The organism is Pseudomonas sp. LTJR-52, from assembly GCF_003691465.1.
Taxonomy (GTDB): Bacteria; Pseudomonadota; Gammaproteobacteria; order Pseudomonadales; family Pseudomonadaceae; genus Chryseomonas; species Chryseomonas luteola.
The window spans coordinates 1,145,815-1,203,485 of record NZ_CP033105.1 but is presented as its reverse complement, the minus strand read 5'-3'; the positions used below and the strand labels follow the sequence as shown (position 1 = coordinate 1,203,485).

The 57,671-nt window shown below is 53.8% G+C and carries 53 protein-coding genes, 1 tRNA gene and 1 pseudogene (2 of these 55 only partly in view); 36 read left to right on the top strand and 19 right to left on the bottom strand.

Features of this window, described 5'->3' with window-relative positions; all coding sequences use genetic code 11:
• The 5 genes from EAW52_RS05460 to desA all read right to left on the bottom strand — a co-directional run.
• A protein-coding gene (locus EAW52_RS05460; RefSeq protein ID WP_208825586.1) for an OprD family porin crosses the window boundary here: on the bottom strand, positions 1-147 show its beginning. The gene continues 1,164 nt to the left of window position 1, outside the view; only the first 147 of its 1,311 coding nucleotides appear in the window; its start codon is at positions 145-147; the stop codon falls past the left edge of the window.
• Between the two features lie 326 nt (positions 148-473).
• Complete coding sequence (locus EAW52_RS05455; RefSeq protein WP_256680740.1) at positions 474-1,787, bottom strand: OprD family porin; 1,314 nt, start codon at positions 1,785-1,787, stop codon at positions 474-476.
• 275 nt (positions 1,788-2,062) lie between these two features.
• The gene (locus tag EAW52_RS05450; RefSeq protein ID WP_122041709.1) at positions 2,063-3,406 is read right to left on the bottom strand and encodes an OprD family porin; all 1,344 of its coding nucleotides are present in this window, start codon (positions 3,404-3,406) and stop codon (positions 2,063-2,065) included.
• Positions 3,407-3,611: 205 nt separating this feature from the next.
• The gene (locus EAW52_RS05445) at positions 3,612-4,583 is read right to left on the bottom strand and encodes a sensor domain-containing diguanylate cyclase (RefSeq protein ID WP_122041708.1); all 972 of its coding nucleotides are present in this window, start codon (positions 4,581-4,583) and stop codon (positions 3,612-3,614) included.
• A gap of 109 nt (positions 4,584-4,692) precedes the next feature.
• On the bottom strand, positions 4,693-5,889 hold the full coding sequence (gene desA / locus EAW52_RS05440) for a delta-9 fatty acid desaturase DesA (protein ID WP_074822220.1): 1,197 nt from the start codon (positions 5,887-5,889) through the stop codon (positions 4,693-4,695).
• Positions 5,890-6,126: 237 nt separating this feature from the next.
• Here desA and oscA point away from each other — a divergent pair, with 237 nt between their 5' ends.
• The 5 genes from oscA to EAW52_RS05415 all read left to right on the top strand — a co-directional run bounded on the left by oscA (position 6,127) and on the right by EAW52_RS05415 (position 10,126).
• On the top strand, positions 6,127-6,309 hold the full coding sequence (oscA, locus tag EAW52_RS05435; protein ID WP_122041707.1) for a sulfur starvation response protein OscA: 183 nt from the start codon (positions 6,127-6,129) through the stop codon (positions 6,307-6,309).
• 79 nt (positions 6,310-6,388) lie between these two features.
• Positions 6,389-7,387 carry a sulfate ABC transporter substrate-binding protein gene (locus tag EAW52_RS05430; RefSeq protein WP_122041706.1) on the top strand — a complete coding sequence of 333 codons (999 nt, stop codon included), beginning with the start codon at positions 6,389-6,391 and terminating at the stop codon, positions 7,385-7,387.
• A gap of 79 nt (positions 7,388-7,466) precedes the next feature.
• The gene (gene cysT, locus EAW52_RS05425) at positions 7,467-8,285 is read left to right on the top strand and encodes a sulfate ABC transporter permease subunit CysT (RefSeq protein ID WP_010795678.1); all 819 of its coding nucleotides are present in this window, start codon (positions 7,467-7,469) and stop codon (positions 8,283-8,285) included.
• A gap of 9 nt (positions 8,286-8,294) precedes the next feature.
• Positions 8,295-9,158 (top strand): sulfate ABC transporter permease subunit CysW, encoded by an 864-nt coding sequence (gene cysW / locus EAW52_RS05420; RefSeq protein ID WP_122041705.1) that lies wholly within the window; start codon positions 8,295-8,297, stop codon positions 9,156-9,158.
• On the top strand, positions 9,158-10,126 hold the full coding sequence (locus EAW52_RS05415; protein WP_122041704.1) for a sulfate/molybdate ABC transporter ATP-binding protein: 969 nt from the start codon (positions 9,158-9,160) through the stop codon (positions 10,124-10,126). The genes cysW and EAW52_RS05415 overlap by 1 nt, the downstream gene beginning before the upstream one ends.
• A 55-nt stretch (positions 10,127-10,181) precedes the next feature.
• Here the strand turns inward: EAW52_RS05415 and EAW52_RS05410 are convergent, their stop codons facing one another.
• From EAW52_RS05410 to gabD, 3 genes are all read right to left on the bottom strand, one after another.
• Positions 10,182-11,282, bottom strand: a complete 1,101-nt coding sequence (locus EAW52_RS05410; protein WP_122041703.1) for an SMP-30/gluconolactonase/LRE family protein — start codon at positions 11,280-11,282, stop codon at positions 10,182-10,184.
• A gap of 293 nt (positions 11,283-11,575) precedes the next feature.
• Positions 11,576-12,856, bottom strand: coding sequence for a 4-aminobutyrate--2-oxoglutarate transaminase (gene gabT, locus EAW52_RS05405; protein ID WP_122041702.1), 1,281 nt, complete (start codon positions 12,854-12,856; stop codon positions 11,576-11,578).
• 252 nt (positions 12,857-13,108) lie between these two features.
• Positions 13,109-14,557 (bottom strand): NADP-dependent succinate-semialdehyde dehydrogenase, encoded by a 1,449-nt coding sequence (gene gabD / locus EAW52_RS05400; protein ID WP_010795683.1) that lies wholly within the window; start codon positions 14,555-14,557, stop codon positions 13,109-13,111.
• Between the two features lie 450 nt (positions 14,558-15,007).
• Between gabD and EAW52_RS05395 the strand changes: the two genes are divergently transcribed.
• From EAW52_RS05395 to EAW52_RS05315, 16 genes are all read left to right on the top strand, one after another.
• A tRNA-Arg gene (locus EAW52_RS05395) sits at positions 15,008-15,084 on the top strand.
• A 169-nt stretch (positions 15,085-15,253) separates the two neighbouring features.
• Entirely contained in the window at positions 15,254-16,489 is a 1,236-nt protein-coding gene (locus EAW52_RS05390) for a tyrosine-type recombinase/integrase (protein ID WP_162997594.1), read from the top strand.
• A 4-nt stretch (positions 16,490-16,493) separates the two neighbouring features.
• The gene (locus EAW52_RS05385) at positions 16,494-17,405 is read left to right on the top strand and encodes a hypothetical protein (RefSeq protein ID WP_122041700.1); all 912 of its coding nucleotides are present in this window, start codon (positions 16,494-16,496) and stop codon (positions 17,403-17,405) included.
• 96 nt (positions 17,406-17,501) lie between these two features.
• Entirely contained in the window at positions 17,502-17,732 is a 231-nt protein-coding gene (locus EAW52_RS05380) for a helix-turn-helix domain-containing protein (RefSeq protein WP_122041699.1), read from the top strand.
• A complete protein-coding gene (locus EAW52_RS05375) occupies positions 17,732-18,214 on the top strand; it encodes an ogr/Delta-like zinc finger family protein (RefSeq protein ID WP_305955126.1) in 483 nt (160 codons plus the stop codon). Before EAW52_RS05380 ends, EAW52_RS05375 begins: the two co-directional genes overlap by 1 nt.
• The gene (locus EAW52_RS05370; RefSeq protein ID WP_122041698.1) at positions 18,211-18,462 is read left to right on the top strand and encodes an AlpA family transcriptional regulator; all 252 of its coding nucleotides are present in this window, start codon (positions 18,211-18,213) and stop codon (positions 18,460-18,462) included. Before EAW52_RS05375 ends, EAW52_RS05370 begins: the two co-directional genes overlap by 4 nt.
• Complete coding sequence (locus EAW52_RS05365) at positions 18,459-18,704, top strand: AlpA family transcriptional regulator (protein ID WP_122041697.1); 246 nt, start codon at positions 18,459-18,461, stop codon at positions 18,702-18,704. The genes EAW52_RS05370 and EAW52_RS05365 overlap by 4 nt, the downstream gene beginning before the upstream one ends.
• Positions 18,705-18,724: 20 nt before the next feature.
• Positions 18,725-18,976: a hypothetical protein gene (locus EAW52_RS05360; protein ID WP_122041696.1), complete on the top strand. Its 252-nt coding sequence runs from the start codon at positions 18,725-18,727 to the stop codon at positions 18,974-18,976.
• Positions 18,977-19,452: 476 nt separating this feature from the next.
• The gene (locus EAW52_RS26350; protein WP_122044727.1) at positions 19,453-19,635 is read left to right on the top strand and encodes a hypothetical protein; all 183 of its coding nucleotides are present in this window, start codon (positions 19,453-19,455) and stop codon (positions 19,633-19,635) included.
• Positions 19,628-19,906: a hypothetical protein gene (locus EAW52_RS05345; RefSeq protein ID WP_122041695.1), complete on the top strand. Its 279-nt coding sequence runs from the start codon at positions 19,628-19,630 to the stop codon at positions 19,904-19,906. The genes EAW52_RS26350 and EAW52_RS05345 overlap by 8 nt, the downstream gene beginning before the upstream one ends.
• On the top strand, positions 19,899-20,915 hold the full coding sequence (locus EAW52_RS05340) for a toprim domain-containing protein (protein ID WP_122041694.1): 1,017 nt from the start codon (positions 19,899-19,901) through the stop codon (positions 20,913-20,915). Before EAW52_RS05345 ends, EAW52_RS05340 begins: the two co-directional genes overlap by 8 nt.
• Positions 20,912-22,708 (top strand): DUF927 domain-containing protein, encoded by a 1,797-nt coding sequence (locus EAW52_RS05335; RefSeq protein ID WP_122041693.1) that lies wholly within the window; start codon positions 20,912-20,914, stop codon positions 22,706-22,708. Before EAW52_RS05340 ends, EAW52_RS05335 begins: the two co-directional genes overlap by 4 nt.
• A gap of 428 nt (positions 22,709-23,136) precedes the next feature.
• Positions 23,137-23,841, top strand: coding sequence for a hypothetical protein (locus EAW52_RS05330; RefSeq protein WP_122041692.1), 705 nt, complete (start codon positions 23,137-23,139; stop codon positions 23,839-23,841).
• A gap of 361 nt (positions 23,842-24,202) precedes the next feature.
• A complete protein-coding gene (locus tag EAW52_RS05325; RefSeq protein WP_122041691.1) occupies positions 24,203-25,921 on the top strand; it encodes an ATP-dependent endonuclease in 1,719 nt (572 codons plus the stop codon).
• Positions 25,914-27,533, top strand: a complete 1,620-nt coding sequence (locus tag EAW52_RS05320) for a UvrD-helicase domain-containing protein (RefSeq protein ID WP_122041690.1) — start codon at positions 25,914-25,916, stop codon at positions 27,531-27,533. Before EAW52_RS05325 ends, EAW52_RS05320 begins: the two co-directional genes overlap by 8 nt.
• A gap of 967 nt (positions 27,534-28,500) precedes the next feature.
• Positions 28,501-28,704, top strand: a complete 204-nt coding sequence (locus tag EAW52_RS05315; RefSeq protein ID WP_122041689.1) for a hypothetical protein — start codon at positions 28,501-28,503, stop codon at positions 28,702-28,704.
• A gap of 107 nt (positions 28,705-28,811) precedes the next feature.
• Here the strand turns inward: EAW52_RS05315 and EAW52_RS05310 are convergent, their stop codons facing one another.
• Entirely contained in the window at positions 28,812-30,020 is a 1,209-nt protein-coding gene (locus tag EAW52_RS05310; protein ID WP_162997593.1) for an ROK family transcriptional regulator, read from the bottom strand.
• A gap of 212 nt (positions 30,021-30,232) precedes the next feature.
• Between EAW52_RS05310 and EAW52_RS05305 the strand changes: the two genes are divergently transcribed.
• The 4 genes from EAW52_RS05305 (at position 30,233) to EAW52_RS05290 (ending at position 34,302) form a co-directional block, all read left to right on the top strand.
• Complete coding sequence (locus EAW52_RS05305) at positions 30,233-31,624, top strand: APC family permease (protein ID WP_122041687.1); 1,392 nt, start codon at positions 30,233-30,235, stop codon at positions 31,622-31,624.
• Between the two features lie 43 nt (positions 31,625-31,667).
• The gene (locus EAW52_RS05300) at positions 31,668-32,660 is read left to right on the top strand and encodes an ROK family protein (protein ID WP_122041686.1); all 993 of its coding nucleotides are present in this window, start codon (positions 31,668-31,670) and stop codon (positions 32,658-32,660) included.
• A gap of 19 nt (positions 32,661-32,679) precedes the next feature.
• Positions 32,680-33,708 carry an SIS domain-containing protein gene (locus EAW52_RS05295; protein WP_177411894.1) on the top strand — a complete coding sequence of 343 codons (1,029 nt, stop codon included), beginning with the start codon at positions 32,680-32,682 and terminating at the stop codon, positions 33,706-33,708.
• A gap of 180 nt (positions 33,709-33,888) precedes the next feature.
• Positions 33,889-34,302, top strand: coding sequence for a topoisomerase DNA-binding C4 zinc finger domain-containing protein (locus EAW52_RS05290; protein WP_218567921.1), 414 nt, complete (start codon positions 33,889-33,891; stop codon positions 34,300-34,302).
• Here EAW52_RS05290 and EAW52_RS05285 read toward each other — a convergent pair.
• Positions 34,299-35,465 carry an MFS transporter gene (locus EAW52_RS05285; RefSeq protein ID WP_122041684.1) on the bottom strand — a complete coding sequence of 389 codons (1,167 nt, stop codon included), beginning with the start codon at positions 35,463-35,465 and terminating at the stop codon, positions 34,299-34,301. The two genes, EAW52_RS05290 and EAW52_RS05285, sit on opposite strands and share 4 nt — an antisense overlap.
• Before the next feature lie 317 nt (positions 35,466-35,782).
• Here EAW52_RS05285 and EAW52_RS05280 point away from each other — a divergent pair, with 317 nt between their 5' ends.
• Positions 35,783-36,865: a diguanylate cyclase gene (locus tag EAW52_RS05280; RefSeq protein WP_122041683.1), complete on the top strand. Its 1,083-nt coding sequence runs from the start codon at positions 35,783-35,785 to the stop codon at positions 36,863-36,865.
• Positions 36,866-36,891: 26 nt separating this feature from the next.
• Here the strand turns inward: EAW52_RS05280 and EAW52_RS05275 are convergent, their stop codons facing one another.
• Positions 36,892-37,917 carry an alpha/beta fold hydrolase gene (locus EAW52_RS05275; protein WP_122041682.1) on the bottom strand — a complete coding sequence of 342 codons (1,026 nt, stop codon included), beginning with the start codon at positions 37,915-37,917 and terminating at the stop codon, positions 36,892-36,894.
• 295 nt (positions 37,918-38,212) lie between these two features.
• Here EAW52_RS05275 and EAW52_RS05270 point away from each other — a divergent pair, with 295 nt between their 5' ends.
• On the top strand, positions 38,213-38,719 hold the full coding sequence (locus EAW52_RS05270; RefSeq protein WP_177411893.1) for a hypothetical protein: 507 nt from the start codon (positions 38,213-38,215) through the stop codon (positions 38,717-38,719).
• A gap of 19 nt (positions 38,720-38,738) precedes the next feature.
• On the opposite strand, the gene rbsD is transcribed toward EAW52_RS05270, so the two are convergent.
• The 7 genes from rbsD to EAW52_RS05235 all read right to left on the bottom strand — a co-directional run bounded on the left by rbsD (position 38,739) and on the right by EAW52_RS05235 (position 46,434).
• Positions 38,739-39,143 carry a D-ribose pyranase gene (rbsD, locus tag EAW52_RS05265; protein ID WP_122041681.1) on the bottom strand — a complete coding sequence of 135 codons (405 nt, stop codon included), beginning with the start codon at positions 39,141-39,143 and terminating at the stop codon, positions 38,739-38,741.
• 8 nt (positions 39,144-39,151) lie between these two features.
• Positions 39,152-40,060 (bottom strand): ribokinase, encoded by a 909-nt coding sequence (gene rbsK, locus EAW52_RS05260; protein ID WP_122041680.1) that lies wholly within the window; start codon positions 40,058-40,060, stop codon positions 39,152-39,154.
• A 1-nt stretch (position 40,061) separates the two neighbouring features.
• The gene (locus EAW52_RS05255; RefSeq protein WP_122041679.1) at positions 40,062-41,078 is read right to left on the bottom strand and encodes a LacI family DNA-binding transcriptional regulator; all 1,017 of its coding nucleotides are present in this window, start codon (positions 41,076-41,078) and stop codon (positions 40,062-40,064) included.
• Positions 41,079-41,080: 2 nt separating this feature from the next.
• Positions 41,081-42,064, bottom strand: a complete 984-nt coding sequence (locus EAW52_RS05250; protein WP_122041678.1) for an ABC transporter permease — start codon at positions 42,062-42,064, stop codon at positions 41,081-41,083.
• Positions 42,061-43,614: a sugar ABC transporter ATP-binding protein gene (locus EAW52_RS05245; RefSeq protein ID WP_122041677.1), complete on the bottom strand. Its 1,554-nt coding sequence runs from the start codon at positions 43,612-43,614 to the stop codon at positions 42,061-42,063. The genes EAW52_RS05250 and EAW52_RS05245 overlap by 4 nt, the downstream gene beginning before the upstream one ends.
• A 94-nt stretch (positions 43,615-43,708) precedes the next feature.
• Positions 43,709-44,668 (bottom strand): sugar ABC transporter substrate-binding protein, encoded by a 960-nt coding sequence (locus tag EAW52_RS05240; RefSeq protein WP_019365991.1) that lies wholly within the window; start codon positions 44,666-44,668, stop codon positions 43,709-43,711.
• Between the two features lie 170 nt (positions 44,669-44,838).
• Entirely contained in the window at positions 44,839-46,434 is a 1,596-nt protein-coding gene (locus EAW52_RS05235) for a carboxylesterase/lipase family protein (RefSeq protein ID WP_162997591.1), read from the bottom strand.
• Positions 46,435-46,839: 405 nt separating this feature from the next.
• Here EAW52_RS05235 and EAW52_RS05230 point away from each other — a divergent pair, with 405 nt between their 5' ends.
• The 9 genes and pseudogenes from EAW52_RS05230 (at position 46,840) to EAW52_RS05195 (ending at position 57,223) form a co-directional block, all read left to right on the top strand.
• Positions 46,840-47,082: a hypothetical protein gene (locus EAW52_RS05230; RefSeq protein ID WP_122041675.1), complete on the top strand. Its 243-nt coding sequence runs from the start codon at positions 46,840-46,842 to the stop codon at positions 47,080-47,082.
• A 94-nt stretch (positions 47,083-47,176) separates the two neighbouring features.
• Positions 47,177-48,175, top strand: coding sequence for an aldo/keto reductase (locus tag EAW52_RS05225; protein ID WP_122041674.1), 999 nt, complete (start codon positions 47,177-47,179; stop codon positions 48,173-48,175).
• 122 nt (positions 48,176-48,297) lie between these two features.
• Entirely contained in the window at positions 48,298-49,683 is a 1,386-nt protein-coding gene (locus EAW52_RS05220; RefSeq protein ID WP_122041673.1) for a VOC family protein, read from the top strand.
• Between the two features lie 175 nt (positions 49,684-49,858).
• Positions 49,859-50,635 (top strand): annotated as a pseudogene (locus EAW52_RS26760) (CHASE3 domain-containing protein); the annotation flags it as partial.
• Positions 50,627-51,490 (top strand): methyl-accepting chemotaxis protein, encoded by an 864-nt coding sequence (locus tag EAW52_RS26755; RefSeq protein WP_372238904.1) that lies wholly within the window; start codon positions 50,627-50,629, stop codon positions 51,488-51,490. The pseudogene EAW52_RS26760 and the gene EAW52_RS26755, both read left to right, overlap by 9 nt.
• A gap of 174 nt (positions 51,491-51,664) precedes the next feature.
• Entirely contained in the window at positions 51,665-52,303 is a 639-nt protein-coding gene (locus EAW52_RS05210; RefSeq protein ID WP_122041671.1) for a 7-cyano-7-deazaguanine/7-aminomethyl-7-deazaguanine transporter, read from the top strand.
• Positions 52,304-52,573: 270 nt separating this feature from the next.
• Positions 52,574-54,193, top strand: coding sequence for a glucan biosynthesis protein D (locus tag EAW52_RS05205; RefSeq protein WP_122041670.1), 1,620 nt, complete (start codon positions 52,574-52,576; stop codon positions 54,191-54,193).
• A gap of 853 nt (positions 54,194-55,046) precedes the next feature.
• Entirely contained in the window at positions 55,047-56,606 is a 1,560-nt protein-coding gene (locus tag EAW52_RS05200) for a GGDEF domain-containing protein (protein WP_122041669.1), read from the top strand.
• 113 nt (positions 56,607-56,719) lie between these two features.
• Entirely contained in the window at positions 56,720-57,223 is a 504-nt protein-coding gene (locus EAW52_RS05195; RefSeq protein WP_122041668.1) for a GNAT family N-acetyltransferase, read from the top strand.
• 141 nt (positions 57,224-57,364) lie between these two features.
• Here EAW52_RS05195 and EAW52_RS05190 read toward each other — a convergent pair whose 3' ends face one another.
• Positions 57,365-57,671, bottom strand: partial view of a LysR family transcriptional regulator gene (locus EAW52_RS05190; protein WP_122041667.1) — the final stretch only. Its footprint extends 602 nt past the window's final position; 307 of the gene's 909 nt are visible here — the last part of the coding sequence; its start codon lies beyond the right edge, outside the window — the gene reads right to left on this strand; the stop codon is at positions 57,365-57,367.

Sequence of the window (57,671 nt, the reverse complement as noted above, 5' to 3'; positions counted from 1 at the left end):
GTCACGGTTATCCTGATTGAAATAGAAGTTACGTAACGTAAGGGTAGCCTTGCTGTCCTCTAGGAAGCCCGCGGCATGGGCAGCGCTGTTCAGGGTCAGGCCAAGGCAGCCGGCAGCAATGGCTGCGGCGAGAGGTTTTACGTTCAAAAGATGCTCCACAACTAACAACAACAAGAGCGGCTGTTAAGGCACACGTACGGCCGCACGGCTAAGCCGGCAAGAGAGCGGGTAGATCGAGGTTGGCTTTATAACGCCTTGTGTCTCCAATCCCTGGAAGATAAGGCCGTTCACTGACGCGTCCCTTGTCGGCGGCGCAAAACTAAATGTAAAAAAGTGTTTCGTCCATAACAAAGTGCCATCATTTCAGGCAAAACACTTTTTCACCGGAAGGCTTGAATATTCAGAGAAATTCTTTTCTACCAAGTCCAAGCTTGATAAGGCTTGCCGTGTAGCGACAAGCCCCTCCAACCTCATCAGAGCAGTGGAATGGAGTAGTTGATAATGACGCGTGTTTCATCCTGATCACGCTGCCCGGGAAAACCCGGCCGGTACATGGCATTTCTCACCGTAAAACCCACACCCTTCAAGACTCCTCTGGGCACCGTATACGACACGGTAAGATCACGTTCCCATTCGCTTCTGTCACCTGTTTGGTAACGGGCATTATCACCATGCCAGTAGGCAACACCGGCATTGAGCCCTTGTACACCTACGTTTCCAAAGTCGTACGCGTAACGGACATGCCAAGTATCTTCACCCGCATGGATAAACTTGCCAATCTGGGCATTGGTGATGGTGTATAGGGTTTTGCCATTACCTTGCTCAAGGTAGGGGAAGTCACTGTTACCTTCCGAGCCCTGATACCCCGCACCCAGCGTATGCCCCGCTACGCTATAGCTGAACATGGCACTGTACAGGCGGTTGTCGACCTTGCCTTTCACCGCACTCCCGCCATCGTAATACCCGTTGGCGTAGTACGCAGGCTCATGCCCATTGGCGCCGTCGCTACGGCTGTCGAAATACCGTAGATCCGTTTTGAGCACACCAGAGCCTAGCGGCTGGCTATGTAGCGCGCCCAGGAAGTGCTGTTTGTAGAAGTCATCCAGGCTGCCATAGTAATACTGAAGCGTCAGGTTTCTGGTGAGCTGGTAATCAGCCCCTGCATAGCGGAACTGGTTGCTGTCCGCTTTGGATCCAGCAATGGAAACCGACTCATAATTGCTGGAGTTGCGGTCTTTAACGTGCTCGATCTGGCCTGCAATCAGCGTGAGGTTATCAAACTCTTTCGAGGTGATCTGCCCGCCCTCGTAGGTTTGTGGCACCAGGCGCCCATCGTTGTAGTTGACCACAGGGAGCTTGGGCATCAGCGTGCCATAGCGCAGCTCAGTCCTGGAAACACGAACCTTGGCGGTCAATCCCAGGCTACTGAAATCATCCGTGGAAGCGCCATCGCTTTCGCGGGGAAACATGGTTCCTGGCTGGCGGCTGCCTTTGCCGATATGACTGCCAGAGTCCAGTTTCAGACCCAACATACCTATCGCGTCTACTCCAAAACCTACCGGCCCCGGTGTGAACCCGGACTGATAGTTGAGTATGAACGCCTGTCCCCACTCCTCGACCTTGGAAGGGTCCGTTGCCTTGCCGCCGCTTCGGTAGTCGGAGTTGATGTAGAAGTTACGCATGGACAGCGTAGCCTTGCTGTCTTCGATAAAGCCGCCTGCTTGTGCGGCCGTATGCAAGGAAAGCAGCCCGATGGCAGTCACCAGGGCAAAAGGGGAGGTATTCAAGGTGTGCTCCAACGCAATAACGACTTCTTGCAGCGCCGGAGCGCTACAACGCTTAGAGCAAGAGGTTGGTATTGGATGGGCTGTCTTACCTCCTGCAAGAGGCGGCAAAACTAAAGTCAAACGTTTAAAGCGTCCACCCTTCAATGCACTCTTTTGGGTCAAAACACTTTTAGCTAGGTAGCGCTTTTTATGCCGCTCACCTGTCGATACAGTACCCGCCGTGAGCACGCAAAAAAAACCCGCCATAAAGGCGGGCTTTTTTCCGAACCGCTCTATTAGAGCAGCGGCAACGAGTAGCTGACGATCAGACGGTTTTCGTCTTGGTCGCGCTGGGTAGGCACTCCAGACTGATTAGCTGCTGGTAGGCCGCTACGCAGAGAAGCGTTCTTCCAGGAAACGCCCAGGCCTTTGAAGGTGCCCTGAGGAATAACGTAAGTAACGGTAAAGTCACGTTCCCACTCGCTCTTGTTACCATCACGAGTGTCGATGTCGTCACCTTTCAGATAGACGACACCAGCTGTCAGGCCAGGCACACCTACCGCAGCAAAGTCGTAGGAGTAACGAACCTGCCAAGTGTTTTCACCGGCATGAGCGAACTTGGCGATCTGTGCATCGGTGTTGATGTATGCAGTCGCGCCGCCACCAGTACTGATATAGGGAAAGTCACTGTTACCGTTGGTTACTTGGTAACCTGCTGCAACGGTGTGGCCTTGAATGGTATACGCAAACAGGGCGCTGTAGAGACGATTGTCAACTTTACCCTTCAGACTAGTACCGCCATAATAACCATTAGTGTAATACGCCGTAGTATTGGCGTTTGCACCATCATCTTTACTATTGAAGTAGCGTAGGTCGGTCTTGAAGGTACCTTCGCCCAGCTTGACACTGTGACCCAGACCTAGGAAGTGCTGCTTGTAGAAGTCTTCCAGGTTGCCGTAGTAGTACTGAAGGGTCAGGTCTTTGGTCAGCTGATAGTCGGCACCGGCGTACCAGAACTTGTTTGTGTCTACGCCAGTAGCACCAGCAATCAACAGATTATCGCTGCTACTGGAGCCACGAGTCTTGGTCTTGGAAAGCTGACCAGCGGTAAACGTCAGGTCCTTGATCTCTTTGGATTGAATCTGACCGCCCTGGAAAGTCTGCGGCAAGAGACGGCCGTCGTTAATGGTCACGACCGGTAGCTTGGGAGACAGAGTACCATAACGCAGTTCAGTCTGGGATACTTTAGCCTTTGCAGTCAGGCCCAGGCTGCTGAACTCGTCAACGTAGCTGCCATCGCTTTCAAGCGGGAAACTACCACTTGCGCTAGGGCGACGATCACCTTTACCCGTGCGACCACCGCCATCAAGACGCACCCCAAGCATACCTACAGCATCAACACCCACACCTACAGTACCCTGCGTATAGCCGGACTGGTAGTTGAGCATGAAACCCTGCCCCCACTCCTCGATTTTTGAGGGCTTAGCAGTGCCATTGCGGTTATCTGTGTTGATGTAGAAGTTCCGCATCGAAAGCGTTGCCTTGCTGTCTTCTACGAACCCAGCAGCTTGAGCGGAGGAAAAGGCATACAGAGACAAGCAAGCGCTGGCGACAGCCAGAGCCAAAGGCTTCTTACCCATGAAAATAGATGCTCCAAACTATTTTTGTGTTGCTACTGAACTTATCGGTCGATAAGTTCAGAACTTAAGCGTAGACCACTAGCAACACCGTTTTAACGCTATTTGAAATAAGGTTTCCCCGTCTTATTTCATGTAGCTATTAAAACCGTTATTAGTGACCGGTTCCCTTGCAGGGGAGCAAACTAAATGTAAAAAGGGTTTTCGTCTAGCCCTGGACGATTTGATCTTTACCCTGCCGCTTGGCCTTGTACATAGCCTCGTCAGCACGAGCATAGAGGGCATCGAGCCCTTTGTCGTCTTCCTTGAGAACGGCCAATCCCTGACTGATCGTGACCCGCAAGGGGCCCTGGGGAGTAGGCACCATCAATTGGCGTACCGCTCGTTGCAAGCGTACCCCGATTTGCTCCGCCAGCTCTCGATCACAGCCCGGTAGCAACAGCGCAAACTCTTCTCCACCGATGCGGCCAAACAGGTCGCCCCGGCGGATCATTTGGGCTCCACATTCAGCCACACGCTGAAGCACCAGATCGCCCATCTGGTGACCGAAGCGGTCGTTGATTTTCTTGAAGTCGTCGATATCGAAAAGCAGAAAAGCCAGCGGCTCAGCGGTCGTTTTAGCCAACTCAAAGGCACGCTGTGCGCTTTCGAAGAAGTGACGTCGGTTACTGCTGCGCGTAAGCACGTCAGTTGTCGCCAGGCGCTGGAGTTCTTCCTCCATGCGCTTTTTCTCGGTGATGTCTTCGGCGATACCGACGACCAGCAGCGGCATACCGGCTTCGCTGCGCTGGCTGACGAAGCACTTGTCGCTTAGCCAGCGAATTTCTCCGTCCCCTCGAATAATGCGGTATTCACGGGATTCCATGGCGCCCTGCTGAAGCACCTGGTTAAGCGTTTCCTGAACATATTCGACGTCATCGGGGTAGACGTTATTTATCCAGACGTCGTAGCTGGTCATGGCCAGGGCGATCGGCCGACCAAATACCTGCTCATAGGCAGGGCTTACATAGATGACTTCACCAGTCTGCCAGTTGAGTGCCCACAGAACGGAATTAACGCTTTCCAGCAGAGCGCTAAAGAGTCTTTCACGTTCCCGCAGACGCTCAGCCTCAGCACGCGAATGCAGTAACGCGAGCATTGTTTCATCCGCAGAAAGCGGACCTAGCAGCTGTTCGTCCATAATGTCGCCGTTATATCAATCCAGCAGCATAAGAACATCATTCGGGTTTCCAGTTCCGCTGCCGAAAAGACAAAAGCCCGCCATTTGGCGGGCTTTTGTTCAAGTTTATTTAAGAAAGCGCTGAAGCCGTTGCTGGTCGCAGTGAGTACGTCTTCAAATGCTCTGCAAATTCCTTCAAGGATTGGATGCCACTTGTCTCCGCCTCGACAATCCACTCCTTCATGGCCGCTAGCATGTCATGTCCGTTGGCACTGGTCTTGACCCAGATATGCTGTAATGCCAAACGTTTCTCATAGATCAGTTTGAGCGACTGACTTTGCTCGAGCAGTGATTGAATTGTAGCGTGTTGGCGCTCTTTAAGCAGACTGGTTTCACGAGACAGCAACCGCTTTGCGCTGCGGATCAGCGGCCGCTTGGCTGGATCGGCCGTGCGCCACTCCTGCTTGACCAGGGGAGCGATGACTTGCTTTCGGTACTGCGCCATGATCTGGAAGCGATTGTTGAGAATCGCCATGGCCGTATCCATATCGAGCAGCCCTTTCCCCTCCACGCGATGCGCGATGGGTGCCACGCGATTGACCTTTGCCAGCTTGAGCCAGGAAAAGAGCTTGATCCAGGCCCAGCCCATGTCGAACTCCCACTTCTTGACTGACAGCTTGGCCGAGTTCGGATAGGTATGATGGTTGTTGTGCAGCTCTTCGCCACCAATGATGATGCCCCACGGGATCAGGTTGGTAGCCGCGTCGCGGCACTCGAAATTGCGATAGCCCACCGCATGCCCCAGGCCATTGACCACACCGGCTGCCCAGAAAGGAATCCAGGCCATCTGGATAGCCCAGACGCTTAGTCCGAGCGTACCAAACAGGGCGATGTCGATAAGGAACATGAGCAGAATGCCGCCGTTGGGATAACGGCTGTATACGTTACGCTCGAGCCAGTCGTCCGGGCAGTTCTTGCCGTAGATGCGCAAGGTTTCTTCGTTCTTGGCTTCCTCTTTATAGAGTTCGGCGCCTTTACGAACGACTGTACTGAGTCCTTTGAAAACCGGGCTGTGAGGATCGTCTTCGGTTTCGCATTTAGCGTGGTGCTTACGATGAATGGCTGTCCATTCACGGGTGTTCATGGCCGTGGTCAACCACAGCCAGAAACGGAAAAAGTGCTTGAGCGCGGGATGGAGATCCAGCGAGCGGTGAGCGGAATAACGGTGCAGGTACACCGTGACGCTTACGATGGTGATGTGCGTGAGCACCAGCGTAACCGCGATCAGTTGCCACACTGAAAGATCGAGCAAGCCGTTGTACCACATAGTGCTGCCATTACCTCGGAGGGGGTAAGAATGAATACGCTCAGTGAACAGGCGTTCTCCCATTATTACTAAGTATTTACAGATGTCCACTCATGCTTTTGCTACGAATAATGTCACCGCTCGGCTTTTTAAAACCTTAAAGCATAAGAAAATCACTAAACAGTATTTTAAGAAATAAGCCATTTCCATCACTATGCGCCCACGCCGTTAACACGACATGACGATCAGGAAGACTCCATGAGCGCAACGCCCTTTCGTAGTCTGGATAACCACAACGACACCATTCTTCGCGATATTCAGAACGCCTTGCAGGGCCTGCGCTTCGGCTCGGTCGAGATCACCGTGCATAACGGGCAGGTCGTGCAGATTGAACGCAAGGAAAAGTTTCGCCCACAGCTACCTTCCAATAATAAGGCTTGAACGTCTATGCGACGTTCGTGCCATGCCACCGTCTATCCTAGTAGCCAACTCTAAATAAAAAGTCACAAGGAGCCGTTTCATGTCCATACGCCGTTTCGCTTTGGCCGCGCTGGCCAGCGTATTGATTGCAGGGCCGGCCGCAGCCGCAACGGAACTGTTGAATGTGTCTTACGATCCGACACGTGAGCTGTACCAGGAGTACAACGCGGCGTTCGCCAAGCACTGGAAAAGCGAAACGGGTGAAGCCGTTACCGTCAAAAATTCGCATGGCGGTTCAGGCAAACAGGGGCGCTCGGTGATCGATGGGCTACGGGCGGATGTAGTCACGCTGGCCCTTGCAGGCGATATTGACCAGATCAGCAGCATCGGCAAGCTGTTGCCAGATAATTGGCAGACTCGTCTTCCCGATAACAGCACGCCCTATACTTCGACCATTGTTTTCTTGGTGCGCAAGGGTAACCCGAAAGGTATTCATGACTGGGCCGACCTGACCAAAGAAGGTGTAGAAGTCATTACACCCAATCCGAAAACGTCTGGCGGGGCTCGGTGGAATTTTTTGGCAGCCTGGGCCTGGGCCAAGAAACAGTACGGCACTGACGAGAAGGCACAGGCTTATGTGCAAGACCTCTATAAGCATGTCCCTGTACTGGATACCGGGGCGCGCGGCTCGACCATCACATTCGTGAACAACCAGTTGGGCGACGTGCTCATTGCCTGGGAGAACGAGGCCTTTCTGGCCAAGAAGGAACAAGGCGGCGATCAGTTCGAGATCATCGTGCCGTCGCTGTCCATTCTGGCTGAGCCGCCGGTAGCGGTGGTGGACAAGGTGGTCGATCGCAAGGGGACACGTAAGGTTGCCGAGGCTTACCTGCAGTATCTGTATAGCGAAGAAGGCCAGCGCATTGCCGCGAAGAACTTTTACCGTCCGCGTAACGAGAAGGTGGCTGCCGAGTTTGCCCAGCAGTTTCCGAAGCTTGAACTGGTAACCATCGATGACGCCTTTGGCGGCTGGAAATCGGCGCAGCCCAAATTCTTTAACGATGGCGGGATTTTTGACCAGATCTACCAGGGCCACTGATGCCCGGATGAGCTCCACAGAATGGTCCCGGCTAACCGGGGCCTTTTGCCAGGTCTGCGGGCCTGACTAAGGACACACTATGTCGCGTCGTACTTCCCCGGTCATACCCGGCTTCGGATTGACCCTGGGCTACACCATTGTCTACCTCAGCCTGCTTGTGCTGATTCCGCTCGGGGCCATGTTTGTCCATGCCGCCCAGCTTACGTGGGACCAGTTCTGGGCCATTATTACCGCACCGCGCGTCCTGGCCGCCTTACGCCTGAGCTTTGGCACTGCGTTTGCGTCAGCTGTTATCAACAGTGTTATCGGGATACTGCTGGCCTGGGTACTGGTCCGCTACACCTTTCCCGGACGCAAGATCATCGATGCCATGATCGACCTGCCCTTTGCGTTGCCAACGGCCGTTGCCGGCATTGCCTTAACGGCGCTGTATGCTCCGGCCGGACTTATTGGCAGCCTGCTCCAACCGCTGGGCATCAAGATTGCGTTCACCCCGCTGGGTATCACCCTGGCGCTGGTGTTCGTCACGCTGCCGTTCGTAGTCCGTACCGTGCAGCCTGTGCTGGCGGACATTCCCAAGGAAATTGAAGAAGCGGCAGCCTGCCTCGGCGCCAAGCCGTTGCAGGTGTTTCGTCATGTTCTGTTACCGGCGATTCTTCCAGCGTGGCTGACCGGCTTCGCCCTGGCCTTCGCCCGCGGGGTGGGTGAGTACGGCTCGGTTATCTTCATTGCCGGCAATATGCCGATGAAGACTGAAATCCTGCCCCTGCTGATCATGGTCAAGCTCGATCAATACGACTATACCGGCGCCACGGCCATTGGCGTGATGATGCTGGTGGTGTCGTTCATCCTGCTGCTGGGCATCAACCTGCTGCAGCGCCGCATCGAGCATCCTTGAGGGAACACCATGAATACATCGAATCCATCCTCCCTCAGTGCCACTCGGCGTGGCAGCCCCTGGGGGCGTCGTATCCTGATCACAGCTACCTGGATCGTATTTACACTGTTTCTGTTGCTGCCCTTGTATATCGTCCTGTCGGAAGCTCTGAAAGAGGGGTTCGGCACGTTCTTTAGTGCCATCATCGAGCCAGATGCCTTGTCGGCTCTGAAACTGACGCTCATTGCAACTGGTATATCGCTACCACTGAACGTGGTGTTTGGCGTGGCGGCGGCCTGGTGCGTGAGCAAGTACGAGTTTCGTGGCAAGAGCATCCTGGTCACGTTGATCGATCTGCCCTTCTCCGTTTCGCCGGTCATTGCTGGCCTGGTGTATGTACTGCTCTTCGGGGCGCAGGGACTGCTGGGCCCATGGCTGCAGGATCACGATATTCAGATCATCTTTGCCGTACCTGGAATCGTGCTGGCGACCCTGTTCGTGACCTTTCCTTTCGTTGCCCGCGAACTGATCCCGTTGATGCAGGAGCAAGGCACGCAGGAAGAGGAAGCCGCGCGGCTGCTGGGCGCCAACGGCTGGCAGATGTTCTGGCATGTCACCCTGCCCAACATCAAATGGGGCCTGATCTATGGCGTGGTGCTGTGTAACGCACGTGCCATGGGTGAGTTTGGTGCGGTATCGGTCGTATCCGGCCATATCCGTGGCGTAACCAACACCCTGCCGTTGCATGTCGAGATCCTTTATAACGAATATAACCATGTGGCCGCGTTCAGCGTGGCCTCGCTGCTGCTGGCCCTGGCCCTGCTGACCCTGCTGCTCAAGCAATGGAGCGAAAGCCGCCTCGCCAACCAGAACAGCACTCAGGAGACGCATTGATGAGCATCGAAATCCGTAACGTCAGCAAGCGCTTCGGTGCTTTCCAGGCCTTGAATGACATCAACCTTGATATCCAGAGCGGTGAACTGGTCGCCCTGCTAGGCCCTTCCGGTTGCGGCAAGACTACCCTGCTCCGGATCATCGCCGGCCTGGAAACACCGGACAACGGTAACATTGTCTTTCATGGCGAAGATGTCTCCGACCGTGACGTGCGGGATCGGAACGTAGGCTTTGTCTTCCAGCATTACGCCCTGTTCCGCCACATGACCGTGTTCAACAACGTGGCGTTTGGCCTGCGCATGAAGCCCAAGCGCGAACGGCCCAGCGAGAAAGTGATCGCCGAAAAGGTCCATGAACTCCTGAACATGGTTCAGTTGGACTGGCTGGCCGACCGCTACCCTGAGCAGCTGTCCGGCGGCCAACGTCAGCGGATCGCCCTGGCGCGTGCGCTGGCGGTAGAGCCGAAGATTCTGTTGCTCGACGAACCCTTCGGCGCACTGGATGCCAAGGTTCGGAAGGAACTGCGCCGCTGGCTGGCCCGTCTGCATGAAGAAATCAACCTGACATCCGTTTTCGTCACCCATGACCAGGAAGAAGCCATGGAAGTGGCGGATCGTATCGTGGTCATGAACAAGGGCGTGATTCAGCAGATTGGCTCGCCGGGCGAGGTCTATGAGCAGCCCGCCAGTGACTTTGTCTACCATTTCCTGGGCGACTCGAACCGCTTGCAGGTTAATGGCTCGGAGATCATGTTCCGCCCCCACGAAGTCTCCATCAGCCGGGAGGCACTCACAGGGCATCAGCCTGCCGAAGTCCGTGATGTTCGCCCGCTGGGTGCGACCACACGGGTGACGCTACGCGTGAATGGTCAGGATGAGCTGATCGAGGCGGAGGTCATCAAGGATCACGATAGCCTCATTGGCTTGCATAAAGGCGATGCCTTGTATTTCCGCCCCACCGTCAGCTGATCCTTACTATGAAAGCAGTCAACCGTTGCCCGGCTGGCTGCTTTTTTATCGCCTGCTATAAATAGATCGCACCGCGCGTATTCACATACAGCGAATAAAGCGAGTGGCTGCTCGCCATGAAGAGGCGGTTACCGTTCAAGCCACCGAAGCATAGATTCGGGCAGCGCTCCGGCAAACGGATATGACCGATCGCCTTGCCGGCCGGGTTGAAGACCATCACGCCGTCCAGCTCCTCCGGCTTGGCCTCCGGGACACCTGGACTTCCCCAGCCACACCAGAGGTTGCCGTCTTCGTCGCACTTGATACCGTCCAGTGCCCCGTAATTTACACCTTCGATATGCTTGCGCCGCTCACCTAACGTACCGTCATCGTTGACCACATACGCCCAGACCAGACGGTTCGGCTTGGCACGCCCCTCGACCACATACAGGGCCTTTTCATCTGGCGAGAAGCACAGGCCATTAGGCCCTGCCAGATTATCGATCACCCGCGTGACCGCTCCCGTCTTGCCATCGATGCGGTAAACCCCATGAGGCAGCTCGGTCTGGACCTTATGCCCTTCATAGTTACTGTCGGCCTGGAACGGTGGATCGGTAAACCAGATGGAGTCGTCACGCTTCACAGCAATATCGTTCGGCGAGTTGAAGCGCTTGCCTTCGAACTGATCCGCCAGAACAGTGATGCGACCGTCGTATTCCATCCGCGTGATGCGGCGGCCTTCGTGGGTAGTGGTTGACCCTTCGCAGATCAACAGGCGGCCCTGACGATCCCGACACAAACCGTTGGAGTAATTAGAAGAATCACGGAAAACACTCAGGCCACCGGTGATCTCGTCCCACCGCATGATGCGGTTATTGGGAATATCACTAACCAGCAGATACCGGCCATCACCAAACCAGACCGGCCCTTCGAGCCAGCGCATGCCGGTGCCGAGCCTTTCAATGCTGGCGTTGAAAATACGGTATTTGAGAAAGCTCTCATCCAGTACCTGGACCAGCGGATCCGGGTAACGCTCACTGAGCGGTTCGGGGCTTGCGGCTTCTGCAAGACCGAAGCGCCCCAGGGTTACAGAGGCGGCCGAAAGGACGAGCGATGTTTTGAGAAAGCGCCTACGGGTATCGTCAGCCGTAGCGCCATGCTGCTGTTGATCAGCCATGGGGGCATTACTCCTTGTTCTTATTATGGATAGCCTGCCGAAACGTGGCGACGGGCATGTCATCCTCCCGACAGCAACGCCCACATTGGCCGCTCGTGCTGCATACAGCACAGGAGCATTCGAAGAGGAAAGACAGACTCTAGACAAGTCATCGTATGACCTGCAAGGAAAAGGCTGCAGAACGCCTCACAAAGCGGCCTAAAGGCTCTAAATCAGTGCCTCAAATCATCAGACAACTTCTTTCCAGACAATAAAAACCGCCGCGAAAGCGGCGGTTCTTGTCATGCTGCAGATCAGGCCAGTTCGTCGAAGCACTCGCCGATAATGCTAATACCACGCTGCAGGTCTTCATCGCTGACGGTCAGCGGAACCAGGATGCGCAGTACGTTCCCGTAGGTGCCGCAGCTGAGCATGATCAGGTTCTTTTCACGGGCACGAACCACTATCTGGCTGGCCAGTGCACCGTTGGGCTTGTGGACGTCACCGTCCTCACCCAGCTCGACCGCAATCATGGCACCCAGGCCACGCACATCGACAATCGCCTTGTGCTTGGCAGCAATGGCCTTGAGGCCTGCCGTCAGCTGCTCGCCCACAGCCTTGGAGCGGTCCAGCAGCTTCTCTTCCTCAAACGCATCGATGACAGCCAATGCCGCCGCACACGCCAGCGGGTTACCGGCATAAGTACCGCCCAGGCCGCCAGCGCCCACGGAATCCATCACAGTCGCGCGGCCCGTAACGCCCGATAGCGGGAAGCCACCCGCGATAGACTTGGCAAAGGTGACCAGATCAGCATCAACGCCCATCTGCTCCATCGCGAAGAAAGTACCGGTACGGCCCGCACCCGATTGAACCTCATCGGCAATCAGCAGGATGCCATGGTCGTCGCACAGCTTGCGCAGGCAAACCATAAATTCTTTCGGCGCCGCATAGAAACCGCCTTCGCCCTGTACCGGCTCAAGAATGATCGCTGCGATATCACCCGGCTGTGCGTCGTTCTTGAACACACGCTCTACGCTCGCAATGGCATCGTCCACGGTGATGCCATGCAGCTCACAAGGGTATAGGGCACGGAATACACCGCCCGGCATCAGCCCCATGCCAGCCGAGTAAGGAGCGACCTTGCCGGTAAGCGACAGAGTCATCATGGTACGGCCGTGGTAGGCGCTGGTAAACGCGATGACACCGGCGCGTTGAGTGGCTGCACGGGCGATCTTTACCGCATTTTCAACGGCTTCAGAGCCTGAGTTGAACAGTGCAGTCTTTTTGGGGAAGTTGCCTGGCACCAGCTGGTTGAGCTTTTCGCAAAGGGCGACATAGGGCTCATACGCCAGCACCTGGAAACAGGTATGGGACACCTTTTTCAGCTGCTCCTGTACGGCCGCCACAACCTTGGGATGCAGATGGCCGGTATTCAGCACAGCGATACCGCCAGCAAAATCCAGGTATTCGTTGCCTTCGACGTCCCATACCTTGGCATTCTCGGCGCGGTCGACAAAGATCGGGTGAGTCTGTCCAACGCCACGGGGTACAGCGGCGTTACGGCGATGCATCAGGGAAGCGTTTGTATCAGTCATGGTGTCCTCTTGAGCTGCTCATCGTCAGCCAGATAGGGAGTAAAAGCGAGCACCGGTCGCAGGGCAGCATACGATGATCGACTGCCAACAACGCCAGCCACTCGCCGGAGGTAGCGCGTTATCACACTGCTCGCCCAAGGCGATGACACCCTGAGCGAGGGAACCACAAGACGACTACCGGAAAACTGGTTTGGCCTTGGGCCAACCGGGGTCAGACAGCCATCAACGTCTGTTAACCAGACGCCGTGGCGATCAAACACCCAGGCAGAGGTATTTGATTTCCAGATAGTCTTCCATACCGTACTTGGAGCCTTCACGGCCCAGGCCGGACGACTTCACGCCACCGAACGGTGCCACTTCGGTAGAGATCAGGCCGGTGTTGATACCTACCATGCCAGACTCCAGCGCCTCAGCCACACGGAAGACGCGGGACAGGTCGCGGGCATAGAAGTACGCGGCCAGACCGAACTCGGTATCGTTCGCACGGGCGATGGCTTCTTCTTCCGTCTTGAAGCGGAACAGCGGCGCCAGCGGTCCGAAGGTTTCTTCCTTCGAGACCTTGGCGTCTGCCGGTACGTTGATCATGATGGTCGGCTCAAAGTAGCTGCCGCCCAGCTGGTGAGCCTTGCCGCCTGTGATCACTTGAGCACCGTGGGACACGGCGTCCTCGATGTGCTCCTTGACCTTGGCAGCCGCCTTGTCGTCGATGAGCGGGCCAATGGCTACGCCCTCTTCCAGGCCGTTACCCACTTTGAGCTTCTCGACCGCTGCCTTGAATTTCTCGGCAAACGCGTCGTACACGCCATCCTGTACATAAATACGGTTGACGCAGACACAAGTCTGGCCCGCATTGCGATACTTGGAGATGAGCGCGCCCTGAACGGCGGCATCCAAATCGGCATCGTCAAATACAATGAACGGTGCGTTGCCACCCAGCTCCAGAGACACCTTCTTAATGCCTGGGGAGCACTGCTCCATCAGCTTGGCTCCAATCTCGGTAGAGCCAGTGAAGGACAGCTTACGAACGGTCGGGTTGCTGGTCAGCTCGGCGCCGATTTCGGACGCGCTGCCTGTAACCACGCTCAGTACCCCTTTTGGAATACCGGCACGCTCGGCCAGCTCGGCCATGGCCAGTGCGGTGAATGGCGTCTGGCTGGCAGGTTTGATGACCATGGTGCAACCGGCTGCCAGGGCAGGACCGGCTTTACGGGTGATCATGGCGGCCGGGAAGTTCCAGGGCGTAATCGCCGCAGTCACGCCAATCGGCTGCTTGATAACGATAATGCGCTTGTCCGCCTGATGGCCGGGGATGGTATCGCCATAAACACGCTTGGCTTCTTCAGCAAACCACTCAATAAAGGATGCGGCATAAGTGATCTCGCCCTTGGCTTCAGCCAGTGGCTTGCCCTGCTCCAGCGTCATCAGGCGACCCAGGTCGTCCTGGTTCTCGATCATCAGCTCAAACCAGCGACGCAGCTTCTGCGAACGCTCCTTGGCCGTCAGATCACGCCAGGCCGGCAGGGCGCGCTCGGCTGCCTCGATGGCGCGCTTGGTTTCCGCGCGGCCCATCTTCGGTACTGTTCCCAGGGTTTCGCCCGTGGCCGGGTTGCCTACGTTGATCGTCTGGCCGCCGTCGGCATCCATCCAGGCTCCATCAATGTAAGCCTGCTGTCGGAACAGTGAAGCATCTTTCAATTGCATGAAGGTCTCCTCGAAGAGATTTCAGGTCGACGGGGCCACTTTATTAAGCCCCGCTGACAATATTCTGAATGGGAAAGGCAACAGCGCTTTCCGTTCAACTCTTTTATCGCGAATCGATAACCATCCCTCACCCTGAATTGAAAGGGTTATGAAGAGGCAATGATTGGCGGTACACAGCGGAACACGGCCCATCGCCGGACGGGCCGATGGATGACACAGCGAACGTCTGCCAAAGCGAAGCGGCAAGCGTTCAAAATCTCAAACGCATGCTAGGCTTCCGCTAACATAAGCGCAATATGTGTTCGATAAAAACAACGAACGCTGCTTTATAGAAGAAATAAACCGTCAGAGAAGCTACGAAGCCAACCCGCTGATTTTGCTTGGAAACACGAACGCGCAACAGGGCATGGACGTTCCGCCTCGAGATGCGTATCATGTCGCCCTCGTAACGCATCCGTAGCTCAGCTGGATAGAGTACTGCCCTCCGAAGGCAGGGGTCGTGGGTTCGAATCCCGCCGGATGCGCCAGATGATAGTTTCTAGTTGTCTCCTGATGACTACGAAACACCGCAAGAAGCCCGCCCCGTGCGGGCTTTCTTGTTTCTGGCTGTCTCACGTTGTATCCCCTTATACTGACCCTTCGTGTATCCCGTGGTGTATCCCCGGGAAAAATTCGAACTCAAGGGATACAAGGAAAGTGAAAAGGACTGAAATCAAGCGCCGCCCGCTCAGCGATACAACCATCGCTGGCCTTGAGCCTGAAACCAAGGAGTATCGGGAGTTAGACGGTAGCGGCCTTTACTTACGTGTCAAACCAGACGGTCAGAAATCTTGGCAGCTCCGCTATAAAAACCAGCAAGGAAAATGGAGTTGGCTAGGCCTCGGAGGCTATCCGCAGGTCAGTGGCGTGTTGGCTAGAAAAAAAGCCGCCGAGCTGCGTAAAGAAATATCTCAAGGCGAAGATCCGCAGATCACAAAAAAAGCGCGACAGGCAGCAGAGTTAGCAGCTGCTACGAACACTTTCGAGACTCTTGCGCGTGAATGGATAGACGTGCGGCGTCCGGGCTGGGAGCCAAGCACAGCCAAACGTACGATAGGCGCGCTAGAACTGCATGTGTTTCCTGTTATGGGTAAGCGAATCTATACGGAAATTCATCCGATGGAGTGGATGGAATTTCTACGTACTTTGGAAAAAAAAGGCATTATCGAGCAGATGAAGCGCGTCAGACGCTCCTGCAAAGAGATATACGATCTAGCCAGGGTTACCGGACGAGCTATCCATAATCCTCTAGAAGGCCTCAATCGCTTTCTACAGACGCGAACGGCTGAGAGCTACGCACATGTATCCCCTAAAGAGCTACCGGGCCTTCTGCGGGCTATAAGCGCCTATCCGCATGCCATAGATATACGGTTAGGCCTACGCCTTTTGATGTTAACCGGCGTACGCCCAAGCGAGCTACGCGAAGCGCCTTGGGCAGAATTCGACCTTAAAAAAGCTCTATGGAGCATTCCGGCAGCCCGAATGAAAAAGCGCCGAGATCATTTGGTCCCGCTTTCACGGCAAGCAATCGAAGCATTAAGCGAGTTACAAAAGCTTAGTGGGCATTACGCCCTGCTCTTTCCAGGCAGGAACGACCGGAAAAAACCTCGGAGTAATATGGCCTTCAACATGGCTCTTCGACGAATGGGTTATGAGGGTAGGCAAACTGGTCACGGATTCAGGCACATCGCCTCAACAACACTTCGTGAGCATGGTTTTCCTAAAGAGTATGTTGAGGCCCAGCTTGCTCACACTGAGGAAGGCGTAGCTGGTGTTTACAACAAGGCGATTTACCTTGAGCAACGTCGACAGATGATGCAGTGGTACGCCGATCATTTAGATGCCCTTGAAAAAGGCAACGTCGTTCAAGTCGACCTCAATCGCATGGCTTAACCGTATGAGTAATTACGCATTTAGAGACTGGCTGACAATCAGCCAAGCAGCTGAGTGGCTTTCAGATATGTCTGGTAGACCCTTTAGCCAAGAGGACATCTGGAGAGGTATTCGTAAAGATTACCTACAGGCTTACTACTATCCACAGGGATCAGAGCAACTTGGACTCTATACCGATATACAGTCCCCTCTGAACGAGTATTACAACCCTAACCTTCGTAATCCTGTAACGAGTGCGGAACTGTTCTGCATGTTCGTTGGCCCCGTTCCTTTTTACTCTTATGAAGAGTTTCGGATGGGGCTGAAATCAAAACTCCCTCATCCGTTAGGCATTAAAGTTATAGATGAAGATAACTGCATCTATGCTTGCTTTCGCGTCGGCGACGATGACCAGCCGTTGTCCTTAGACGCTGTGGACTACCATATCCTGATAAACATGGAAGACCTTGAAGCATGCTTAGCTACACTGCCTAAACATGTAAAAAGCCCAAGAAAACATGTGCACATTTCAGCATCACACACAAATGCATCTCAGGAAAAGCCATCTGCTGATGATCCTTATGCCTTCCTAAGCGAACTTCCTACACTCGCGTTGAGCACAGCCCCTCGCGCCGGAATGTTTGATCCTGATATAGACATTGAAGAGCCTGAGAATGAGGCATCGACTAAAGAAGTTCCTGCTCTTAAGGCATTGGGCATTCTGGCTCACTTGGTCGCCGATCTATCCGAAAAGCTAGACCAACATGAACAAGTACCAAGTAAGCAATTAGGACTAAAAAAGGCTGGAAGGCCGATAGTAAGAAGTATTGCAGAACAAATGTCGGCTACAGCAAAGCAGCTCAACTTTGAAGGTCATGGCTCAGGTGCAAGTGGCTTTGCAGGTAACCTTGGCAAGGCACTAAAGCAGCTTCAATAATTCGATTTAGAAATTTCTAAATTCTAAATTTCTGATTTTTATCTTCTCTAAAGGCATCTTGTCTCCGTGGATTTATGACGTACCACGGAGACAAAAATGCACCTCAATCTATCTTCATCGAATACCAGCTTGTGGACACCAAAACAGGCAGCCTCCGAACTTGGCGTGTCTGTTCGCACACTAGCAACTTGGCGTAGTACAGGCCGCCATACCCTTCCGTATGCAAAGGTAGGCCGCCTTGTCCGCTATCGCGAGCAAGACGTGCGCGCATGGCTATTTAGCCGCCTGCATAACGGCACCGTCCCTGTGGAAGGAGCGGTCAACTAATGCAGCGACCAGCGACTAAGCCTAAAGCTAATCATCATCAAATGGACACTTGTAAAACTGAGTCTTACAACCTCCGTTCGTTTTGTTCTTCTACGAGCCAGGGGATGCTTGAGCAGTCTTTTAAAGGAGTTTATTCACCGATGACTATCAGCTCAGGCCCAACACAGAAAAATAGCTCAAAGCGTCGTTGTCCGGACTGTGGCGCCTCGCTAATTAAGCGCAGTTCTTCAAGCCAACACCTGTTGATGTCATCAACGTTTCTGGTTTGCAAAAATGTTGTGTGTGGAGCTACGTTTGCTGGAGTGGACGAAATTACTCATCGCCTTAGCCCGCCTAGCCGCCCAAATCCTGATGTAGAGCTTCCTTATGCACCAAGCGCTATACGTCGTGGAGTACTTAGTGTGCTTGGTATTACTACCGAGACCGAGCAGTACTCAACGTCATTGGCTCCGATAGCGAGTTTGCACAGGGTACAGCAATGAACACTCAAGCAATTTCAGTCCGTATTGCCTGTGACCCTGCCGTAACCCTCATACGCATGCCTGAAGTTTTATCCCTGACAGGTTTAGCTAGGCCTACGGTTTACAAGCTCATTCAACGCGACCCGAGCTTTCCAAGGCCTGTGAAACTCAGCGACAGCACCGCAAGAAATGCACCTGTAGCGTTCGTTTTGGGAGAAGTGCATGCATGGATTCAAGGCCGAATCGCAGCGAGAGCTAGGCCAGTATGAAGAGCATCAAGGCGTTTAAGCCCATTGGGCAGTTAACCCTGGGAAATCGATTGCTGCGGCGTCGTGAAGTTGAACAAAAGACAGGCAAAAGCCGAGCAGCTATTTATGAGGCGATTCGCCTAGGAACATTTCCCGAGCCTGTAGCTATTGGAACAAATAGCGTGGCATGGCTAGAGGCTGAAATAGATCAGTGGATTGCCGACCGGCTAGCTGAACGTAACCGGGCACGCGCAAAAAACTAGTCCATATGTAGGAAACATAGATGAGCAACTTAACACTTACCATTGGTAACCAGTCGATCACCTTCTCTCAAGAAGACATGCCAGCTATCGAAGCAGTTTTGCTTAATGCCGGGCGAAAGCCAGGTCAAGAAATAGTGCGTATGTCGAGTTCAGGGCGCATTGCAGCGACATACAAGATTGCACCATTTCAGAACAACGAGCATGCCAGCCGCGCGGGTACGCAGCACTTCAATAAGTCTGAAGCTCCGCGCTACATCCTTACTGACTTCTAACTAGTACCCGTTTTTAAACGCCTTTGAAGTCTGCCCAGCCTCGCGCTGGGTGGAGAGGAGTTTTGCATGCCTAAGAAAAGACAAAACCCCGGAAAACGCGCCAACGTTACCGGGGTTCGCTACCACAAAAAACTCAGCATGAAGCTTAGCATGTGGGTTGCAGGCTTGAGCCTTTCGGACAAATACATTGTTGAAATAGCCTTGTCAGGCTTGCCCAAGAACATCTATAGTTCTTGCGTCGCGGCAAATTCCGTGACCGGGTTTGGCGACCCGAGTAAATCAAGGCGCAACAGCGCCCTATACCCCATTGCAGGCGCTTTTTTTGTGCCCGCAATGCTGTGTTATGGCGGCTGTGCGTGGGAGACATTCGTGTCTGCCGGGTTCCTTGATTCCCGGTTCGCCAACCTGCGCACAGCTGCCACCCTAAATCGTTTGGCGACGGTTCGTGGCAGCTCCTCAAATCAAGGAGTTCCACTATGCTTAAGCACGCCCAAAATCTGCCTGCTAATTCCTCTCGCGCCTCAGCATATAAAGCTATGGCTTTGGCTGCCCTCCGCGCAAATTCCAGTCTATCTACTCGTCTCGCTCGTTATAACCATCACATGCAACGCGCTCGCCTTGCTATGGAAGGCTCGCTACAGGAGGCAGCCCATGACTAAGCTCATGCCTCTCACAGCCAACACCTCCTCTACTCCAGTCCTACTAATAGACATGAGTAGCTCTTATAGCGATTTGGTAGAAGGCGCTGAGTATCGTTTGGATGTTGCTAAAGAGCTTATGCATAGCGTGGCATCCTTAAATCCAAGACAAGGAAGCGCTCAAGACCTTAGCAGCGTAGCTAACGCCGCGTATCTGTTGCTTGAAGATGCATCTGATCTCTTTAAGGCAGCCAGAAAAGTGGCTCTATTCCAGGAGAGCCGCCATGCATGAGCCTTCTGTTGTAGATCTTATTCGCCAAACTGCCTTACATGCGCTCAATGCAGCAGAGCTGCTTGTACCTGAATGGCTGCCCGACGGTTCTAGAAATGGTCGTGAATGGATTGCCTGCAATGTGGCTCGTGGTGATCGCCGCCCGGGCTCATTTGGCGTGTCTTTAGACAGTGGGCGTTGGAACGATTTTGCAGACGATAGCGCCCATGGAGGCGATTTAGTTTCGCTCTTGGCCTATCTCCGTAGTTGCCGCCAAGTAGAGGCAGCACGGGAAATCGATGCGCGCTTATCACTAGGCTTACTCAATAGAAAAGGAACACAAACTAAGATAGAAGAGCTGAGCCGTGCTGCTGAAACCGCTTTCCAAAATCGCTTGCAAAAAGAGCAAGAAGAGCAGGCCCGTATAGAGCGCAGGCAGAAACATGCTTTACACCAAGCAGTGGAGCTATGGAATCCAGCACGCCGCGCGGATCGACTTCATCCATATTTGATTGCAAAAGAAGTACCTCCCTTAACTCTTCGCCAACAAAGGCAAGGCAGATTGCTTGTACCTCTGTGCATGGATGGCCGTCTGGTTAATCTCCAGATTATTGATGCGCAAGGAAACAAACGCTTCCTTGCAGGCGGTCGCGTACAAAGCTGCTATTCGCCTTTAGGAAAAATTACTGAAGGCTGCCGCCTTTATGTCTGTGAAGGCTGGGCAACTGGAGCCACGCTGCACGTAGCGACCGGCTCACCTGTTGTTTGTGCCATGAATGCTGGAAACCTCAAACACGTCGCACTTGCTATGAGGAGTCGCTATGGAGATAGCATCGATCTTGTAATCGCGGGTGATGATGATCGTCAAAACACAAGTAATACAGGTCGCTTAGCCGCTAATCGTGCAGCGAACGCCGCAGGGGCACTCGTAATCTTTCCTGAATGGCCTACGAGCGCTCCATTAGAGCTTTCTGACTTCAATGATTTGCATGTATGGCGTAGCAACCAGCGCAGGGAGACTGCGCGATGAGCAAGCCAAATAAAGAAAACTTGGACCTCACCTTGGTCGGTACGCCTAAGCGACCAGATAGCGAGACGATTGAGCGTCCGTGCTTTGCTGTATACGAACAGAACACTTTTAAAGACGGCAAGCAGTACAAAGCTGGAACGTGGTATCACGGCCTGAAACAAACTGGACCAGATGAGAAATCTATTCCTGTAGATCATTGGATCTGCGCCCCGCTTCATGTAGAGGCCGAAACGGTCAATAGCGAAGACGGAAGTATTGGCAGGTTGTTGAGCTTTGCCTATCGCGGTCGCCGTATTGAATGGGTAATGCCTATGGAGGCCTTGGCCGGTAAAGGGGATGAGGTTTTAAAGGGTTTGATGCGCCAAGGCCTGACTATTGAATACCACCAACGTCGACATATCGCCCCTTATCTAGCGAGCCACAATGCGCTGGAATGGGTAATTTCCACTACAACAAAGCCCGGCTGGCATGAATCCGGAGCCTTCGTGCTTCCGTCTAGAGTCATAGGCGGCAATAACGTGCGCTATCAGGATTCTGGCCGCGCTGTGAACCTTTTTACTACCAAAGGTAGCTTATCTGGCTGGCAGGAACATGTTGCTTCGCGCTGCTTGGGCAATCCGGTATTGATTCTATCTGTCTGCTGTGCACTAGCCGGCCCGCTTCTAGCCAAGTTAGGCATTAATGGCGGTGGAATCCATTTAGTAGGCGACTCGTCTAGTGGTAAGTCATTAGCTCAACTGATGGCGGCATCAGTATGGGGAAATCCCGGCACATTCGCCGCGTCCTGGGACGTATCTAAAGGCGGCGTAGAAATAGAGGCGGCCTCTCGAAACGATACAGTCTTGATCCTGGATGAGATTAAACGAGCGGACCCTAAACGCGTTCAAGAAATGGCCTATGCCATCGCCAATGGTATGGGTAAAAGCACCATGACTCGTGAACGGGAAGGCCGAGCCAAACTTACATGGCGAGTTCTTGCCCTATCGAGCGGTGAACGATCTTTATCAGACCATGCTGCTATTAGTGGCAACGGCGCTCACGCGGGTGCTGAGCTGCGAATGGTGGACGTAAACGCAGGTACTCGGACATACCGAGCCTTTGATGACGTGCAAGGTATGACAGGTCAAGAGTTTCATCGCGTTTTAACAGAGGCGGTATCACAGCATTATGGATTCTTAGGCCCAGCTTTCGTCGAAAGGCTGCTCGAGCAGCATGAGCCAGAGCAGCTACATGCAGCTTTCAAGCAATTGCGTGAGACCTTCAACACTGAAAGTTCGCAAGCCGGACGAGTAGCGGACCGCTTCGCCATCATGGCTTTTGCAGGAGAGCTAGCAGTCGTTAAAAAGCTTCTTAGCTGGCCAGTTGGAGCTGCAGCGAATGCCTGCCGCCTACTTTTCAGCGAATGGCTTGCCAAGATGGGTAATGGCAATGCCGAGGACCGACAAATTCTCCGAGGTATATCCGACTTCATTGCTTTACATGGGGACAGTCGATTTTCAGATATACGTGCTGAGCATGCATGCCTAACTGTAAGAGACCGCGCAGGCTTCTACGAGATCAATCAAGACAAGCGTCTATATCTCTTTAACACTCCAGCGCTACTCGAAGCAGCAGCCGGTTACAGCAAAGACCGTATCGTACGTGCGCTAGCTGTAGCTGGAGCGCTCGCCAAAGTTGATGAAGAAACCAAAGGCAGTCGACGCACCAAAAAGTACCGCACGCCAGGAGGTGGCAGTTCACGCTTCTATGTTATCGACCCTGATCGCCTAGAGGCAGAAGGTGATTATCAATGAGTAAATATCACCAACAAAACTCTTTACTGTCTCTTTTCACTGGGAACGCGGGAACATGGGAACAGTTCAGCAACTATGCAGGTTTGAGCCGTTCCCATATAAAACTCAAGAGTGGGAACATGGGAACACAACTCTATCTTTTAAAGAGATGCGCATGTCCTTTTGTTCCCACTTTAAAAATGGCGGGTACAAGTTCCCACGCTGTACCCCTTGATTTACAAGGGCTGTACCCATGTTCCCGCGTTCCCAGCGATTTTAGATTCAGACGAATAAACATAAGGGGGTAAAAACTGTTCTTGTTAGCAGTTCCTAAATAATCCCTAAACACATAAAGGCTCTTTTCTTTGACCCATGCAGCAAGGTTTTTCCTTGCAGCAACGTTCCCCCTTGGCCTGCTAAAAGCGGCCGCTCTATATTGGAGAAATGAAATGACTGAAGTAACCAACAATAAAATTCCAGAAAATATTGCACTTATTATTAAAAACGCTGAAGAGAACATACAAAGATTCGTGACTCAGCGTGACCGCTTGACAAACCTTGCCCAACGCTTAGAAAAGCACAAAAAGACAGCGTTAGCAGCCGAGCAACAAGCAAAGAATGTCGGTATTGCTTGGAGAGGAAAATTCCGAGCCGCTGATGGGGAACTGACAAAAGAGATCCGCGAGCTTAAGCGCGAAGAAGCAGATGCTTATGACTTTGCCCAAGAGTACCAAGCATTAGCGAATGAACTTCAACCAGAATTTGAGCTATGCCAAATTCAAACTCATAAACAAAGATCAGGACACCACAATGTAGTAGCTGATGGACGTATACAGTACTCAACACATCGACTAAATGATGCTGCTGAAAAATTACTCAACACAACCGAAGGTAAGGCCTTCCTTGTTGCTGTTAAGCAATATCGAACAGCTCATCAAGAATCTTCTGATCTACCTTCAAGCACTGAAATAATCGCTGCCTCAATAGATAATGCTCTAAACCAATACGAGCTTGATATCAATGATTCAGTTTGGTCAAAACTGACTATAGTCGACCGATCTGAGTTTGAAGCACCGTCTAATGCTTTTAAAAGCGTTATATTGACGACTAGAAAGGTCGCCGAGCTTGAGGGACTATTAGGTAAACAGTCCTAACCTTTAGCCCTAAAAGAGCCGCCTATAGGCGGCTTTCTTTCCTTTTGCTACCTCGCCTCGCCCACTACTTGTTCAACGCCTTACACCCTGCGCGCGCAGTTGTCCCCCCACGACGCCTGCGGGCTAAATAGGTCGATTTTTCTGCACCGCTTCATTCTGCTACAAACCAAGCCCCGCCTGAGGTAGAGGGACAAATTTACAGGTTCTATTTCCCTGCGAAACCCTGCACTCCCCCTGCTTTTGTCGACAAAAAGCCGATGGCTGGTTTGAAATCAAGGATGAGTAGCATTTGAGACCGTACGTGACATGCGTCACAATAACCGAATCATGTAAAGCCGTTAAATATTCAAGGAAGATGGAAATGGAAATTTCGAAAGTAAAGCTTGTCGGCTATAGAAATTACTTAAATACAGAAATTAAATTCCAAAGTAAAACGCTCATAATTGGAGCTAACGACTGTGGAAAGACAAACCTAATATATGCTCTTAGACTACTATTAGATAAATCTCTCTCCGAAAATGATATAGAACCCCGCGAGACAGATTTCAACATTAACCGAAATGGAGAACAGGCTAACGAGATAATCATCGATATCCACTTCAAAGAAATAAATGAAGATGCGGTAATTTCTACTTTAAAAGGTTCTATTTCAAACGAAAAAACCTGCGTAATAAGATATAAGGCCGAAAGATCCAACCTACAATACCAGATATATTGCGGCCCTACCGATTACCAGCTTTCCCCTCTAAACGGAAGGTATTATCTAAAATATCTATACTTGAAATATGTAAAATCAAGAAGAGACCTAGAAAAATTCGTTCTTTCAGAAAAAAAACAATTATTAAAACTGGCACAGGAAACTCGAACCACCGAACAAGAAATACATGACGCGAAAATCTTAAGAAAGATTGAAAAAGGCCTTACCAACATCAACCAGCGCGTACGAAAATTAAATTACGTAACCAATGCTACAAGCGCCGTTAATGAAGAGCTTTTAAAGCTATCTCACGATCTCACTGAATATGCTGTTCACTTAGACTCAGGGGCCATTGAGACTCAACAATTCATAGACAGCTTAAAACTTAGCGCTAGCACTTCAGGTGCAAAAATATCGTTAGGAGGTGATGGTCGCAACAATCAGATACTAATGGCTCTCTGGAAAGCAAAAAGTCAAAGAGAGTTCGACCCTGACAGCGAGGTAGTTTTTTATTGTATTGAGGAGCCTGAGGCTCATCTGCATCCACATCAGCAGCGTAAATTAGCAGACTATCTTATTAAAGATTTACCTGGGCAAACTTTAATAACTAGTCACTCACCTCAAATCACAGCCCGTTACTCTCCTGACTCCATAATACACATTAAGCACTCATCCATTGGAAGCATAGCAGCTAGTGGCGGTTGCTCTAAGTGTATAAGTATCGAATGGGATAATCTTGGTTACCGAATGAGCATTCTCCCTGCAGAAGCTTTTTTTGCAAAAGCAGTATTGCTCGTTGAAGGTCCTTCAGAACTTCTTTTCTACACAGAGCTTGCAAGAGCGCTAAATATCGACCTTGATTATTATAATATTTCAATCTTAAGCGTAGACGGCGTACAGTTTGAGGTATACACAAGAATCTTAGAAGCGATGGAAATTCCTTGGGTAATGAGGACAGATAACGATATCTCCAATATTACTTACCAAAAAAACGAGCTTAAGCAGCTAGCGGGAATTAATCGATGCTTAAAAATTTGCAAACTTGACCCATTAGAACATCAATCCTTGGAAACGACGGTATTAGACATTATAAAAACAGGAATATGGGAAGCCACTTCTAAAAAAATAAACCCTCTTGGAGTATATCTCGCTTATGTTGATCTTGAAACGGATATAAGCTACGAGTTAGAAAAACAACTTCTTTTATTCTCTAAAAAAACAAAAATTGAAGATGCTATAAATTACTTACAAAAACAAAAAGCTATTAGGATGCGCAGCTTCTTGGCTGAACACTCAAAATCGTTAGCTGAGCTGAAGAACGGTTATTTAGCTGAACCTCTTCTCCACTGCATAGAAAAAGCAAAGAGCGAATCGAATGTTTAATTTTACTGAGGAACAGAAAGAGGCAATCAAGCCACAAGGCTGCATGGTAATTACAGCTTGTCCAGGAAGCGGCAAAACTGCGGTTGTATCGGAGAAAATTCGAAACGAGCTTAAGCAGCTTAAAGACTACCAAGGCGTAATTGCAATTACATTTACCCGTAAAGCTAGCCAAGAGCTTGAGCACCGCTGCCGTATTGGCGGACTAGAGATCAAATCAAGCTTCTTTGGAACTATAGACTCTTTTTGTCTTAGAGAGATAATCCTCCCCTTTTGGAAACATGTATTTGAGCACCTAGGCGAAGACCTTGAACCTAAGCAAGATGCTGACTTATCAATTGATGAAAGAATTTTGGTGGATGAAAACAAAGACGTAAACAATATTAGTGAGGCTAATTTTTTAGAGTTAATAGAAACATTCTCCAAAAATAATATTATTTACTTTCCAACCATAACCAGACTAGCCATACACATCCTTAAAAGTTCTATTTCGTGCAAAAATTATATAAAATCAAAATACAAAAGCATTTACATTGATGAATATCAAGACTCCTCAGAACAACAGCATATTTTCTTTAACAAGGTAGTCGATCTAGGTGTAACAGGCATAGCAGTAGGTGACTTAAATCAGTCCATATATGGGTGGCGTGGCTCTAGCCCAGAGTATTTAAAGGAGCTAATGCGATCACCTTTATTTACACACCGTACTGTCACAATAAATCATAGATGTCACCCTTCTATTTACAACTATGCAAATCGAATCCTTAACCCAACATTCGAAACCCTACCATGCAAAAGCATTAACGTATATCACCATGATATTGTAGGAACTCAAAGAGAACTAATCCTCTGCTTAAACAAGTTGATTCCCTTAATACTTAAAAAAAGACCTAAACTAACACGTTCAGACTTGGCTGTTTTAGTAAAAAACAATAATACTCTAGAACATATACGAGAGCATCTTACAGTGCCCTGTAGAGTCTTTAGCAAAGACTCAATTGACAACCTTGAAAGTAAAAATGGTCAGTTATGGTCAGATCTTTTAAGATTTAGATACAATCAAGAAATTCTTCCAGAACAAATCATTAGTGCACTACCATTAACATCTACTTTAAAACGCCCCGAAATAAAGCGACTCCGAAATCTAATAAAAGAAATACGGACAACCCCGGAAAATACACTGGTAGATAAGCTTATTTCTTTTGGCAATGATATATTCGGCAAACCCACGGATACTGAAATCGCTGCACTAAAATTAACAGTAGAGGATCGAGAGGCAATAAAACAATATTATCCTAGCTCCCCTGATGAAATTCAGTGCATGACAATACATAAATCAAAAGGTTTAGAGTTTGATGTAGTTATACATTTAGATCTTTACGAGTGGATTCTACCTAGACTGGAGATAAATGAAAATTCTAGAGAACCATTTTGTCCAAACCTAGAGCAAGACTTAAATTTACACTACGTAGCATTAACAAGAGCAAAATCAATTTGTGTGCTTATGTGGTCAACTCAAAGAATTAACAGCCGTGGAAAACAGGTAAAGGGAGAACCTTCTCGTTTTTTAAAACGCCCAGGTATTAATGGATTGTACAAAACATTAAATACTTAAGAGCTAGATTAATAATTCTTTATTTCTGCAAATAAAATATTACCCACATACTTATTTATAAAAACAATTAAAGATCCATTATAGAATCCATCTAGCCACCCTAACCGTGGCGACTCTTAAGTTGTTTTGCAGGATCTATCTGAAAAGGTTTTAATTACCTTAAAGCTAATTTTCTGCGCTTCACCATCACGCAAGTCAATAAGTTAGAAGGTCTAATCAGACAGCACGTAGTAGCAATCTAATACTTTTCAGAGAGCGTCTAAGAGAAGGCCCACCTGTTTGAAATTCGCTTTAGCGAAACCATTCTGAATTGACTTATTGACACATTCACTAAATTATCTTTGTATCCCTGCTTGTATCCCTAACTTCAAAACACAGATAAAAAAACATAGAAATCAATAACTTACAATGATAGTTAGAAGCCCGCCGGAGCGCCAAACAGTTACGCACTTAGCCAATTCGGCGTAATAGCATACAAAGCCGTTACAGCAACATGATGGCAAGTGATAAGAAAAGGCTCCGCCTGCTTTTAGCATGACGGGGCCTTTTTCTTTTAAGCCGTTAAAACCGCTGTTTCGGACTGTGCATACCTTAAGCTCCCCCTTTAGACCTTTACAAAAGAGTCTTGCCTGCCTCTTCCCATCTTTCGCGTACATATCTGGTAGCAAAGCCTTAAGCGGCTTTTGGTTTAAGCCCTCCGCTCGTATTACTGCAAGAGATCAGACCATACCTATGATTTAGCAGTCATAGAGCGGATGCTGCGTATATGGCTGGTTTAGAGCGCAGATTGCAGCATATATAAACAAAGAATGGGCACGGTAGTGAATCCGCACCATCATCTAAGGCCCTGCCATTCGTTATGGCATTTTGATTTCACCTATACAAGCCAGAACTAATTCAAATTCTAGTGTCATAGCATTTTGCCATCTTTATGGAGGTGGCAAATCTTGACTACCTATGAATTTTTATGAAGAAGCTGCTGGATACCCACTCGCCACTCCCGTCTCATAGCCGTGAGGATATTTCAAATCTGCTAGAGCTTCATGGTTTAGAAAACATTAACTACATTGAAACGCACGCTATGGACAGCGTAAGAGAAACACTGGCTGCCTGGCCTCTTCTGGCAGAAACGACAGAAATAATGGTTCTGGCATTAAAGAAGCCTGAGTGAAAGATCGGTAAGTCAATCGAAAGCGGCTAATTAAAATACATTGCTGATTGAAACCGTTTCTTTCCAACCGATTGCGCATACGCTTAGAAGTACTAGCGAATCAAAACCTATCCCCTTTCGGCTTTGAGCAGCGTTTCGTAATGTGGGCTGATTTCGGTCAGGATGACCAGGGCTGCCGCGCCGAGGGCGACGGTGTCCGGGCCCGCAGCACCGAGTTGGATGCGGGGGTATTCACGGTCCGGGCGGCGGCTGACCGAGACGGGTAGCGACGCTAGCCGGTTTACCAGTTGCTTGAGAATTGGCTCAGGCAGAAAACCGCTGATGAGGATGGTTTGCGGATCCAGGAGGGATTCGAGGATGTTGATGGCTTGTCGCAGGGCAGGTACGGCCTCATTCAGCCAGGCGTCGACGCCTTGCCTGAAGGCGACGGTATTGCAGTCCCAAGTGGCAATATCCTGATCGGCGGTTTGTCCCAGGTGTTCAAGCAGCGAGGCGATGGACACATACCGCTCCAGACAACCCGTGTTTCCGCAGTAGCAAACCTTGCCGTCAGGAATAACGGACATGTGGCCAATCTCCCCGGCGTTATGCCAGTGCCCGGGATACAGGCGATTTTCCAGATACAGCCCTGCTCCCAGGCCGCTGCCAATGAAGAGATGCACAAAGTTTTGCAGATCGCTGGCAACGCCATGTAGCCGCTCGCCCATGGTGGCGGCGGTGGCATCGTTCTCGATAAGCACAGGCAGTTCCAAGGCTTCTTCGAGGCGTGAAGGAATGGCAGGGTCATCCCAGCCGGATAAGGCTGTTGGACCAACAGCAGTAATGCCTTCCACGTCGAACGGCCCGGGTAAGGCAATACCGACACCGATGAAGCGATGCGAGGGAAACTGTGCCCGGAAGCGGCCAACAGTTTCAGTGAGCAGGGGCAGCGCTTCGTCAAAGGTGGGGTAATCGACCGGCAGGCTGGCCTGCGCCTGACACTCTCCGAGCAGATCGAGCAGCACGGCAATGATGCGATGCTGCTCGACATGAAAGCCGATGGCATAGCCGCCCTGAGGGTTGATCGACAGGGGAACGGGGGGCTGGCCCCGGCCAACCTTTTCCGGCGCATGGGCAAGCAGCACGCCCTCCTCCTGCAGCTCCGTCACGATGTTCGAGACGGTTTGAGCGGTAAGGGAGGTCAGCCGTGTCAGGTCGGCACGGGTCAGCCGTCCACCCAGGCGGATGGCTTCCAGAATAACCCGGCGATTATGCAGGCGGGCGTGTTCGGCATTGGTGCCGGTGGTCACGATGCGTTTGGTAGATGCCTTTCTCATGTTTACATCATCAGGAGCGTGCATTAATTAAATCAAGTTGAATTAATATAAAGCCTATGGTCTTCTAAGGGTGGTTCGCTGTTTGGCATGTACTCACCTGACCAAAGCGATCCCTTCACTACAACAACAATGCCGAATCGGTAGAGCCGATCGATGGCACGAAGAATTTTTCATCTGCCCATCCTTTACCTTTCGAGCGAAGAGATCGTCCTATGCCGTCATCACCCGTAACCGGCCAGCCTTCCTCCGGCCTCAAGAAAAAACTTGGTCTGTTTCCCGCCACTACGCTCAACATGAGCCAGATGTGTGGTGTAGGGCCTTTCATTACCATTCCAACCATGATTGTCATCATGGGCGGCCCACAGGCCTATCTCGGCTGGATACTGGGCGCCCTGCTGGCCCTGTGTGATGGTCTGGTATGGGCGGAGCTGGGTGCGGCATTGCCAGGTGCCGGGGGTACCTATGTGTACCTGCGCGAGGCCTTTGGCAAGCGCACGGGAAAGCTGATGCCCTTTCTGTTCATCTGGACGGCAATGCTGTTCATTCCGCTGATCATGTCCACGGGCATCATCGGGTTCGTTCAGTACCTCACCTGGTTCTGGCCGGACATGAGCCAGACGGCAGGCAATGTGATTGGCCTGAGCCTTATCTGGCTGATCATCGGGCTGTTGTGGCGCAAAATCGAGTCGGTCGCCAAGCTGGGCATCGTGCTGTGGGTGATCATGCTGATCAGCATTGGCAGTCTCATTACTGCAGCCCTCTCCCACTTTCACCCTGAGCTGGCCTTCAGCTTTCCCGAGGGGGCGTTTGATCTTTCCGACAGTGGCTTCTGGCTTGGCATGGCTGGAGGGCTAACAATCGGCATTTATGACTACCTGGGCTACAACACCTCGGCCTACCTTGCTGGTGAGGTTGACCAGCCGGGCCGCGTGATTCCCAGGTCCATCATCTTTTCGATTCTCGGCATTCTCGCCATTTACCTGCTGATGCAGGTGGGCGTGCTGGGCGTCGTGGATTGGCATCGCATGCTTGATCCCAATTCGGCGGCTTATAAATCCGTGGCCTCGGTGGTACTGAGCGAAACATGGGGCGCTACAGCAGCCAATGTCGTGACGGTTCTGATTCTGATCACTGCGTTGGCTTCAGTGTTCGCAGGGCTTTTGGGTGGCTCGCGGGTGCCGTATGAAGCGGCGAGGGACAAAGTGTTCTTCCAGGCGTTTGCCAAGGTGCATGCCCGCCATGAGTTCCCGACGTATGGGCTGCTGAGCATGGGTGTGCTGACGTCGATCGGCTTCATGATCGGCCGGTTGAGCGACCTGACCACGCTGATCCAGCTTCTGACAACCGTCATGATTCTGGTGCAGTCTGTTGCCCAGATCATTGCACTGTTCGTGCTGCGCAAGAACCAACCGCACCTGAAACGGCCTTATGCGATGTGGCTTTACCCGGTGCCGGCCGTTATTGCGCTGGTGGGCTGGGTCTATATCTACATGGCCTCCAACCATAACGCACCCGGTGCCTACCCGATCCAGTGGTCATTGGTCTGGCTGCTGGTGGGTGGCGGCGCCTATCTCCTGTGGGCGCGTACACACCGGCTCTCCTGACTGTAGCGCCATGACACAAGCACTTGAAAGAGAGAGTCTTACGATGCCTGATCAGGGCGTACTGCTGGCCATCGATGTTGGCGGTACTAAAACCCACATTGCCTGCTATGACCCCGCCAGCGAGCAGCTGGCGACCCGGGTCCTGGCGACCCATGCCGAGGGCCTGCTTGGCGAGCCGGCCCTGATGCGCCTGCTTGAGGCCGCACGGGAATGTGCACAGCAACTCGGCGCAACAACCATTCGCAGCGTGGCGGGCGTATTCCCAGGCGTTGTATGTGGTCATACCTTGCTGATGGCACCTAATACACCCGGCTTTGAAGGGCTCGACCTGCACGGCTTGATTGCTCAAGGGTTGGGTACGCCTGCGGTCATGCTGGACAACGACGTCAAGGCCGGTGCATTGGCCGAGGCACGTTGGGGTAGCCTGCAAGGTATCGATCATGCCCTCTACCTGAATCTGGGCACGGGACTCTCTGCCGCAGCCATTGCCAATGGGCAGCTGATCCGTGGGCATAACGGCGCCGCCATGGAGATTGGCTATATGTTGTCACCTTTTCTGGACCCTGAGCGCGTATCGGACTGGTACAGCCACGAGCAAGGTGGCGCCCCGCTGGAGGAGCTATTTTCCGGAATGGCCCTGAATCAGCTGGCCGTTGAGCTGCTCGGGCCGGGCCACCAGGCGCTCGACCTGTTCACCAGCCAGGAGCCTCGCGCTCAGCAGGCGCTGCATGTGCGGATTGCTGCCTGCACCGCTCAGGTGGCCAATCTGGCGATCGCCCTGGATGTTGGCCGCATTGCCATTGGTGGAGGGCTTTATCGGCAAGCGGCAACGCTGGCCCCGCTCATCAAGCACATGATCAACCGTACTGTTCCCTTTGCGCCTGAGATCGTCACGGCGCATTTCACGCACGACGCGCCTCTATGGGGCGCGCTCAGTATGGCTATGGATGCCGCCGGGCTTGCCTTTATTCCCGAGCAGATCCTGAGCCAAACCGAGCTTCTTTCCACACTGGACGCTACAGCGTCCGAAGGTTGACGTCCCGAAGGTAACTGCAATGTCCCTGATGCTGAATGAAACCCAGTCCATTCCTGCCGTCCTGCAACGCATGCTGGACGACGACAGTGCTGTTACGGCACTGGCAGACCGTCTGGCTCGCAATCTGCCCGACCTCATGATGACCGTAGCGCGGGGCAGCTCGGATCACGCAGCCGCCTATTTCGCTCATCTGATGATGTGCCGGATCGGCATTCCCAGCCTTTCCATGCCGCTTTCGCTGGTCAGCCTCAACCAGCCGCCCCTGCGCTTCAACAATGCCTGGGTGGCGGCGCTTTCCCAGTCCGGCAAGAGTCCGGACCTGATTGCCAGCGTTCGTTATTTGAAATCCCGCGGCGCTCGGGCGACTGCCCTGGTAAATACGCCCGATTCGCCTCTGGCAGCAATTGCTGATGGTGAAGTCTTGCTGCCTGCCGGACTTGAGCAAAGTGTGGCTGCCACCAAGAGCTATGTTGCCATGCTTATGGCAGCTGCCCAGACGGTAGGTTATCTGGAGCGCAACCTGGGTATAAAGTCGGACCTGCTACAAGCGCTCCAGACATTGCCTCGGCAGATGGAGCGCGCCGTGGAAGCGGACTGGTCCAGGGCCATCGAGGTGCTGACACCCGTCGACAAGATGCTGGTCATCGGCAGAGGCCCGGCCCTGCCGATCGCCATGGAAGCAGCCCTGAAGCTGAAGGAAACCTGCGGCATACAGGCCGAAGCCTTTTCCAGTGCAGAGGTTAAGCACGGCCCGATGGAGATCATTACCGAAGGGTATCCGGTTCTGGTTTTTGCGCCCGCAGGTCCCGAGCAGGCTGGCACGCTGGCCTTCGCCCAGGAGATGCGTACCCGCGGGGCCAGGGTATTGGTGGCTGCAACCGAGGATAATGACGGCGTCGATTTACCCAGCGCCCGGACCGACCATGCCCTGCTGGAGCCTTTCACTCTGATCCAGAGCTTTTATGTTCTTGCCGAGGCATTGGCCAAGGCGCGCGGTTGCAACCCTGATCAGCCGCGTTACCTGAAAAAGGTGACCGAGACGCATTGATGAGCGCCTGCATGCTCTCGCCATGAATGCCACCTCTCCCATTCATTGATGACAAAACAAAGCCCCGACACTCCGCTGGTCGGGGCTTTTTGTCTCCGGCTTAAGCTTGAATGTCCTTTGCCGATAGCCCTCGCATATCAGGCGCACTGTGCGCCGCGCATCAGCCAAATGGATAGAGTCATGGGACGCATGCCGCTTACGCGAAAGGCATTCACTGGATCAGTGCTTTTTCTTCTACCTTGCCTGACATGGGCCGAGGATGCGGCTGCCGGGGCACTTTCCGTCAGCGATGCCGCGATCATGCTGGGTATTGTTGGCGTGCTGGTAGCTTGGAGCGTCTATGAAGGGTTGCGCAGCAGTCGAGTAACTCAAAAACCCGCACCGCACCATTCGATCATTGCTGCCAATGCACCTTTGGTTACACCCTGGCAGGCCAACGCGGAGAATTGCCCGTTCTGCTCGGCGCCCATGAGCCTGCGCACGGCCAAGGCTGGCAAGAGCTTTTATGGCTGCAGCCGCGCCCCTGTCTGCCGGGGAACAAAGCTCATCAGCCACTCTGCGAGAACGCATGGCTCTCGTCTATCGAGTCTCTAACCATGTTGCTCCAGTCTGAGGGCACGTCCACCCCTTGCCTTCAGGGCACACAGTACGAATAAGCCAGCCGCTGCGGCCAATACCAGTGGCAGACCATTTGGCCCTGCGGACATGGCTGCGCCACTCAGGATGGGACCAGCAAGACTTCCCACGCCCCACAGAAACCCTGCACTGGCATTGGCGGTAATCAGGTCCTGCCCTTGAAAATGCTGCCCGATAAGGGTAATGGCCAGGGTATAGACGCCACCGGCTACCGCACCCAGTATGACCAGCACAGGCCAAAGCAACGCTTGCATCTGGATCAACCAGGGCAGCGCAAGACCAATCAGCAAGGCAATCAGGCCACAGCCGAGGTAAAGGTGGTTGCGGTTGAAGCGATCAGACAGGCAACCCAGCGGGTATTGCAGGCAGGTGTCACCCAGCAGAATGACGGTCGCCATCAGTGCGGCCAGTGCAACCTCGTAACCGTGGCTCAAGGCAAACACGGGAAACATGGACAGCACGACGCTATCAAAAAAGGAGAAGAACACGACGCCTGCGCAGATCGCAGGGGCGACCTTCAGAAAGCCCAACACGGTAAAGGTCTTTTGCTCAACGGTAGCCTTACCGGCGATGGGGTTGGGCAGAAATCGCGCAGTAGCCAGCAAACACACAGCAAAGATCGCCAGAACGATGCCTGTCACCCAGGCACTGCTGGGTCCCAAGGCGGAAACCATGGCAGGCCCAAGCAGCTGAAAACCAGTGAAGAAGGTGGCGTACAGGGAGACAACACGACCACGGTTGGATTCACCGGCAATCTCGTTGACCCAGGCCTCGCCCAGAATAACGATCAGCCCTGCCCCTACTCCCATCAGAAAGCGGAACAGCCCCAACAGGATGAGTTCGGTTCTGAAGACTTCCAGCATGGCGATGCTGATCATGGAGAGGAAAAAGCACAGCAGGTAGATGTGCTTGCGGCCAAGCCGTGCGGTGAGCCATTCGACGATAAAGGCCGTCACGAGCATACCGGCGGCCGGCAAGGCCGAAAGAATGCCAATGGTCAGGTTGGGGGTATCCGCTTCGTGCAGGCGTAGCGCTACGACGGGAATGGTGGCGCCGATACTGAGGCCGACGACAGAAATGCCGACAATCAGCACGGCAAGGATCAGTTTGTTGGGCAGCACACATCAACTCCACGCAAGCCATTCGGGCTGCGTCTCGATACTCATCAGGTAATGGGTGTCCGGCGTTATGGGTTGCCGGTTCAATAGGCTTATTCATATTCAGGGATAAGCGTGTCTTATTAGCTAGCTTACTGTAAGCAACATACCCTTACTAACCGGCGGTTCCTGTACCTCCTCACGATTGCCGTGCCGCTGATCAAGCGGCTTATTTTCAAGCTGTTCTCACTCAAGACTTACCAGGTCCAGCCGATGTTCTGTAACAACTTTCACGGGCTGAAACGTGCAGTACCATGCATGTATAAGTCGGGTCGGACTTAATGAGTAATGATCTTTCGGCGTCTGATCGCGCCCAGATTTTGGAAACAGCAACGGATCGTTTCTGGAGCAGGGGTGTACTTGGCATCAAGGCGGTGCTGGGTATTCACATCATTTTTCTGGTGACGTTCATTGCACTGGATGTAAAAGCCCTCTGGCTGACCAACATTGGCAGCGTGGCCATTCATTTCTATTGCCTTCAATTACTCAAGGCCAAGCGCTATCGGCTGACAAGCACTCTGCTCATATCAGAAATCGTCGTGCATGCCGTAGTCGCAACCGTGTTCATAGGATGGCACACCGGGTTTTACTACTACCTGCTCTGCATCGTTCCGATTGCCTTGTTCAATTACACCGTTGCCCCCTTCTGGCGCTGGGTAACCTGCATACTGATTTGTACTTGCCTACTGATAGGCAAGGTTATGGATCTTTTTTTCGCCGTTGAACCCCTGCTCATGTTGAGCCCCAGGGTTACTGAGCTGTTCAGCCTGTTCAACCTAAGCTCAGCCATCGTGATGCTGGTATACGTCTCAGCCCTGACGGCTTCCAGCTCGATTGCCATGCAGGCAGACCTGTTTACCCTGGCCAACAAGGACAGCCTGACCAATCTATATACCCGCGGACGCCTGCACAGCGAGGCGCAGCGGCTGTACCGCAGCCCTCAAACGTTCAAGCCGATTTCACTGATCATGCTGGATGTGGATCACTTCAAGAACATCAACGATACCTTTGGCCACGACGTGGGCGACACGGTCCTGCAGCAGGTGTCATCGGTCATTGCCGCGTCAGTGAGAGGCACGGACGTGGCCTCACGCTGGGGTGGTGAGGAATTTTTGATCCTGATGCGTAATACCGATCTGAAAAATGCCGACAAGATTGCTGAGCGGATCTTGAATGAAATTCGTGCAATACGTTTAGAGGTAGAGGGTGGCACCATCATGGTGACGGCCACGCTGGCGACCTGCGTGATTGGCGAGAGTGAGTGTCTGAAGGATGCAATCAAGCGAACCGACAAGGCGCTTTACCAGGGTAAACAGCAAGGCCGCAACCGAATCATGCGAGCCGCTCAAGCTGTCGCAGCCTGAGCGGCATCAACGCGTGTCCTACCCCGTCAACGGACCTCTAGCGGAAACCGCAGTAGCAACCAGTGCAGGAAGACGCGGTTGACCTCATCAGGCCGCTCCTGCTGGGTCCAGTGACCGGAGGACTGGATGGCGCCTCGCTGAAGGTCATGCACGTACGTTTCCATGCCTTCCGACATGGAAGGCGGCAGGAAGGCATCCTGATCCGCCGTGACCATGAGCGAAGGCACGTTTATCTCCGTCGGCAGATTGGCCGAACGCTCCCAGTTACGTGTGATGTTGCGATACCAATTAATGCCACCGGTAAAACCGGTCCGGCTGAAGGTTTCAACAAAGACGCTGAACTCCTCCTCGGTCAGAAAGGTTTCCCGGGTATCCTGTTCGGGCTGATAGGCCTCCAGCCAGCGCACCAGTGCAAAGGCTGAGCCCTGCTCGGATGCCTTGGCCTTTGCGATACCCGCCCCGTCAACCTCATCTCCTCCAGGCTTTTTCACCAGGAAACTGAACACTTTACGGGCATCTCGGTTGAAAACGCTGTCTGCCTCGCCGGGCTTCTGGAAGTGCACCTGATACATCTCGTCTCCCATGCGCTTGCGCATCGCCTCGATCGGTTCGACGGGCGGACGTGGCAAATACGGCGTGTTAAGGCCGATAACTCCAGCCGTGCGGTCAGGATGTAGAAGCGGCATCTGCCAGACGAGCAGACCGCCCCAGTCATGGCCACAAAAAATGGCTTTTTCTATCCCCAGATGGTCCAGCAGACCGACCAGATCACCGGTCAGGTGCTCCATGTCGTAGGTCTCAACAGCCTGGGGCCGCTCGGTCAGTCCATAGCCGCGCTGATCGGGCGCGATGACCCAATACCCCGCTTCACTCAGCGCCTTGATCTGATGACGCCAGGAAAAGGCCAGCTCGGGAAAACCGTGGCAGAGCACAATGGGAATGGCTGGTTTGGAGCCGGTCATTCGAGGGCCGGCCTCGTAATAGGCCATCTGGATACCGTTGACCTGGGCTGTACGAGCCGGCGGCATCATGGGAAGTGCTGGGGCAGACATGGAGTTCTCCTCTAATAGAACGTTCTCTAACGGACTGCGGCCAGCGGGAAGGGTTTTGCTTCATAGCGTTTTGCTGCGCTTAAGCGGAATGTGCAGCGAAAAAGATTCGATTCGCTCTAAACGAGACGGCAGGACGGGGATTTTTATACAAAATACCATCTACCTGTCATTCATCAGCGCCTTTCGTGAACAGTCGACAACAGGACCTGTCCAGAGTCAGGCGGGCTTGTGACCACTACACACGCCATAACAACGATGCCATATAAGGCACACCCTGATGAGTTGAGGACTTTCCATGTCGACCACCCTTCCCATTCGCCCACTGCTGTTTGATCCATCATTTGAACAGATCCCGGAGGATGAGGCCGAGACCACTCGCGAGCTGGTCGAAACGATGCGCAAGATCATCGAGACGACCTCCGAGGATTATGGGCTACGCGAGGCGGTAAGCGAATTCTTTGCCAGGCAGGGTGGCGTATGGGAGATGCGGGTTCAGCTGGCTACCGATTCGAAGAAGATGCCCGTCGAGGATGCTTCAGCACAGTGGGCGGAGGAAGAAAGCCCTTATATCACCGTAGCCCGGATCGAAGTCGATCCGCAGCCCACCTGGACGGAGGCCCGCGCCAGGGAAGTAGACGACAGCATGGCGTTCTCACCCTGGCATGGCCTGGCAGCACACCGCCCCATTGGGGGTGTGATGCGTTCACGCAAGCCGGCCTACGAGATGTCATCCGGGTTCAGGGGACAGTTCAATGGCTGCCCCATTCATGAGCCACGCTCACTAGGCACACTGCCTCAGTGAGGAGGACCCTGCCGGTGTCTCAGAAGGTGACGCCGGCGATCAATGCAATATTGGTATAGGGCTGGCATTCGCCAGTGCGAACCTGTACCCGTGCTTTTTTACATAGCACCTTGAGGTCCTCATGGCTTACCAGTTGGCGCTTGCCTAACTCGCCCGCGGCGCTTAACCGCTGGATTTCAGCCAATGCAGGCGGATGCTGGGCAATGGTTTCCTCGGCAAGGACATGGGACTCGACCTGCATTTCACTCACGATGACGCGTAGCGTAGTGGCGAAGTCTGGCACGCCATGAGTCACAGCCAGATCGATACATTCCACGCCGGGCGGTACGGGCATGCCAGCGTCGCCGATCACGATCACATCACCGTGACCAAGGCTGGCGATCACGCGGGATAGCGCACTGTTAAGCAAAGGAGTCTTTTTCATGGGCGCTCTCAGATATTCAATTCGCGGCGATAGGGAATGGAGGGTTGCGCTCCGGCACGGGTGACGGACAGCGCAGCCGCCTGCTGGCCCAAACGAACGGCCTCTTCCAATGGAAGACCTTCCCCCAGGCCAGCAGCAAATCCGCCAACAAAGGTGTCTCCGGCCGCCGTGGTATCCACCGCCTGGACAACCTGCGCCGGGAAGTGCTGCTGCCGTTCGGTATCCTTATACAGCACGCCCTGTGAGCCCATCGTCAGCAGGATACGCTTGGCGCCTGCGTCGAGCAGTTGCTGGGCAGCCTGGGCGGCTGTTTCCAGCGAGTTGACCTCAATACCGGTCAGAAGGCTGGCCTCGCTCTCGTTTGGAACTAGGTAATCCACATGACCATACCAATGAGCAGGCAGCGGACCTACGGCTGGTGCTGGATTGAGAATGACCGTCTTTCCCAGCTCGCGAGCGCGGGTCAGCGTCTTTTCAACCGTGGCGACCGACACTTCCAGCTGGGCGATGACCACATCGGCAGCCTGCAATGCGGCGTCGTGGCGGGTCAGGTGCTCGGGCGACAGCTCGCCATTGCTCCCCGCCACGATCACGATGCAATTCTGCCCATTGTCATCGACCAGAATAGAGGCGATACCGGTCGGTACACCTTCTACGGATTCGACCGTGGAGCACTCGATGCCTTCGGCTTCCAATCCACTGCGCAGCTGCTCGCCGTAGGCGTCACGGCCTACGCAGCCGATCATGGTGACCTGGGCGCCCAAACGGGCGCAGGCCACTGCCTGATTGGCACCCTTGCCGCCAGGTGCCGTCACGAAGCTGCGGCCCGCCAGGGTTTCACCGCCTACCGGCACGCGTGGGGTCCGTACGACCAGGTCCATATTCAGACTCCCCACGATCACTATTTTTGCTTGCATCTTATGGACTCTCGTTCAATTCGATAGACGTGGTGGACTCGCGTACCACCAGGGTAGGCGCCACCACAGTATGTTCAGGTGTGTGCCGGTGCCGCTGCGCGAGCCGGGCCAGTAGCTGTCCGGCGGCGCGCTCGCCTAACTGCAGGATGGACTGTCCCACCGTGGTCAATGCCGGATAAAGGTAGCGGCTCACGGCAATATCGTCGAAACCCACGATGGACAGCTCCTGCGGAACGCGCAGGCCGCGCTCGGCGGCGGCGCGCAGGATACCGATTCCGATCATGTCGTTCCCGGCAAAAATGGCCGTGGGCGCATTCTTTTCCAACAAGTATGCGGCAGCGGTATAACCGGCGGCGCTGGTAAACTCGGTATTGAGCAGCCACGCAGGCTGTATCGTCTGCCCGGCTTCCTTCATCGCACGGCAATAACCAGCCAGGCGTTCCTGAGCGACCAGCGTTTCGGCAGGTCCACCCAGGCAGGCGATACGCCGATGACCCAACGCCAACAGGTGCCTCGTCGCCAAGTAACCGCCTTCTTCATGATCGATCTGCACCAGATCGGCTTCCACACCTTCCAGCGGGCGGTCGACCAGCACCATCGGCACCTTGACTGCAGCCAAGGCCTGGGCGAACTCACCGTCGCCGCCCACGGTGGCCACGATCAAGCCGTCGATACGACGCTCCAGCAGCACACGCAGGTAACGGCGCTGCTTGTCGTTATTGTCATCGGAATTGCAGAGGATGACGCTGTAGCCGTTACGCTCGCAGTGATCCTCGATACCCCGCGCCAGCTCCGCGAAGTACGGGTTGCTGCCATTCGGCACGAGCAGCCCGATGGTGCTGGTGGCCTTGGCCTTGAGCGAGCGGGCTACACCGCTGGGAACGTAGCCCAGCTGGTCAATGGCCGCCTCGACCTTGGTGCGTACTTCCGCGCTGACCGGGCGAGTACCATTGAGCACGTGCGATACGGTGGTATAGGAGATACCGGCCAGTGCCGCGACGTCCTTGATGGTCGCCATGGTTAGCCTCGGCGCTTGGCGCGATGGCTGCGGTAGGTGTCGAGCACCACGGCTACCACGATCACCGCACCGGTAATGATGCGTTTGGTCGGCTCGCTGGCGCCAATCTGTGCAAGCCCGGCGGCCAGCACGGAAATGATCAGCACACCAAAGAACGTGCTGATGACCGAACCGCGTCCACCCATGAGGCTCGTTCCGCCGATCACCACCGCCGCGATGACCTGCAATTCAAGCCCGGCGCCGGCGTTAGGGTCAGCCGCTTCCAAACGGGACACCTGAAACAACGCGGCCAACCCTGCCAGCAGGCCCATCAGAGCAAAAACCAGGATTTTGTAAGGCTTGGGGTTGATACCCGCCAGGCGCACTGCTTCTTCGTTGGTGCCGATAGCGACGAGATAGCGGCCAAACACGCTGCTCGTCAGCAAGGCATGGGCAACGGCAATCACCAGCAGCGCGATGATAAAGGAAGGCGAAATCCCAAAGGCGAACGGCGTGGACAGCCAACCATAGGCGTCACCGATGTAGGCCGTGCGCGAATCCGTTAATTGGTAGGCTAGTCCCCGCGCCATTTCCAGCACACCCAGGGAGACGATAAATGAAGGAATCCGCCATGCCACGGTTACGCTGCCCGTCACGGTGCCGGCCAAGGCTGCACAAACCATACCCAGGGCCGCGGCTGGGAAAATGCCCCATCCCCAATTGAGCGTAGCCACGCTAACGACCGAGGCCGCCAGTGCCAGCACCGAGCCTACGGACAAGTCGATCCCACCGATGATGAGGATCAGCGTCATGCCCACCGACAGCACCATTAGGTCCGGAATCTGGTTGGCCAGGGTGGTGAAGGTGTTATAGGACAGGAAATGGCTGCTCATGGCGGAGAACAGCACGATCATGGCCAGCAAGGCACCGGCCAGTCCCAGGTAGGTGCCCAGGCCGGACACACTGCTGCTGCGCTTGGGCGCGGCCGGAGTTACGGTAGTGTTCATACGGAGAGTTCCTGTATGGGAGAAACCGCTTCGCCCAGCATCGCTTCACGGCTGCTGTATCCGGCAAAGGCGGCGGCCAGGAGGCGATCCTGGCTCCAATCGTTACGGTCAAAGGTTTCCATGAGACGGCCAGCGGACAGCACGGCAATCCGGTCGCAGATCAACATCAGCTCACGCAGGTCACTGGACACGACAACGAGCCCCTTACCCTGCCGGGTCAGCTCGCCCAGCAAGCCGTAGATGTCGAACTTGGCGCCGATGTCGATGCCCCGGGTAGGCTCATCGAACAACAGCACCTGACAATCACGCTCCAGCCAGCGGCCGATCACGACCTTCTGCTGATTACCGCCGGAAAGCTCGCCCACCGGCTGATGGGGGCTGGAGCTGCGAATGCGCATGGCCTTGATCTGCCGCTCTGCCAACGCAAGTTCGGACGTGGACTGAACCACGCCGCGCTTGGCAACGGCGGGCATATTGCCCAATGCCAGATTCGCGCAGATGGACTGGGTGAGTAGCAGCCCCTCCCCCTTGCGATCTTCGGTGATCAGGGCGATGCCATTGCGTACCGCCTCGGCTGGCGAGCTGACGTTGACTTCACGCAGCGGATTCCCCACAAAAACACGCCCGCTGTCGGCGCGGTCAGCGCCGTAGATGAGCCGCAGCAATTCGGTACGACCCGCGCCGATCAAGCCAGAAATACCGAGAATCTCTCCAGCGCGAACCTCGAACGATACATCGCAGACCTTGCCGGCACGGCTCAGCTTGTCCACTTTCAGTATCGGCGCGCCAATGTGGCGCTCGCCCAGGTCAATATGCTCACCCAGCTCACGTCCCACCATCAGCGCTACCAGCTGATCGGTGTTGTAACGGCTAATGGACTCGGCGGCAACCAACCGGCCATCGCGCAGAACCGCGATCCGCTGGGAGATGCGCTTGAGTTCTTCCAGGCGGTGAGAGATGTAGACGATGGCGACACCACGGGCCTGCAGGCGCTCGATCTGCTCGAACAACAGGTCGACCTCGCGCGCCGTCAGCATGGCGGTAGGCTCGTCGAGAATCAGGATGCGGCAGTCACCGATCAGATTACGGGCGATCTCGACCATCTGCTGGTGGCCGACCCCCAGGTTAGAGACCAGGGTATCCGGATCGATGGCATCCAGCCCGACCTGCGCCATGGCCAGCCGTGCCTGCTCACGCAGCCTCCCACGGGAAATCCACCCGCCCCGGCTGGGCAGGTTATCGAGAAACAGGTTTTCGGCAACGGTCAGGGTCGGCAGCAGGTTCAGCTCCTGCATGACCATGCGTACGCCCAAGCGCTCGGCCTCAGTGCGGCTACCGGGGGTATAGGGCTGATCGAGAAAGGTCATCTGCCCGGTCGTAGGCGGAGTCAGCCCCGCGATGATCTTGGACAACGTGCTCTTGCCGGCGCCGTTCTCACCTGTCAGCGCCAACACCTCGCCGGGATACAGCTCAAGGCTGACTTCTCCCAGAACGGGTTGCGCATAGGTCTTGCCGATGCCGGTAATGGAAAGGACTGGCCTGCCCGACATGACGGTCTCCTTTAAAACTCAGGTGCCCCGCAAGACTCCGGTGCAGAGGCGAATACGATCGACTCCGCGCCAAGGCCCGGCGGGTAAAGATGGATTACGGCTTGGTTACCAGCTCGACAGGCGTTTCGATCACGCCATCGACAGCGCCGGTGGACTCACCCTTGACCAGCTTGAGCGCAGCGTCGATACCAAAGACCGCCTGCTTGCTGGCGTACTGGTCAGCCGTAGCCAGAACGCGGCCGTCCTTGAGCATGGGCTTGATGGCATTGATGTTGTCATAACCTACCACCAGCACTTCGCCCTTCTTGCCCGCAGCGCGAACGGCGGAAACAGCGCCCAGGGCCATGCTGTCATTACCAGCCAGCAGCGCCTTCAGGTTGGGATGTTCATTCATCATGGCGGAGGCCACGGCGTTGCCCTTGTCGATCTCCCAGGAGCCGGACTGGACACCCACGATCTTCATGTTGGCCGCTTCCATAGCGTCCTTGAAGCCAGCGGTGCGCTGCTGGGCATTGAAGGTGGTGGAAACGCCCTCGATGATGCCAACTTCGTCACCGGCCTTGAGCTGCTTGGCCAGGTACTCACCTACCAAACGGGCACCCTTGCGGTTGTCTGGGCCTACGAAGGGCACGTCAAGCTGCTTGCTCTTGAGTACGTCCTGATCCAGACGGTTGTCGATGTTGACGACCTTGATGCCTGCATCCATGGCTTTCTTGATGACAGGCACCAACGCCTTGGAATCTGCCGGTGCGATAACGATGGCATCGACCTGGGACACGATCATCTGCTCGACAATCCGAATCTGGCTGGACGTGTCGGTTTCGTCCTTGATGCCATTGGAGATCAGATCGAACTGGTCAGAATGCTCTTTTTGATACCCTTTGGCACCGTCTTCCATGGTGCGGAAGAACTCGTTGGCGAGAGACTTCATCACCAGCGCAACCTTGGGTTTATCCGCATCCTGAGCATAAGCCGCGGACAAGGGCAGAAAAGCGGAAGTCGTGGAAAACAGAACAGCAGCAGCGAGAAGCCGCATAGGGCGGGATGCGTTCATGGTGCACTCCATTGTTATCTTTGTTATGGCGCAAACGTTTGCGTGGCAAAACTATGAGAAGAATTGGCAGGATTGTCAATCTACGAAGTGTGATGGCGGACGGGTTGCCAGAGAGAGAAAAACAGGAAAACAGGCGTGTCGAGCCGGCAAGGACCGGCTCGACGAATAGCTTACGGTTTGGCGTGCTGAGTTTTCTCGATCAGGTCGAGGCGCTCTTTCCAGGGGTCCTCTTTAAGAACCGGACCTTCATCGGCCGTGAAATCCATGACCAGATTGCCCTCACGGTTGAACGGTAGCCAGCGCGCCACATTTGTACCGTTGGGATTACCCGTCTTGATGAAATTAACAAAGATGGCATGGGCCTCGTTTGCCATGACTTGATCCTTGTCCGTTACCTTGTCGCCATATCGCGCTTCCAGCGTTTTGAAGAAATAGGGAATTTCGCTGGCATGCTGCGCCCCTTTGGTCTCACTGTGCAGCGAATCGGCGACGTAGGAGAAGCGATAGAGAAATGCCTGGCGATCATGCTGGGAGATCTTGCTAGCAACGAAACGAGCCGGCTCCGTCATCATCCGGTCCATAGCAACTGCGGCCCCTACCGCCTGCACATCGCCTGTATTTTCTGGGTCGTATAACTGACGGGCCCGCTCTGCTTCACGCCCAAACGGTGCGAACAGCTCTTCCATTGTCTTGGCCGTATTAAAGCCAAGATCGGCGCTGGTCGAACCGATCAGCATGGGCACCTTGTTTTCCTGACCGGCGCTGTAGACCTGTTCCGGTGTACCCACTACGACCCGCCCGTCGAGTACCGGTCCGCCCACGTAAGTAGAGGCATTGCTGCCCATGGTCATCATGTTCAGGTCGCCCAGCACACGGCTGGCCGGCAATTCACGCAGCGCCTTCAATGCCTCGGAACCAGTGCCTTCAACACCAACACTGCGGGCGAAATTCTTGCCGATGGTCTCGGCGGAGGGATTCCCAGGCAAGTCACGGCTGATCTCATGCAGCTCACCCATCAAGGAACGTCCGCCCCCTGACATGACGATGGCACGGTCAAACAGCCCCCGCGTCAGTGGCGTGGTGGTGATATTGAGCACCGAGCCGCCGCCAGCAGACTCACCCATGACGGTAACGTTGTTCGGATCACCGCCGAACTGACGGATGTTGCGCTTCACCCATTGCAGCGCAGCGATCTGATCCATGTAGCCATAGTTGCCCAGCGGACCTTCTTTTGCAGCCGTCAGCGCAGGATGAGCGAAAAAGCCGAAGCGGCCGATCCGGTAGTTGAAACTGACAAAGACCACGCCATCGCGGGCAAAAGCGCTGCCGTCATAGACCGACGGCGAAGCACCGCCATTGACGTAGCCACCGCCATAGATCCAGACGACAACCGGCAGTGTGGCCTTGCGGTTTGCCGTCTCCTGCGCCGGACGCCAGACGTTGAGGTACAGGCAGTCCTCGGAGGGCTTTACGCCCAAGGGAGCTGCATCGCTGGCCATCGGCTTTTGCATGCAGTCTGCGCCATAGGCAGTCGCCTCACGCACTCCGCGCCAGGGCTTCACACGCTGAGGCGCACGCCACCGGTTCTCACCCACCGGCGGGGCCGCAAAGGGAATGCCTTTGAAGGAGATGACATCGCCCGACTGGCTGCCTTTCAAGCGGCCACTGTCGATGCCTACCTCAGTCAACGCGCCGGGTTGAGCGAAGGCACCCAGAGGCGCCATGAGCAGCCCCAGGGTTATCAGTTTCTTTAGGGATGGAGTCATTGTTTTTCCTTTTGGCAGATCAACGGCGCCAGCCGCCTGCAGAGCATCTGGGGCTCCTGCGGGTGTGACTTGCAGGCCGCTGTCGTGGTTCCACCACCAGACCTTGCGCCAGCGTGTCTGGTACGCAGCCCGAACCTGTTTTTCCACACGAATCCATACCGCGACGGCGACCTTTGGTCTGCGAACGCGGTTGCATTGAGGATCAAAACATCATTTGCACTGTCACAGCGGAAGTTGATGGCAATAGAGCATCATCTCGCCCTTAACCACAGATCGGCGCGCCTTTAAAAGCGTAGCCGAGACCAGACGCGGTATCGACTCGCCATACTTTCCGAGACTCATGCGGGAAAGCCCCTGGTAATGGAATGCCGCAGTTTGATGACTGCCGATAAAAGGACCCCACCCATGAGCATCGCCTCGATCATTGCCCTGATTCTTATCGTCGTCGTAGGAATTCCCTCCTTCAAGATCATCAGAGAAACGCTAGGCCGCGCGCGCCTACTGGAAGATCAGCTGGTGGCCATCAGTACGCAACTCAGAGACGTCGAATTCAAGCTGGAAGAGCTGGATGACAAAGTGGCCGCTATACCGACCGTACGTTCTTCAGAGCGTGCGGCACGAGTCGAGGAAGAAGCCGCTCATCACTGAGTGAGCGATTAGCCAAGTTAATGCTGCGCTCCCAGGGCGTAGATGCTGCCAGGGACCGGTCTATGGTGAACGTCTTCTTTTAGGAGCTTTCGCCATGCTTACACGCACGCTCGGCAAGACCGGTCCCCAGGTATCAGCGCTCGGACTAGGATGCATGGGCATGTCGGACCTGTACGGTCCGGCGGACCGTACAGAAAGTATTGCCACGATCCACGCGGCGCTGGAAGCGGGCGTCAACCTGCTCGACACCGGTGACTTCTACGGGATGGGCCATAACGAGCTGTTGATTGCCGAAGCGCTCAGGGATCGCCGGGAGGCAGTAACGATCAGCGTAAAGTTCGGTGCCCTGCGAGGACCAGACGGGGCTTGGATGGGTTACGACGGTCGCCCCAAGGCTATCCGGAATTTTCTGGCGTACACGCTCAAACGCCTGAATACGGATCATGTGGATATTTACCGTATTGCCCGCCTCGATCCAGACGTTCCTATCGAAGATACCGTGGGCGCCATCGCCGAAATGGTCAAGGCAGGCTATGTGCGCCATGTCGGCCTCTCCGAAGTCGGGGCCGATACGATCCGCCGGGCCGCGGCCGTTACCCCCATCGCTGATCTGCAAATCGAATACTCACTGATTTCACGCGGAATCGAAGCGGACATCCTGCCTACCTGCCGTGAACTTGGCATCGGGATCACGGCCTATGGCGTGCTCTCACGTGGCCTTATCAGCGGTCACTGGTCAAAAGACCGCGCAGGTGAGCAGGACTTTCGCGCCATCAGCCCGCGTTTTCAGGGCAGCAATCTGGACGCCAACCTCAAGCTGGCGGACACGCTCAAAGTCATTGCTCAAGAGAAAGGGGTTACCGCGGCACAGATGGCAATCGCCTGGGTGCTGGCACGCGGTGAAGATATTGTCCCGCTGGTAGGCGCACGTACCCGTGAACGTTTGCATGAGTCGCTAGGTGCACTGGATATCATGCTAACCGCCGAGGAGCTGACCAGAATCGAGCAGGCCATTCCCGCCAACGCCGCGGCAGGAGAACGCTATCCCGCCGCTCAATTGGCTCACATGGACAGTGAGAAGCGGCACGACTGAGCGGCTTGTCTGATTCCCTTTATGAATGAATGGGTGAATTTTTGTCATTTGTAAGGCAGGAAAGCGGCCAGCAGAATGGACTGATACCTCTATAGTCCGGCCCATCTAAGGAGCGGTTTGCCATGACGACGCAGGCTTTTGTCGATCCCGATGAGATTCGCGCCCGGTTCTCCCGAGCCATGTCCGACATGTATAAGGCCGAAGTGCCCTTGTATGGAACACTGCTGGAGCTGGTGAGCGATATCAATCAGCGTACGCTGGCAAACAATCCGACCTTGGCAGAGCAGCTGCGCCAGACGGGTGAAATCGAGCGGCTGGACCAGGAGCGCCATGGGGCGATCCGCGTAGGTACAGCGCAGGAGCTGGCTACGCTGCGGCGCCTGTTCGCAGTCATGGGCATGTATCCGGTGGGTTATTACGATCTTTCTGAAGCAGGCGTGCCGGTGCACTCCACCGCGTTTCGTGCCGTCCATGAGGCTTCGCTGCAAAAGAGTCCCTTTCGCGTTTTTACCTCTCTGCTCCGTCTGGAGCTGATCGAGGACGAAGCACTCAAGCAGAGAGCCGCAGCGATTCTGGCGCAGCGCATCATCTTTACGTCACGTGTGCTGGAGCTGATCGCCCGCTGCGAGACCGAAGGCGGGCTGAGCGCAAGCGACGCCGATGCCTTCGTGCGTGAAGCCCTGGAAACCTTCCGTTGGCACGGCGAGGCCACAGTCAGCGCCGAGGTGTATCAGCAGCTGCACGACCAGCATCGTCTGATTGCCGATATCGTGGCGTTCAAGGGGCCGCACATCAATCACCTGACGCCCCGGACCCTGGATATCGATGCCATCCAGCAGAGCATGCCGTCACGGGGGATTACGCCCAAGGCGGTCATCGAGGGACCACCCCCCCGCCGCTGCCCTGTTCTGCTTCGCCAGACGAGCTTCAAGGCATTGCAGGAAAAGGTGACCTTCATCGATGAACAGGGCAATGCCGTTACCGGCAGTCACACAGCCCGCTTTGGCGAGATCGAGCAGCGCGGTGTCGCATTGACGCCTAAGGGACGCGCACTGTACGACAAGCTCCTGACCATTGCCCGCACCCAGGCTCCCAGCGAGAGCAACGCACAGGCTTACATGCAGGCGCTGACTGACATATTCGCAGAGCTGCCGGACAGCTATGAGTCCTTGAGAAAACAGGGGCTGGCCTATTTTCGTTACTTCGTCACCGACAAGGACGATGCGATTACCCAGGATGGGCCAAGAGATCTGGATGCCCTGATCCAGGCAGGCTATATCCACTATGAACCGCTGGTATATGAGGATTTTCTGCCGGTCAGCGCGGCCGGTATTTTCCAGTCTAACCTAGGCGATCAGGCTCAGACGCTGTATACCAAGGCGTCCAGCAAGGACCGTTTCGAGCAGGCACTGGGCGCGTCGGTACTGGATGAACTGGCCCTGTATGCTGATACCCAGGCGCGCTCGCTCAAGCGCTGTGAAGAGCAGCTGGGAATACCTCTTTCATAAGGCCCGCAAGGCTCAAAGCGCTCTTCTTACCAGCGGAGCGCTTTAGATCGCCGTACCAGAGCGGCTGTCGGATTATTGCTATCTGCAGGGTGCGTCCAGCCTAAAGATATTTCATTTTTTTACCGATACAGAGCAGGTGAAACCTTTACTGCCTTCTCCTATCGGAGCGCGTCCCATGCTGTCCAATTTAAGTATTGCCAAAAAGCTTGGTGCAGGCTTTGGGCTTATCATCGCGATCATCTGCATCCTGGTGTATGTAGCCCGCCACGGCTTTACCGAGGTCGATAATTCGGTCAAGTGGAACATCCATACCTATCAGACCATTGATGGGGCTAACAACCTGTTAATCAGCCTGACCAACATCGAAACGGGTATGCGTGGATTTGCCCTCAGCGGTCAGGACGACTTTCTGGAACCCTACAACGCGGGGAAAACAGCGTTCGAGCAAACCTGGACGAAGCTTAAAAACCTGACGTCGGATAACCCGACCCAGCAAACCCGTCTGGATGAACTCAAGGCCACGCAAATGAAGTGGCTGAGCGAAGACATCGAGCGTTCCATCCAGCTACGCCGTGCAGTCGTACAAGGTGCCTCCTCCATGGACGACATGGTGCAACGCATCATCGACCGTCAGGACAAGGCCAAGATGGACAAGATGCGCAAGATCATCGCTGACTTCAGCAACGATGAGTCCAAGCTACTGGGCGTGCGTAATGAAGCCATGCAGTCGGCAGAACAGGTTGCTATCTGGACGCTTATCGGTGGTGGAATCCTGGCTGCCGTAGCGGCCATAGTCATTGCCTTCAGCCTATCCGTATCCATCAAGCGCCGTCTAAATGATGCCATTCAGGTTGCTCAGGCCATTGCCGCTGGCCGTCTGGATACTCAGATCAGCAGCACCGGCGAAGATGAAATTGGCAGCTTGCTCAAGGCCTTCAACGCCATGCAGCAGCGCCTGCGGGAAATGATTTCCGAGATCAAGGGTGGTGCCGAGCAGCTTCTGACAGCCGCTCGCGATATCTCCAACACCTCGGAGCAATTGGCTGTCGCCGCACGGGATCAGTCAAGCTCGGCATCCTCCATGGCCGCTACCGTGGAAGAACTCACCGTCAGCATCAGCCATGTCTCGACCAGCGCGAACGAGGCCCATGGTATCTCTACTGATTCCGGCAAGCGCTCCGTCGAAGGTGGCAATGTCATCAAGCAAACCTTGGACAGCATGACGCAGATCGCCGGTACGGTGCAGAACTCAGCTGAACAGATCTCCGAACTGGACCGCCACGCCGATCAGATCACCTCCATCGTGAACGTGATCAGCGAGATTGCCGAGCAGACCAACCTGCTGGCCCTGAACGCAGCCATCGAGGCCGCCCGTGCAGGAGACCAGGGCCGCGGCTTTGCGGTAGTCGCCGATGAAGTTCGCCTGCTGGCGCAGCGCACCGGCAAGTCCACCCAGGAAATCGCCGACATGATCAAGAAGATCCAGGCGAGCACCCAGGACGCGGTCAGCAGCATGAACGTGGGCGTGACTCAGGTGAACCAGGGTGTGGAACTGGCTCACTCGGCTAGCCAGGCCATCGACGAGATTCGCAGTGGCTCGGATCGCATCATCTCCGTGGTCGACCAGATCTCCATGGCACTACGTGAACAATCTGCTGCCAGCCAGGATGTAGCCCGCAGCGTGGAGCGCATCGCGCAGATGGCAGAGACCAACAGCCATTCCATTGAAAGCGCCTCGCGCAATGCATCGAGCATTCAGCATCTGGCCCAATCACTGGACACGCAGGTCGCGCAGTTCCGCCTGTAAGCGCTGTGTGTTGAAAAGCCCACCGCCTGGTGGGCTTTTTCCTGGGTGCGTCAATAACTCTCGGTGAATTTCGCTACGTTTTAGCCGGCACTGCGCTTAGAATGCGCGCCCTGCTCACAAGAGCAGATCGACTTCATGGGTTCCCTCACCCCATTCCACTAAAAAGGATGCATCATGCAACTGACCTCTTCCGTCAGGCGCTCGGCATTGGCCGGCCTGATTGGCTTTCATATCCTGATAATCATCACGAGCAATTACCTCGTCCAGCTGCCGCTCAACCTGTTTGGCTGGCATACAACCTGGGGCGCGTTCAGCTTTCCGTTCATCTTCCTGGCCACTGACTTGACGGTGCGGATTCTCGGCAAAGGCCCGGCGCGCCAGGTCATTGCCCGGGTCATGGTGCCGGCGCTGGTTGTTTCGTACATTCTTTCCGTGCTGTTCCAGGAGGGTGCGCTCCGAGGTCTGGACGCCCTGGCGCAATTCAATACCTTTGTACTGCGTATCTCATTGGCGAGCTTTTTTGCCTATGTGCTGGGCCAGCTGGTAGATATTCATGTCTTTGACCGTCTGCGTCAGCTGCAGCAATGGTGGATAGCACCTACCGCCTCGACGATCCTGGGCAACCTGCTTGATACCTTCGCCTTTTTCTCCATTGCCTTCTGGCACAGCGACAACCCTTTCATGGCCGAACATTGGGTCGAGATTGCCTGGGTCGACTATACCGTCAAGCTCAGCGTCAGCCTGCTCCTGTTCCTGCCGCTCTACGGGGTGCTGCTAAGCGCCATCGAACGCATGCTGCTGCGCCGCGCCTGACAGGATTCGTGTCGGACTATGTCTCATCTGTCCCGCTGGGGCAGATGAGACAACCCCTGGAAACACCCTGAAAAGGCATTCCAGACCCAAATCGACAGCTTTGTGCGGTGTTTTACAGTTTCCGAAACAGAATCGAACTGTTCTCCTTCGCAAACATCTCTTACCCTCAGCCGCTGCGTTGAGGATTATTCGAGACAGGTCTTTGTTATCGGACAGAGCCGGCCCCGTTGCCACAGCGCTTGACGACACCTTAGTCACATAGGTTCATGTATGCACCGCAGAGATCTTCTGAAAGCTTCACTGGCCTTTGCCGCGTATACCGGTCTTCCTTCGACGACCGTATTCGCCGCTCAATCCCTGTCTGGCGCCTCCAGCCAGGATGTAGAACCGTTCGAGTTCGATCTGCTGAAAAATCAGGCCAAGCAGATGGCAGCCAGTGCCTATGTGGATACGTCTCAGCAGTTGCCGCCCACGCTGGCAAAAATGACGCCACAGCAGTTCAACGCCATTCAATACGATGCCAACGAGTCGCTCTGGCATGACCTGAAAGGCCAGCTCGATGTTCAGTTCTTCCATGTTGGCATGGGCTTCAAGCAGCCGGTCCGCATGTACAGCGTTGATCCCAAGAAAAAGCAGGCCACGGAAATTCATTTCCGGCCTCAGATGTTCAAGTACGAGAACAGCGGCGTCGATAAGTCACAACTCAAGGGTGACCTGGGCTTCGCCGGCTTCAAGGTGTTCAAGTCACCTGAACTGACGCAGCACGATATCGTCTCGTTCCTGGGGGCAAGCTACTTCCGTGCAGTGGACGATACCAAGCAGTACGGCTTGTCTGCCCGTGGCCTTGCCATTAATAACTTCTCGGATACGGTGGAGGAATTCCCGAACTTCACCAAGTTCTGGTTCGAGACGCCCGAGCCGCACAGCACGCGCTTTGTAGTCTATGCCCTGCTCGACTCGCCCAGCGCGACCGGTGCATATCGCTTCGACATCGACTGCCGCGCCACGCAGGTGGTAATGGCAATCGACGCTAATATCTATGCGCGCAAGGAAATCAAGCAGCTGGGTATTGCGCCAATGACGAGCATGTTCAGCTGCGGCACCCATGAGCGCCGCATGTGCGACACCATCCACCCGCAGATCCACGACTCCGACCGCCTCTACATGTGGCGCGGTAATGGCGAGTGGGTGTGCCGTCCGCTGAATAACCCCGCCAAGCTTCAGTTCAATGCGTTCGAAGACAAAAACCCCAAGGGTTTTGGTCTCGTGCAGAGCGACCATGAGTTTTCCAGCTATCAAGATACGGTGGACTGGTACAGCCGCCGCCCAAGCCTGTGGGTCGAGCCCACTACGGAATGGGGTGAAGGCAGCATTGATCTACTGGAAATCCCGACAACCGGCGAGACGCTCGATAACATCGTGGCCTGCTGGAATCCCAAGGTGCCTATCACGGCGGGCAAAGAGCTGCGCTATGGCTACAAGCTCTACTGGAGCGCGCTGCCGCCGGTTAGAACACCGCTGGCACAGGTCCATGCGACGCGCTCCGGCATGGGCGGCTTCGTAGAGGGGTGGGCGCCGGGTGAGCACTATCCAGACGTCTGGGCCCGCCGCTTTGCGGTGGACTTCGTGGGCGGTGGCCTGGATACCTTCCCCCAAGGCACCGGAATCGAGCCCGTCGTCAAGGTCTCGAGCGGTGAGCTGAAAGACTTCCACGTCCTCTGGATACCGGACATCAAAGGGTATCGTGTGATCTTCGACTGGTATCCGACCAGCGATAGCGTGGACCCGGTAGACATGCGTTTGTTCATCCGCACCAACGACCGAACGCTCAGCGAAACATGGCTGTATCAATACTTCCCGCCAGCGCCTGAGAAGCGTCGCTATACCTGATTCACCACAGTATCCGTTTGAAGAAAGCGGCGGCTTTTGCAGCCGCTTTTCTATTAGCTATTAGATCCTGACTATCCGTATACGACTCATATGCGCCAGAATGCTTTCGCCATCCAGGCTATCTATGCTCTGTGCTATTGGACTCGTCCATTTTGAAGAGTTGTCACTTAACGTTGAAGAAATACGTCACCTTATTGAAACGACACTTACACAATATCTTGCCTTGCTGTAGAGCAGAATCGTGAAGTTGTAGATTACGCCTATGCCAGCCAGCACCGCAGCCGGTCAACATATCGTTATTCAGTAGACACAACTATCTATATCGCAAAGCATTAACGTGCAAGGTGTCGGATGAGCGTTTTCTGAACGCTGTTGCCCTTACCGAAAACGCAAACGTTCATGCTACCCATGCGAGTATCGCCTTGCGCAACCTGAGCAACGCAAAGCGACATAAAGCAAAGAGGCTGACCTACATTAGGGTTTACTTGAGGTGAACTTTAAACGTGAGCACTAGCGTGGCATAGGCTCCTGATGGTATGTGCTAGATCAAACAGCTCCCGAAGAATCCACTTGACTTGCCCATATAACCTGCCGTCTTAGCCACAATCTTATCTAGTTTATTATAAAAAATCTTAACCTTGTAACAAATCCTTATATAACTCCAAGAGCTAACCTTTTAGCTTCTGCTCTATATCCCATAGGCATGAAGAGGCCATTCATCGCTTTCCAAAAACGAACTGGTCATATTTAGCTAGAGATTGAACTATGATGCCATTTTGATATCAAAGATTAATCGACTCGATTAAGCTTTGATAATGGACTCTGGTAAGAGCCTTATTTCCCAGGATGGAATGTGAATAAGCACCTTAAAAAATCGGTATGTAAACGCCCTGCCGCTCTTACGCTTACCGTTTTCCTCATTATTGCCGCCTCACTGGTACTTATCGCCATCAATGGACTGCAGATATGGGATACGCGCCAGGATGAGTTTAAGGAAGGCCAGATTGATACGGCCAATTTGGCTCGCTCTTTAGCTCAGCATGCAGAGCATACCTTTGGAGAGGCCGATACGCTCTTGATCGGACTTGTGGAGCGACTTGAGAGCACTGGAAACCAGTCTAGAGAAGTCGAAGCGCTTCAGCCTTTGCTCAACTCTTATTTGAATCACCTGAATCAGCTGCAGACCATTACAATTACTAACGAACATGGCCAGCCGATAATTGCCACCAATCCTTTCTCGTTAAAAGCCAACATAGCTGATCGCGAGTATTTCCAGTTCCATAAATATGATAACAAAGATGGAGCCCACATAGACTCCGCCATACGTAGCCGCTCCTATGGCACGTGGGTTATCACCATTTCGCGTCGCTATAATCATTCAGATGGGACATTTGCAGGAATCGTTTTAGCCAGCGTAAAAATGGCGTACTTTCAGTCATTTTACGATAGCTTTGATATTGAAGAAGGCGGTTCCGCTGGGCTTTTATTAGATGACGGCACCTTATTGGTGCGAAGACCTTATAACGAATCCTTAATTGGCCTTAGCTTGATTAATAGCCTAGATTTGAAGCGCTCCATTAAAGACACTAACTCTGGAACATTTCAAAAACTCTCCCCCCTAGACAATACAACCCGGATATATGCGTATAGGCATGTTAATGGTTATCCACTCATAGCCTTTGCTGCCTTATCTAAAAAATCTGTTCTGGCAGAGTGGAAAGCCAACACCCGCCGCTACGCTATAGGTACAGGCGCAGCCATTCTTATGTTGAGCTGTCTCGGCTTTCTGTTATATCGACAGATTCAAGAGGTTATAAAAACTGAACAACAACTTAGAAAAACACAACACGCACTTCAGGATGCCAATGCAGAACTTGCCGAAATTGCGCACTCCGATAGTCTAACGGGACTTGGAAATCGACGTTATTTTGATGCTTTATTAGAAGAAGAGCTTAAACGAGCCCTTCGCAGCGTAAGCCCGTTGTCACTCATTCTTATCGATATCGATTATTTCAAACGGTACAACGATACCTATGGCCACCTTGCAGGAGATGAATGTTTGCAAAAGGTTAGCCATGCACTGAAGCAGTGCCTTCAACGACCTGGCGATACCGCTTTTCGCTACGGCGGCGAGGAACTAGCAGTTTTACTGCCAGAGACTGATACTAAAGGTGCATTGTTAGTGGCTGAAAAGATCCAGCAGACAATTCGTACACTTGAAATCGCCCATACAGGGAGCCCAACGGCCCATATAACCATTAGTGTTGGCGTTCATGGCTTTATCCCAACTCAAGAAGAGCATGGACCAGGCTACCTTATTCAGGCAGCTGATAAGGCACTTTACCTTGCGAAGGCAAACGGCAGAAATCGAGTATGTGCATATGATGAAGCATCACCAAGTGAGTCTAGCTGAGCACTTGAGCAACTGTGATGCTGCCTGTTGCACGTCTGAGGTTAAAATACATGGAGTACTTTATTGCCCTCGTTGTTAGCATTGGAGTAATCAACTGATTAGCTGACGAAATTATGCTCATTAAGCGTCTCCCTCCAGACTATACATCAGCTTATAGAGCGCTAATGCTTGAAGCCTACGATGCTCACCCGGAAGCGTTTACCTCCAGCATGAACGAACGGGCTGCACTTCCCTTATCCTGGTGGGAATCGCGTCTTATAAAAGATGCTGTATTTGGTGCATTCGAAAACATTTCTCTGATTGGCGCTATAGGGATGGCACTAAATACCCAGGAAAAGGTTCGCCATGTTGCCAAGCTGTTCGGCATGTATGTTCAGCCGCATCACCGTAGCAAGGGTGCCGGATTCGAGTTAATCCAGACGGCTTTAAACCATGCAAAAGGTAACGACGGTATCCAAGCTGTTCAACTTACCGTTTCAGAGGGTAACGATACCGCGCAGGCCTTGTATGAAAGGTGTGGTTTTAGAGTCTTTGGTATAGAACCTATGGCCATAGCAGTGAACGGTCGATTTATATCGAAAATACATATGTGGCAGGCATTCGAGGCTAATCTTTGATGCCGTCCGCTTGCAGTCAGGATTCTTCAAATTAATTGAATGTCTTATCAAACTTAGGTATTTCCTGTATCAACTCAAGTTCGCGATCAATCCTTTTCCAAGGCTGGCAGTCAATGTAAGCCACTAGCTGACATCGATCCCTCAGGCCGTTTGGCCAAAGCGTTGGTTATACAGATCGGTCAGCCACTCTACAAAAACTCTCACTCGAGGCGATATCTGCCTGTGTTGGGGATAGAGCAATGAAACCGGCAGGCCCGGCGTAGCAAACTCTTGTAGAACCGCTTTCAGCCGCCCCGCTTTCAAGTATTTTTCCACCCGAAAGCGAGGCACCTGAATCAAACCGCAACCGCTCAGGGCGGCGCGGGTATAGCATTCGGCATCGTTGACCGAGATCCAACCGCCCAGATCGCACTCGATAACCTGCCTTTCAACCTGAAAGGTGAAGGGG

Coding starts and splice junctions, on each gene's coding strand:
- rbsK (WP_122041680.1), bottom strand. CDS start 40,060: ATGCAAGCAAAAATAGTGATCGTGGGGAGTCTGAATATGGACCTGGTC.
- EAW52_RS05230 (WP_122041675.1), top strand. CDS start 46,840: ATGAGCATCGCCTCGATCATTGCCCTGATTCTTATCGTCGTCGTAGGA.
- EAW52_RS05370 (WP_122041698.1), top strand. CDS start 18,211: ATGAACACTCAAGCAATTTCAGTCCGTATTGCCTGTGACCCTGCCGTA.
- EAW52_RS26350 (WP_122044727.1), top strand. CDS start 19,453: ATGCTTAAGCACGCCCAAAATCTGCCTGCTAATTCCTCTCGCGCCTCA.
- EAW52_RS26755 (WP_372238904.1), top strand. CDS start 50,627: ATGCAGCAGCGCCTGCGGGAAATGATTTCCGAGATCAAGGGTGGTGCC.
- cysW (WP_122041705.1), top strand. CDS start 8,295: ATGAATACATCGAATCCATCCTCCCTCAGTGCCACTCGGCGTGGCAGC.
- EAW52_RS05270 (WP_177411893.1), top strand. CDS start 38,213: ATGTCGACCACCCTTCCCATTCGCCCACTGCTGTTTGATCCATCATTT.
- EAW52_RS05450 (WP_122041709.1), bottom strand. CDS start 3,406: ATGGGTAAGAAGCCTTTGGCTCTGGCTGTCGCCAGCGCTTGCTTGTCT.
- EAW52_RS05360 (WP_122041696.1), top strand. CDS start 18,725: ATGAGCAACTTAACACTTACCATTGGTAACCAGTCGATCACCTTCTCT.
- EAW52_RS05255 (WP_122041679.1), bottom strand. CDS start 41,078: ATGGCGACCATCAAGGACGTCGCGGCACTGGCCGGTATCTCCTATACC.
- EAW52_RS05210 (WP_122041671.1), top strand. CDS start 51,665: ATGCAACTGACCTCTTCCGTCAGGCGCTCGGCATTGGCCGGCCTGATT.
- EAW52_RS05385 (WP_122041700.1), top strand. CDS start 16,494: ATGAGTAATTACGCATTTAGAGACTGGCTGACAATCAGCCAAGCAGCT.
- EAW52_RS05415 (WP_122041704.1), top strand. CDS start 9,158: ATGAGCATCGAAATCCGTAACGTCAGCAAGCGCTTCGGTGCTTTCCAG.
- EAW52_RS05430 (WP_122041706.1), top strand. CDS start 6,389: ATGTCCATACGCCGTTTCGCTTTGGCCGCGCTGGCCAGCGTATTGATT.
- EAW52_RS05235 (WP_162997591.1), bottom strand. CDS start 46,434: ATGACTCCATCCCTAAAGAAACTGATAACCCTGGGGCTGCTCATGGCG.
- oscA (WP_122041707.1), top strand. CDS start 6,127: ATGAGCGCAACGCCCTTTCGTAGTCTGGATAACCACAACGACACCATT.
- EAW52_RS05380 (WP_122041699.1), top strand. CDS start 17,502: ATGCACCTCAATCTATCTTCATCGAATACCAGCTTGTGGACACCAAAA.
- EAW52_RS05250 (WP_122041678.1), bottom strand. CDS start 42,064: ATGAACACTACCGTAACTCCGGCCGCGCCCAAGCGCAGCAGCAGTGTG.
- EAW52_RS05335 (WP_122041693.1), top strand. CDS start 20,912: ATGAGCAAGCCAAATAAAGAAAACTTGGACCTCACCTTGGTCGGTACG.
- EAW52_RS05340 (WP_122041694.1), top strand. CDS start 19,899: ATGCATGAGCCTTCTGTTGTAGATCTTATTCGCCAAACTGCCTTACAT.
- gabD (WP_010795683.1), bottom strand. CDS start 14,557: ATGCAATTGAAAGATGCTTCACTGTTCCGACAGCAGGCTTACATTGAT.
- cysT (WP_010795678.1), top strand. CDS start 7,467: ATGTCGCGTCGTACTTCCCCGGTCATACCCGGCTTCGGATTGACCCTG.
- EAW52_RS05245 (WP_122041677.1), bottom strand. CDS start 43,614: ATGTCGGGCAGGCCAGTCCTTTCCATTACCGGCATCGGCAAGACCTAT.
- EAW52_RS05375 (WP_305955126.1), top strand. CDS start 17,732: ATGCAGCGACCAGCGACTAAGCCTAAAGCTAATCATCATCAAATGGAC.
- EAW52_RS05365 (WP_122041697.1), top strand. CDS start 18,459: ATGAAGAGCATCAAGGCGTTTAAGCCCATTGGGCAGTTAACCCTGGGA.
- EAW52_RS05345 (WP_122041695.1), top strand. CDS start 19,628: ATGACTAAGCTCATGCCTCTCACAGCCAACACCTCCTCTACTCCAGTC.
- EAW52_RS05410 (WP_122041703.1), bottom strand. CDS start 11,282: ATGGCTGATCAACAGCAGCATGGCGCTACGGCTGACGATACCCGTAGG.
- EAW52_RS05195 (WP_122041668.1), top strand. CDS start 56,720: ATGCTCATTAAGCGTCTCCCTCCAGACTATACATCAGCTTATAGAGCG.
- EAW52_RS05220 (WP_122041673.1), top strand. CDS start 48,298: ATGACGACGCAGGCTTTTGTCGATCCCGATGAGATTCGCGCCCGGTTC.
- EAW52_RS05295 (WP_177411894.1), top strand. CDS start 32,680: ATGTCCCTGATGCTGAATGAAACCCAGTCCATTCCTGCCGTCCTGCAA.
- rbsD (WP_122041681.1), bottom strand. CDS start 39,143: ATGAAAAAGACTCCTTTGCTTAACAGTGCGCTATCCCGCGTGATCGCC.
- EAW52_RS05225 (WP_122041674.1), top strand. CDS start 47,177: ATGCTTACACGCACGCTCGGCAAGACCGGTCCCCAGGTATCAGCGCTC.
- EAW52_RS05240 (WP_019365991.1), bottom strand. CDS start 44,668: ATGAACGCATCCCGCCCTATGCGGCTTCTCGCTGCTGCTGTTCTGTTT.
- EAW52_RS05315 (WP_122041689.1), top strand. CDS start 28,501: ATGAAGAAGCTGCTGGATACCCACTCGCCACTCCCGTCTCATAGCCGT.
- EAW52_RS05275 (WP_122041682.1), bottom strand. CDS start 37,917: ATGTCTGCCCCAGCACTTCCCATGATGCCGCCGGCTCGTACAGCCCAG.
- EAW52_RS05305 (WP_122041687.1), top strand. CDS start 30,233: ATGCCGTCATCACCCGTAACCGGCCAGCCTTCCTCCGGCCTCAAGAAA.
- gabT (WP_122041702.1), bottom strand. CDS start 12,856: ATGACTGATACAAACGCTTCCCTGATGCATCGCCGTAACGCCGCTGTA.
- EAW52_RS05290 (WP_218567921.1), top strand. CDS start 33,889: ATGGGACGCATGCCGCTTACGCGAAAGGCATTCACTGGATCAGTGCTT.
- EAW52_RS05300 (WP_122041686.1), top strand. CDS start 31,668: ATGCCTGATCAGGGCGTACTGCTGGCCATCGATGTTGGCGGTACTAAA.
- EAW52_RS05330 (WP_122041692.1), top strand. CDS start 23,137: ATGACTGAAGTAACCAACAATAAAATTCCAGAAAATATTGCACTTATT.
- EAW52_RS05280 (WP_122041683.1), top strand. CDS start 35,783: ATGAGTAATGATCTTTCGGCGTCTGATCGCGCCCAGATTTTGGAAACA.
- EAW52_RS05320 (WP_122041690.1), top strand. CDS start 25,914: ATGTTTAATTTTACTGAGGAACAGAAAGAGGCAATCAAGCCACAAGGC.
- desA (WP_074822220.1), bottom strand. CDS start 5,889: ATGTGGTACAACGGCTTGCTCGATCTTTCAGTGTGGCAACTGATCGCG.
- EAW52_RS05445 (WP_122041708.1), bottom strand. CDS start 4,583: ATGGACGAACAGCTGCTAGGTCCGCTTTCTGCGGATGAAACAATGCTC.
- EAW52_RS05205 (WP_122041670.1), top strand. CDS start 52,574: ATGCACCGCAGAGATCTTCTGAAAGCTTCACTGGCCTTTGCCGCGTAT.
- EAW52_RS05325 (WP_122041691.1), top strand. CDS start 24,203: ATGGAAATTTCGAAAGTAAAGCTTGTCGGCTATAGAAATTACTTAAAT.
- EAW52_RS05310 (WP_162997593.1), bottom strand. CDS start 30,020: ATGAGAAAGGCATCTACCAAACGCATCGTGACCACCGGCACCAATGCC.